Below are 57,671 nucleotides of genomic sequence, written 5' to 3' on the forward strand. Positions count from 1 at the left end.
TGGAACGTAACGACCACGCTTTCGCCGCCCCGTTCGGCCGCCAGCGCATTGATCCGCGCGAGGATCGTCCGGTGACCGCGGTGCACGCCGTCGTAAGAACCGATCGTCACCACCGGCCGACGGATCGCGTCCGTCCTTTCGAAACCGTAAAAAACACGCATCCGGATGATCGTTTTCAGTTTTGAGCGTCCGTACTTTCCTCGGCCTCCTTGACAAAATAGGCGACCTTTTCGAGTACGGTCGTGATATCGTAATTTTCGACAAAAATCCCGCGCGGGAAATTGAGCGGCATCGAAGTGAAATTCAGCACTCCCTTGATCCCGGCATTGATGATCGGCACGACCAGTTCCGACGCGATCGACGTCGGCGACGACAGGATCACGATCTTGATGTCGGACTTCTGCACCTGCTCTTCGAAACTCTCCATGCCGTAACACGGGATGCCGTCGATCTCGTGCCCCACTTTATCCCCGTCGACGTCGAACGACGCTACGATCCGCAGTTTCGACCGGCGGCCGTTGAAATATTTCGTCAGTGCCTGTCCGAGATTCCCCATCCCGAGCACCCCGATATTGACAACGTTCGGACTGTCGAGTATCCCGCTGATAAAATCGATCAGCACCTCGACGTCGTAACCCTTTTTCGTATCGCTCGAAAAGCCGATCAGCATCAGGTCACGCCGCACCTGAACGGCCGTAATGCCATGAATACCGGCAAGTACGTGCGAAAAGATATGCGTGATGCCCTGATTATGGCAAGCAAGCAGCGTGCGGCGGTATTCGCTCAGACGCTCGATGGTTTTTTCGGGAATTTCACTCATGCGGCAGCGGATAAAGAATACGCAAAGATAGCATTTTTCGCCGCCAATGCCCAAACCGGAGTCCGGAATCCGTCCTGGGAAACCGGCAAAACCCGGAAAAACATTATCTTTGCAGAAAAATTCAATAAGCAAAGAAGGCTATGATCAAGGGAGTAATTTTCGACATGGACGGCGTTCTGGTGGACAACCGCGACGCACACATCGAGGCATTCGAAATCATTTGCAGGAAATACGGGGTTCCGTTCGACCGCGAAAAATTCATGCCTACGTTCGGCATGACCAACGACCTGATCCTCGAACGGCTGATGCCCGAGGTAATCAAGACGACGGACTGGAAAAAGATCGCCGTCGAAAAGGAAAACATCTACCGCGAAATCTTCGAGCGCACGATCGCTCCGGCCAAAGGACTGGTCGATTTCCTGAAAGCGCTGAAAAAAGAAGGGTATAAAACCGCCGTAGGATCGTCGGGCAACACGCCGAACGTCAACTTCGTGCTCGACCGTTGCGGAATCGCCGGATACTTCGATGCCATTGCCAACGGCGACATGATCACCCGCGGCAAGCCCGATCCGGAGGTCTACCTGCTGGCAGCTAAAAAACTGGAACTCGCTCCCGGCGAATGCATCGTGGTCGAAGACGCCCCGGTAGGCATCCGGGCCGCCCGCAGCGCCGGAGAATCGGTCGTCGCCATCGCTTCGACCTTCCGCCGCGAAGACCTGTCCGATTACGACATCCTGATCGACGACTTTACGCAGATCACGCCGGAAGACATCCGGAATTTGAAAAAATAGCGGCGCGCCCCCGCTCCGGAATCGAAATGCGGGGAAGGTTATACGCAACGTATAACCTTCCCCGCATTTTTTCGGATCTGCGGAACAGAATCTTATTTCACGGCAGGCAAAGTAAAAGTTTCCGAATGATCGGCATTCCTCGTCCGTTCCCAGCAGGTTGTCCCCATCTTTCCGCAACTCGATTTAAGCTGCACGGACAGGGTGCCTTTGAACTGCGGAGTCCGGCTTTTCACCGGCGTCGAAATAATAAAGTCCGTACCGGCCTGAAGTTTGGTCCTCCCCGTCAGGCTGCCTTCGTACATATTGACACAGGCCGTAGAGAACGGGGCGTAAGTCGTGCGCACGCCGCTCAGGATAAAAGACCACGAAGCCTTGCATTCCGAACCGTTATCCCCGTTATCGGCAATCGTTACGTCGTTTACCGTGTAGGTATGGCTGTTGGACACGGAAATTCCTCCGCTCAGCCCGACCGTAGCCCCGGCACTCTCACCTCCGAATTTATAGGAGACGTTCCCGCCCAGGTTCCAGGAGAATCCGGACGTATAGGACTGGCTCGACTGCGTGGAAGTGGGCGAACTGCGGTGAATCTTCACATCGTTCGCATTGCTCACCGGCTCGAACGTAACGTCCACCTGCCGGCCGAACCATTCGCATACCTTGGCGATTCCGCTGACGCTTTTACTATAAACTCCCACGTACGTATTTTTAAACGGGCAGGAAATCTCCTCGTGGATATAATAGTAATTACGCTGTTCGTCTTCGCTGAATGCATACCACACGTCGAACTCCACCTGGTAGTTATTCGTATGCGATCCTTTTTTCGAACTCCGGTAGTCGCTCGACTCGATTTTCTGGGATTTGTAAATATAGAATTTGGTCGCATTCATCAGTTGGGTCAGTTCTTTCTGCTCGTCCCCGCTTTTGGTCCCGTTCGCGACCGACATTCCGGCTGTTCCGTTTACAGCAGCCAGCGCATCTTTAATTTCGGTCAGCGCCATATCGCACAACTCCCCCTGACTGAAATCGTCGGTAAAATCGCCGTCCGTATCGGTCGGTTCGAGCAGCATCGCAAGGCTCGCCGCTCCGGGTAGCGGACCGGTCCATATCCACAGGGGCAGTTCCCCGCCGTTAGGCTCCTCTTCCGCATCTCCGACCGCATACGGATTATAATTCTCCACCATGCGGCAAACCCGTTCGAAATCCCTTTCGGAACCTCCTTCCATAACCAACAGCACCCCCGCTTCGTGCATCTTTTTCAGGGCGTCCAGTCCCGCCGCGTTCCCTACGATGGAAGACGCTTCATCCACGTTGAAAAGCAGGCAGTCTCCCTGCGACGGAATCGAAACGCCGTCCCATTTCTGAGCGGAAGCGAAACGCGATACGAAATTGTCTTTCAGCGAACAACTATCCGTCGCCGCATCCGCATCGGAAAAGAAATAGAGCGTCGTATTCATTTTGACCTCTTCCTGATCCGTTTCCGGCTGCGGATCGACGTCGTACAAATCCGGGTCCACCGCATTGTCCACCGTCGGATCGTCCGTCCCTTCCTTTTCGTCCGCACAGCCGACCGTTCCCACGAACAGAGCGGCCGCCATCGCACAATACAATATCCTTTTCATCTGTTTTTTTAATTTGAACATGAAACAACGATTATATCGGCAAAGATACTGCATATGACCCGAAATCCGACATCGGAAAACGTAAATTATGACCCGGCCGAAACGTCGTTCGGCCGGAAACCTCAGGAACCGGCTTCATCCGCACCGGATTGCCCGCCTTGCTGCTTATGCGACTGAAAACGGCTCGTAATGTATACCGTAAAAATCGGGAACAGCATCATGCCCGACGCGGCCAGCACGACGGAAAGCACCTCGCCGGTACCCGTCCTCGCGAAGATATTCGACCCGACGGTGGTGACGTTCATAAAAGCCCACCACAGAGCCTCGCCGTAGGAAGTGACGGCAGGATTGACCGGATGCTCCAGCATGAAAAATACGAGACTGGCGAAATAGGTCAGCGACAGGATAATCAGAATGTAGGAAACCAGCAGGCTGGTCAGTTTGCTGCGCGTGATCCACCCCACCGTAATAGCCAACCCGTATCCGCCGCGCACCAAGGGCATCAACCGGAAAATGTAGGAAATCTCCGAAGCCGGGTTCATCTGGAAATAGGGAACCAGATGCAGGTAGGGAATCGCGACCAAGAAGAAGAGGAAATTTCGCCAGACGAACCTCATCTTTTTCGGACTCAGGTACAGCCGGTAAAAAAAGTCGATCAAAAAAACGATACAGACCCAAAGCTGTATTTTCATGTACGACTTATAGTAAAGCTGCTGCGAATCGTGGAAAACTTCGAAAGACAGCGCAGCGATCACCAGCACGCTGCCCAACAACACCAGCACGTTCAGCAGATTGCGGATCGCCTTCTCGATGCGGGCGCGGACCGGAGGTTTCGAAAAGGCGGCCGGATCGCCCCCCGCCGTCCGGGACGGAACGGAAACAGAATTATTCATAACGATTGCGTAATTGGTTGAATACTCAATCCCACGCAAAAAAAATGCCTTACTGCCCCGCCCCCGAAGATCGCGCGGTTTTCGCCGGACACTCCGCAGGGGCGCGGCACGATCAATCGTGTCCGAACGCGTAACTGATCCGCACGAACATGTTCCGGGGCGACGTGATGTCGGAATTGAAATTGACGATCGACGGCTGGCGGTTGAACATATTGTTCACGCCGACCGACAGCGTAACCCGCTGCGGGAACGTAGCATTGACGACGGCGTCGCAGACCGCATATCCGTCGTGATGCGCCGTATAGGTTCCCGTCCAATATTTCATACTCGCCATCGAAGAGCCGGTCATGTCCAGCACCGGCATAAAGTCTTCGTAATCCTTGGCTCCCACGTAACGCACGGCGGCATTCAGTCCGATGTAGCATTTGCGGATCATAAAACCGTAATCGGCCTGGAACGTCGCGGTATGCGGACTCGGGAAGATATACTGAGTGGAGCTCTCCGGAGCGTCGTCCGTCTGGTAGATATAATTATAATTGGCCCGGACGAACAACCCGCGCGCCAACCGCACGTTAGCCATCACTTCCACGCCGGCGAACTGGCTGCGGTTGATATTCTCGTACTGTAAGATCGTCTCCACTCCTTCGGCATGTCCGCGCACGTCGATCTTATTGCGGAAAAAGCTTTTATAAGCGGTAGCCGAAAAATTGACGCCCTCGCGGTTGTATTCGGCGGCCAGCGAGACGTAGTGGTTCGTTTCGGGGCGCAGGCGGTCGTTTCCGCGGATCACGGTGGTTTGCCCCGGGATCGGCACCGTAAATTCCATATACATCTCCTTCAGCGACGGAGTCCGGTAGCCGCTGGCGTAATTCGCCCTGAGCGAACAGTGACCGACCGTATATTTGGCCGACAGCTTCGGCGTGACGCTCCATCCGAAACGGTTGTTGTAGTTGCCCCGCACGCCGGCTACGAAACTGAGCGCATGCCCGTTGAGAATTTCGTCCTGGACGTACAGCGATCCGGAGGTCATGCTTTCCGGCGCGTCGAAACCGAGCGAATCGCGATTCAAGTCGAAACGCAGCCGCTCATTGACCATTTCGACGCCGGTCGTCAGCCGGTTGTACTCGCCGGCCTGAAGCGTCCACAGCAGACGCGGGATGTTGTACGAATGCCGTTGCTTGGGAACCGTCGCCGACGAAAGGCTGTCCAGGTTGCGGTAATAGCCGTCGTGCATGAACGACAGGTAAATCTTATTGTTCCTGTTCGGCGAGTGCTCCATCTGAGCCTTCACGTTGTAGCCGCTGTACGACTCGTAGGTCCACGGTTTCGAATTGTTCGACATCGGGTTCTCGTCGAGGATGCTGCCGTTGAAATCGTAGCGGTTCTTGCTGAAATAACTTCCGGTCACCTGAAACCTGAACTTATCGGACAGTTCGTAATCGAAACGCTGGCTGACATTGATGTCGCGCCACCCGCTGACGCTCAGTCCCCGCTTATCGGGCGCAACGCTGACCGTCGTATCGCGCACCGTCCGTCCGACGACGAATACCGGCATGCCGGTCGCCGGATCCATCTGCGGACGCATACCGACGACGTTGCCTTCCGGCCCGAGCACCGGAATCATCTTCGGCGTCATCATGTTTAGCGAATCGTAATGGCGCACTTCGTTTTTGGTTCCCACCAACCGGTAGGCATCGGTCGACCGGTACGAAAAAGCGGTCAGCGACTTGAACTTCCCAAGGTTGAAACCGATCGAGAAATCGCCCTTCAGGTTCGGCAGATCGAGCTTGTCGCGGTAAAATCGGCTGTCGCGCGGCGTAGCGCTGCCGGCCAGGCTGTCGCCTCCGTTTCGCTGGAACGGCGTGCCGTAACGCAGCGAGGCGTTGATTTCGTATTTTTGTACCGGCATCCGGGTAATCAGGTTTACGACGGCGCCCATCGCGTTCGAACCGTACAGCACCGAAGAAGCGCCGCGGACGATCTCGATCCGGGCGATGTTGTCCATCGGAATCCGCGCATAGTCGATGTTGCCGTAAGTTTCGCCGGCGATACGCTCCCCATCGACAAGGAACAGCACATAGCGCGCATCCAACCCCTGGAACGACAGCGACGAACCGTAACCGGCCTGGTGGAACTCGACGCCGGCAAGCTCCCCTTCGAGCGCCTGCTGCAAAGTCGCCACGCCGCGCCGCTGGATGTCTTTGGCCGTAATCACCCGGGTGATAATCGGGGTGTCTTTCAACATCAGCGGCGTGCGCGTAGCCGTCACCACCACTTCATTCATATTGTAGGATAAACTGTCGGGGGGCAATGCGGAAACTTTTCCGGTTTCCGCCGCAAATCCGCGGGATACCGCTACGACAGACAGGACAAGGCATAAAATCCGTCTCTTCATTTGCTCTCTCAAAATTTGGGTTACCGAGCTCTCAATCTTTGCAAAGCTAAAACTATTTTATGGAAAAATGGTATACGCGATGAAAGAAAAACAAAACCGTTTTGTAACTTTGCGCACCCGGACAAGGTCGAAACAAACGTCGGAATACGCAGAGCCCCTATCCGGCCAATATTTAACAAGGCGCTTAACGCCGAAAATTCTTTTATGCCGAACGTTCGATATTACATTTTCCTGCTGGGTATGCTGTTTCTCGCGCCGGCCTGCCGCGAAAAGACCGCGAGCGATTTCGAAATCTGGGGACTGGATGTCTCGCGGCACCAGCAAAATGTCAACTGGGAAAAAGTCATCGAAAGCGAAAAACCTTATTTCGTACTGATCAAGGCCACCGAAGGAACGCTGATCGTCGATCCGACCTACGAACAGCACCGCAAAGAACTCGAAAAGGCAGGTATCCCGTGGGGAGCCTATCATTTTTTCGGACACCGCACCTCCGGCAAGGAGCAGGCGCGGAATTTTATTAAAACGGCCAAACTACAAAAGGGGAACTTCCTTCCGGTGCTCGACATCGAACCGCACCGTTTCATGACCGATCCGAAAAAAATGGTCCGAGAGGCGAAAGCCTTTTGCAACGAAATCAAACGCTATTACGGAACCAATCCGATCATATACTGCTCGACGAATTTTTACGAAACATACCTGCACGGAGACTTCAAGGCAAAAAACTACCCGCTTTGGATCGCCGATTACCGCGGGTGCCCCGAGCTGGACTGGCAAATCTGGCAGCATACCGATTCGCATACGATTTCCGGCATACGGCGCAAGGTCGACCGGAACGTCTTCCGAGGCAGTGAACAAGAACTTCAAAAGCTGATTTTGCAATGAATATAGAAACGGATTTTCTGGTCGTCGGCAGCGGTATCGCCGGACTCAGCTTCGCGCTGAAAGCCGCCGAATACGGAAAGGTAATGATCGTCACCAAAGGCGAGCTCGGCGAATGCAACACGGATTACGCGCAGGGCGGCATCGCATCGGTAATGTACGATCCCGACACGTTCGAGAAACACATCCACGACACGCTGGTGTGCGGCGCGGGCATTTGCGACCGGGCGGCGGTCGAACAGGTCGTGACGCATGCGCCGACGGTCATCAAACAACTGATCCACTGGGGCGCGAAATTCGACAAGGACGGCTCGGGACGCTACGAACTGGCCCGCGAAGGAGGGCACAGCGAGCACCGCATCCTGCACCACAAAGACATCACCGGCCACGAGATCGAACGCGCGCTGATGCGCCGCGTCAAGCGCCACCACAACATCGAAATCTACGAGCATCATTTCGCGGTCGACATCCTGACGCAGCACCACCTGGGCAAGTTGGTCAAAAAAAGCACGCCGGACATCACCTGCTTCGGCGCTTACGTGCTGAATCTGAAAAAGCATGAAATCTATACGGTGCTGGCCAAAATAACGGTCATGGCCACCGGCGGGGTCGGCAATATTTACCATACGACGACCAACCCGGCCGTAGCGACCGGCGACGGCATCGCGATGGTACACCGCGCGAAGGGAGCGGTCGAAAACATGCAGTTCCTGCAGTTCCACCCGACCTCGCTGTACAACCCCGGCGAACGGCCGTCGTTTCTGATCAGCGAGGCGATGCGCGGGTTCGGCGCGCTGCTCAGGCTGCAAAACGGCAAGGAGTTCATGCACAAATACCACCCGATGGGGTCGCTCGCGCCGCGCGACGTTGTGGCGCGCAGCATCGACCACGAAATGAAAATATCGGGCGACGAATTCGTTTACCTCGACATCACGCACAAAGACCCGAAAGAGGTCATCAACCACTTCCCGAACATTTATCAGAAATGCCTGTCGGTCGGCATCGACCTGACCAAGGATATGATCCCGGTCGTGCCGGCGGCGCATTACTGCTGCGGCGGCGTGAAGGTCAACCTGAACGGGGAGTCGTCGATCCGGCACCTGTACGCGCTCGGCGAAACCTCTTCGACCGGTCTGCACGGCGGCAACCGCCTGGCGTCGAATTCGCTGATGGAAGCCGCCGTCTATGCCGACGTAGCGGCGCAGCACGCCATCTCGCTGCTGAATACGATCGAGTTGCAGCGCAATATTCCGGCCTGGGACTACGAAGGCACGGCCATCCCGGAAGAGATGGCGCTGATTACGCAGAATTACAAGGAGATGCAGCTGATCATGAGTAATTATGTCGGCATCGTGCGCTCGAACCTGCGGCTCGAACGGGCCAAACGCCGCCTCGAAATCATTTTCAAAGAGACCGAGGAGTTGTACCTGAAATCGACCCTCAGTCAGCACCTGTGCGAACTGCGCAACATGATCGCCGTGGGCTATCTGATCATCAAGCAAGCCGAGGCGATGCACGAAAGCGTCGGGCTGCACTACTCGATCGACTATCCGGCCAAACCCGTAAACATGGAATAATGTTCAGAATAACCGCCTTTCTACTGTGCGCGCTGGCGCTGCTCGGCTCGTGCGCGAACGAACGGCAGGACGACCGGACGGCCGACCTGCGCGGCAAAAGCGTGCTCGTATTCACCGGGCATGGCGACGGCTATGTACATGAAAATATCGCGGCGTCGGCGCGGATGCTGCAGGAGATGGCCGCCGAAAACGGCTTTGCGGCAGATACGACGTCCGACACGGCCGTATTTTGCGACGACTCGCTGGCGAAGTACGATGCGATCGTCTACGCGAACGCGAGTTACGTCGAACCGCTGCTTGACTCCGCGCAGCGCGGCGCGTTCGAACGGTTCGTCCGTCGGGGCGGCGGCTTCATCGGCCTGCATGCGGCGGCCTGCACCGGGCGCGGCTGGGAATGGTTCACGCAGATGATCGGCGGGCGCTTCGATTTTCATCCGCCGCTGCAACGACTGACGTTGAAAGTGGTCGACCAATCCCATCCTTCGACCGCACAGTTGCCCGATACGCTACAAACCGAAGACGAACTGTACGTATTCAAACGGCTGAACCCCGAAGCGCGGATCCTGGCCATCTGGGAAACCGCCGGCGTGGACTGGGCCGGCCGCGAACCGGAAGCGCTGACGCCGAGTATCCCGGCCGTATGGTGCAATCAGTTCGACGGCGGACGCAGTTGGTACACCGCCCTGGGACACGACAGCCAAAATTACGACGATCCGCAGTACCGGGCGCAGGTGCTCGGCGCACTCCGCTGGGTCGCCGCCGGGCCGGCTCCGGAAAAACAACCGTAACACCGTAACGAACGAAACGATGGAATTAGAACAGGAAATACGACGCAGGCGGACATTCGCCATCATCAGCCACCCGGACGCAGGGAAAACGACGCTAACCGAAAAACTGCTGCTCTTCGGCGGGGCCATCCACGTGGCCGGGGCCGTCAAATCGAACAAAATCAAGAAGGGAGCTACGTCGGACTTCATGGAGATCGAACGCCAGCGGGGAATCTCGGTCGCCACGTCGGTCATGGGCTTCGAATATAAGGATGTAAAAATCAACATCCTGGATACGCCGGGGCACGAGGATTTCGCCGAAGACACTTACCGTACGCTGACGGCCGTCGACAGCGTGATTATCGTAATCGACGGAGCCAAAGGAGTCGAAACGCAGACCCGCAAGCTGATGGAAGTGTGCCGGATGCGCAACACGCCGGTAATGGTTTTCATCAACAAGCTCGACCGGCCGTGCAAAGACCCGTTCGACCTGCTCGACGAAATCGAAAAAGAGCTGAAAATCAAAGTGCGTCCGTTGGCATGGCCGATCAGTACCGGGCCGACGTTCAAAGGCGTGTACGACCTGTACGGCGACCGGCTATCGTTGTTCTTCGGCGCCGACAAGCAGTCGGCCGAAGGGGAAACGCTCGACGTCAAACTAAACGATCCGGCTATCGACAAGTACATCGAACCGTTCACGCAGCACCTGCGCGACGACCTGGAACTGGTCGAGGGGGTCTATCCGCCGTTCGAATTGGACAGCTACCGGGCCGGAACGGTCGCGCCGGTTTTCTTCGGCAGCGCGCTGAACAATTTCGGCGTCCGCGAACTGCTCGACTGTTTTATCGACATCGCCCCGTCGCCGGGAAAATCGCATACGGCGCAACGCGACATCGACCCGTACGAACCCAAACTGACCGGATTCGTTTTCAAGATCCATGCGAACATGGACCCGAACCACCGCGACCGCATCGCATTTCTGAAAATTTGTTCGGGAGTTTTCGAACGCAATAAACCGTACCTGCACGTACGTTCCGGCAAAAACATCAAGTTCGCCGCGCCGACCGCATTTATGGCCGAAAAGAAATCGGTGATCGACGAAGCCTATCCGGGCGATATCGTCGGCCTGCACGACACCGGCAACTTCAAAATAGGCGACACGTTTACCGAAGGCGAACAGTTGCAGTTCGTCGGCATCCCGAGCTTCTCGCCGGAGTTGTTCCGTTACATCGAAAACGGCGACCCGATGAAATTCAAGCAACTGGCCAAAGGGATCGACCAACTGATGGACGAAGGCGTGGCCCAACTGTTCACCAGCAAGATGAACGGCCGCAAGATCATCGGCACGGTCGGGGCGTTGCAGTTCGAAGTGATTCAGTACCGGCTCGAACACGAATACGGCGCGCTGTGCCGCTACGAACCGGTGCAGGTGTACAAAGCCTGCTGGGTCGAGTCGGATAACGAGGCGCAAATGGAGGATTTCCGCAAACGGAAGTTCAACAGCATGGCGCTCGACAAGCACGGCCGCGAAGTCTTCCTTGCAGACACTTCGTACGCGCTGTCGCTGGCCCAAGAGAAATTTCCGGACATCCGGTTCCACTTCACGTCGGAATTTTAAAACGATACAATCGTACAAAACGAGCTCCGGCCCGAAACCGGAGCTCGTTTTGTTATTCCCCGCCGGGAAAAGCACAATAAAAAAGTCCGATTATTTCATTTTCGACGGATTATTTTTTAACTTTAACAAATCTTCGTACCGAGGACAATTTACGACAAATCGCATAATTATAGGATGTTAACCCGGGATGAAAAAAAGACTTCCTTTTATCCATTGCATTCTTTGCGATATGGATATACCTGACGATTCAGACGATTCTGTCAAAATATTGGGATACGCTCGCTTTCGCCGTTTTCGTCTTGACCGTGTCGATTGTTCTTGCATATATCAAAAATAAATTTGTCTCGCGGATCATACGGGGAATACTCGTTTTATATGTCGTAACCAGAATTTACCGAAACGGAATTTTCAGCTAATCCTCAATTCGAAGACCATGCCCGGAAAACGATTAACGACTAAAATATCGGGAAACAATCCCCTTCTTTTGTTCTCGGCGCTCCTAACAGGATATAGCCCCATGATTCTGCTGAAACGATGGGACGTACTCGTTATGGGTATCGTCCTGGTTGCCTGGCTCGCATGTCCCGCAATCGTCAAAAACAAAATCGTCTTACGAATCATAAGGGGAACGTTCATCGTCCTCATAACGACAATCATCATCTGGAGAGACGAAATATTCAGTTAATCCACCCCGAATAATCATATGCGTTTTCTTTGGAAAACCGCCGGATAAACTATATCTTGGCAACCAAACCTAACACCTTTGAAACCCTACATACGCTTTACCTTCGCCTTTTTGTTATCCCTATCGGCAGGTACCGCGCTCGCCCAAACCAAAACGGGATCACTGCACGGCGTAGTGGTCGATTCGGCACAGCGTGTCCCGCTGATCGGAGCGACCGTAACCGTCGCTTCGCTTTTCGACACGGTCACCGTAATCACCGACAGGCAAGGAGCTTTCTCGATCGGACGAATACGCGATACGCTCGTCCGCACCCGAATCTCATACATCGGCTACCGGGATTTTTCGAGCCGGGTACGGATCGGGCCGAAAGGCACGCGGATGGATACGGTGGCGCTCGGAACGGCCGATTACCAGCTCGAAGCGGCCGTCGTACAGGGCGAACGCCCACTGATGGGGCAGCGCGGCGACACGCTGATTTACCACGCCGAAGCGATACGAGTGCTGCCCGGCGACGAGAGTATGCAGTTGGTGCTGCGGATGCCCGGCATGGAAGTCAAAGACGGAAAGATCACCGTGATGGGGAAAGTCGTCGAACGCACCTACGTCGACGGCAGGCCGCTGTTCGGGGAAAATTCCGAATCGGCGCTGCAATACCTCGAAGCCCGCGACGTGATCGATATCCAGGTATACGAAGAGCTGGTCGAAGAGGAAAAAATCAAGAACAACGCGAACGGGAAAAAACGCACGGTCATGAACCTCATAACCCGCAGCAAACCCGAAAAAAGCATCAACGTCCGCGTCGAGGGCGGCTACGGAACCGACCTGGACGAAGGGGCCGACGGTCGGCACGGAGAGCGTTACCGGGCCGGCGGGACATACCGCTATTTCTCGGAAAAACGAAGCATGGGCGTACGCGCAGGAACCAACAACAGCAGCCAGGGGTCGGGCTACAATAAAAACACCTACGCCTCGGCCGACTTTTCGAAGCGCTGGGGGAAAGAATTTTTCATCGACGGCAATTACAGCTACAACAACGATTTCAACCGCTCGCAGTCGATCTCCCGGCAGGTTTATTTTCCGACCGAGGATTACCAGTCGCGCACTTACGACGATACGTCCAGAACCGAAAACGGATCGCAGAACCACCACGTCTCGCTGCACATGCGCTACAATACGAAAAACGACTTTCTGTTTTTCGCCCCGAACGCCCGTTTCTCGCGCAGCGTCTCCCGGAGTTACCGCGGCGCGCTGAACATGCTCGACGGCGAAACGCTGAACCGGGTCGCCACCTCGCAACGCAGCGACGGCGACAGTTACAACATCTCCGAAAACCTGGCCTGGTCGCATGCGTTCAAAGAAGGGAAGCACGGATTCAGCCTGTCCGCGGACGGCACGCTGAGCAAAAACAACGACGACGGCTGGCAGGTCGATTCGCTCTCTTCAACCAGCGACCGCACCTACTTGGAAAACACGGCCGAAGGTCACAACCGTTCCGTTTCGGGCGGCATCGGCTACTTCTACCGTTTCAAGGAAAAATACTCGGTCGGGGTCAATTATCACATTTCCTATGAAAACAGCCGGTCGAAACGGCTTGCCGTCGACCGTTTCACCGGGCAGGTCGACACCTCGCTGACCTACGACTACTCGCGCAACTATACGACCCAGAACTACACCTTCAACATCAGCCATTTCACCGAGAAGCTCTACTTCGCCGTCAATGCCGGATACCGGTCTTCCCGGCTCAACAAGGACGAAGCGTTCCCGGACGAACGGCGCGACCGAATCACGTTCCGCAGCTTCCAGCCTTCGGCGTCGCTGAACTATACGATCAGCCCGACGCGGCGCATCTACGTCAACTACTCGTCCAACGCGCAACAGCCCGGGGTCGAACAGCTCCGCAACGAACTGAACTACCAGAATCCGCTCAGTCTGTCGGGCGGCAATCCGGATCTGAAACAAAGCAACATGCACTCGGTATACATCGGATATACCGCCACCAAAACCGAAAAATCGCGCACGTTCAGTCTCAACTTCAACGGTAGCGTCACCGCCCGCGAGATCGCCACCAAACAGGTATTCTTCACCGAAGACACGCCGCTGCCCGAATACAACGGCTACATCGCTCCGAAAGGCGCTACGCTGACCACGCCGGTCAACGTGAACGGCGCCGGATCGATGCGGTTCGGCGCCGGCTACTCGCTGCCGGTCAAAGCGCTCGACATCACGTTCAGCGCTAACGCCGGATGCGCTTACAGCCGGCGCCCCACCTATATCGGCGACGAGCTGAACTACACGAACAGCCTCTCTCCGAACCTCAGCCTCAGCTTGATCGGCAACAAATCCCTCGTCTACCAGTTTTCGCTGTACACCAATACGGCGTACAACCGCACGTCAAACTCCCGGAAATCGGACAACAACACGATCAACCAGACCGTAGCGACGAACCTGACCGTCAACATCGTCAAAAAGATATACGTCACGGCCAACTACAACTACTCGCTCTATCACAACTTCTCGTACGCCGACGGCGACGTGAACACGCACATCCTGAACCTAACGTTCGGCTGCAAGCTGTTCAAAAAACGACAGGGCGACATCAACATCACCGCCTACGACCTGCTGAACCGCACCGCCAACTTCTCGACCAGCATGTTGGCCGACTACATCAGCTATAACTGGACGCAACGCTCCGGACGCTATCTGATGTTGAACCTCAGTTACAAATTCGACAAAACGGGAAAACTGAAAAAGAGAGATTAGCATCCGGAAACCGCCGGAACAGGAAAAACAAGAATTTGCTAAACTTTTTTAAAAACAACCGGAAATTTCGTACATTTGCAGCCTACTTATTACGGACTTTTGCAATCAATCCACACCCTATGAGCATCTCTGAACTTAGCGAACAGGAACAGATCCGGCGCAACTCGCTGGCCGAACTGCGTAAACTGGGCATAGAGCCTTACCCGGCGGCCAAATACGAAGTGACGGCAACCGCCGCGCGGATCGCTGCGGAGTACGATCCCGACAAAGGAAATTTCCAGGAGGTTTCGATTGCCGGACGGATCATGTCGCGGCGGATCATGGGAAGCGCCTCGTTTTTCGAACTGCAGGACCACACCGGCCGGATTCAGGTGTACGTCAAACGCGACGACATCTGCAACGGCGATCCCGAATCCACGCTGTACAACAAGGTTTTCAAAAAACTGCTCGATATCGGCGACATCGTCGGCATCCGGGGATTCGCCTTCATTACGAAGACCGGAGAACTGTCGGTGCATTGCAAAGAACTCACGGTACTGAGCAAATCGCTGCGCCCGCTGCCGGTCGTCAAAGAAAAGGACGGGCAGGTATACGACGCCTTCAGCGATCCGGAACTGCGTTACCGCCAACGTTATGTCGACCTGATCGTCAATCCGCAGGTACGCGAAGTATTCCTCAAACGCAGCAAGATCGTCAACACGATGCGCGCGTTTTTTAACGAGCAAGGATACGTGGAGGTCGAAACGCCGATCCTACAGTCGATTCCGGGGGGAGCTTCGGCCCGTCCGTTCGTCACGCACCACAATGCGCTGGACATCCCGCTTTACCTACGGATCGCCAACGAGCTGTACTTGAAGAAACTGATCGTCGGCGGATTCGACGGCGTATACGAATTCGGCAAGGACTTCCGCAACGAAGGTATGGACCGTACGCACAATCCGGAGTTCACCGTAATGGAGATATACGTCGCGTACAAAGATTACATCTGGATGATGGGATTCGTCGAAGAGATGCTCGAACGCGTGGCAAAAGCATTGCACGGCAAGACCGAAGTTATGATCGACGGTCGTGAGATCAGTTTCGCCCGGCCGTTCCGCCGCGTTACGATGACCGATGCGATCCGCGAGAAAACCGGCTTCGACATCACCGGCAAGAGCGAAGGCGAGCTGCGCGAAGCCTGCAAAAAGCTGAACGTGGAAACCGACGAGACGATGGGCAAAGGCAAGCTGATCGACGCGATCTTCGGACAGTACTGCGAAGAAGATCTGATCCAGCCTACTTTCGTAACGGACTACCCGATCGATATGTCGCCGCTGTGTAAACGCCACCGCAACAACCCCGACCTGACCGAGCGGTTCGAGTTGTTCGTCAACGGCAAAGAACTGTGCAACGCTTATTCCGAGCTGAACGACCCGATCGACCAATTGGAACGCTTCCAGGAACAGTTGCGGCTCAGCGAAAAAGGCGACGACGAGGCGATGTTTATCGATATGGATTTCGTCCGAGCGCTCGAATACGGTATGCCGACCTGCTCGGGAATGGGAATAGGAATCGACCGACTGACGATGTTCATGACCGGACAGACGACGATTCAGGACGTGCTGTTCTTCCCGCAAATGCGGCCCGAAAAAGCGGCGCAGAAAGATCCGGAAGAGAAATACGCGGCGGCCGGCGTTCCGGCCGAATGGGTTCCGGTATTGCAGAAAATGGGCTTTTTGACCGTCGACGCACTGAAAAAACTGTCGGCAGGCAAGCTGTTCAACGACCTGTGCGGCTATAACAAGAAAAACAAGCTGGGACTGAAAAACCCGACTGCCGACGAAGTAAAAACATGGGTGGAGTAACGGCAGTACCGATCAACGAAAAGACATCAAGGATTAAATACCGAAAAATTATGAGAAAGAAAGTAGTAGCAGGTAACTGGAAAATGAACACCACCCCTGCGGAAGGCGTAGAATTGTTGAAAGGCGTAGCCGCACTGAAAGGCGACGTTTGCTCGTGCGTGAACTTCATCGTAATTCCGCCGTTTACGCACCTGTCCGAGATCGTAAAGAACGCCAAAGGAACCGGCATCGCCGTCGGAGCGCAGAACTGCGCCGCCGAAGCCAAAGGTGCCTACACCGGCGAAGTTTCGGCTAAGATGATCGCTTCGCTGGGCGTGGAATACGTGATTCTCGGCCACAGCGAACGCCGCGAATATTACGGCGAAACCAGCGCTACGCTGAACAAGAAAATGGTTCAGGCCTACGAAAACAACCTGATCCCGATCTATTGCGTCGGCGAAAAACTCGAAGAACGCGAAAACGGCAAATATTTCGACGTGGTGCGCGCGCAGATCGAAGAAGTGGTTTTCAACCTGACCCCGGAACAGTTCTCGAAACTGATCATCGCTTACGAACCCGTATGGGCGATCGGAACCGGTAAAACAGCTACCGCGGAACAGGCTCAGGAAATCCATGCGTTCATCCGCAAGGTGTTGGCCGAAAAATTCGGCGACGCCGCAGCCAATACCGTGATCCTGTACGGCGGAAGCTGCAAACCGAGCAACGCTGCCGAACTTTTCGCCAAGGAAGACGTCGACGGCGGCCTGATCGGAGGCGCCGCTTTGGTAGCGTCCGACTTTATCGGCATCGGCAAAGGTTTTTCGAAATAATCTGTTACCGGATTTCAAACGAAGGGGCCGCGGTTTCGAAACCGCGGCCCCTTTGTTTTTCTGCGAAACTTGCTTATCTTAGCGCGGTAACTATTCTCATATCTGAATGGAAATTGTCATAATTATCGGGCTGATCCTTTTGAACGGCTTATTGTCGATGTCGGAAATCGCGATGGTGTCAGCCCGGAAATCCCGCCTCGAAGCGGACTCCAAAAAAGGCAGCCGGGCGGCGCGTACCGCCCTCAAATTAGCCAACAGCCCCGATACATTCTTGTCTACGATCCAGATCGGCATCACGCTGATCGGCATCTTGACGGGTCTCTATTCCGGCGAGGTGCTGGCGCAGAATTTCGGCAAAGTAATCGCAACGATCGAGCCGCTGCGGACGCACGCGGTAGCCATCGCCCAGACGCTGATCGTTGCGATCGTCACTTACCTGACGCTGATCGTCGGGGAGCTCGTCCCGAAACGAATCGGGATGCAGGCTGCCGAAAAGGTCGCCAAACTGGTGGCGCGGCCGATGAACGTACTGTCGAAAATCGCGCTGCCATTCGTATGGCTGCTGTCAAAGAGCACTTCCGGCATGCTGCGCCTGCTCGGAATCAATACGCTGGGAGAAAGCAAAGTCACCGAAGACGAGATCAAAGCGATCATCCAGGAAGGAACCGTCGGCGGCGAGATCCAGGAAGTCGAACAGGACATCGTGGAACGCGTATTCAACCTCGGCGACCGCAACGTAGGGTCGATCATGACGCACCGCAGCGAACTGGTGTGGCTGAACATCGACGCCACGAACGACGAGATCGAACAAATCGTCAAAAACAACCTGTTCAACACCTATCCGGTGGCCGACCGGAATCTCGACTCGATCGCCGGCGTAGTGTACCTCAAAGACCTGTTCGGACGGTTGGACGAAGAGGGATTCTCGCTGTCGAAAGTGATTCGCCCGGCCCAATACATTCCGGAGAACCTGAGCGTTTACAATGCGCTCGAACTGATGCGGACGACCGGCGGACGCTACGGCATCGTCACCGACGAATTCGGCAGTATCGAAGGGATCGTAACGTTCAAAGACATCATCAAGGCGCTGGTAGGCTCGATGCCCGAAGCGGGCGAAGAACAGGACATCGTCGCCCGCGACGACGGCAGTTATCTGATCGACGGACAAATCCCGTTCTACGACTTCCTCGCGTTCTTCGACCAGGAGGAACTGTACAACGAATTCAATTACAACACGCTCAGCGGGCTGATCCTCGAAGAGCTGGAACATATCCCGCAAACCGGCGAAAAGCTTTCGTGGCGCAATTTCAACTTCGAGATCGTGGATATGGATGCGGCCCGAATCGACAAAGTCCTCGTATCCATGAAACCGGCTGCGAACGGCGAACCGGCATAACATAACGTCGGAATCGGAACAAGAAACCGGCAAAACAAGAAGCAGGGCGGAGAACCAAAATTTTCCGCCCCGCTTTTCAATACCGGAATAATTTACCTGCCCAGCGCTTTCAGACCGGCCATCATCCCCATGATCGACGAGAAGAAAATGATCCACATCGCGATCGCAATCGCGATCCAGATCAAAGACGCCTTACAGTAATTGGCTTTCGTCTTGTTAACCCCGCCGCCGAAAGCCCAGACGAACAGCATCACGATATTAACCAGCGGAATCGCGAGTATCAGCATGACCAACATCCATTCGCCCACCGAGACGACGGGCGTTTGTTCTGCGGGTTGTTGTTGCACCGGAACGTTCTGCACCGGATTTCCATGATCGTCCAATATTTCCATAGCATGAAGTTTTAAAGGGCTCGTTCAACCATCTTCTTGTTTTCTGAAATAACCTTATTCCTCCGTTTTCGAACCGGTCTCGGCGGAGTCCTTTTCCTCCTCCCCGAACCACCGTTCGAACGTTTCGTTGTACGGGGCACGGGCGATTCCGCGTTCCGTAACGATCGCCGTGATCAGGTTGGCCGGGGTCACGTCGAAAGCCGGATTGTAGACTTTGACATCGTCCGGAGCCATACGCCGGGCATACCACATGTCGGTCACCTCTTCCGATCCGCGCTCCTCGATGACGATCGCATTCCCGTCCGGACAGCGCCGGTCGATCGTCGACGTAGGCCCCAGCACGTAGAACGGAATCCCGTAATGCCGCGCCATGATCGCCAGTCCCGACGTACCGACCTTATTAGCCGTATCCCCGTTCATCGCGATCCGGTCGCAACCGACGATAACCGCCTGTACCCAGCCTTTCCGCATCACTACGGAAGCCATGTTATCGCATATCAGCGTGATATCGACTCCGGCGTAACGCAACTCGTAAGCGGTCAGGCGCGCGCCTTGTAGCAACGGACGCGTTTCGTCGGCATACACTTTGAAATTATAACCCTGCTGCTGCCCCAAATAGACCGGAGCCAAAGCCGTTCCGTATTCCGAAACCGCCAAATGACCGGCATTGCAGTGCGTCAGTATCCCCATTCCGGGACGCAACAGCGATAGAGCGTACACGCCGATCCGGTGACACGAGGCGGCATCTTCGTCCCGAATCGCCAGAGCTTCGCGCAGCATTTGCCGTTTAATCCTGGAAACGGGCAGTTCCCGGTTGCGTAGTACGCACCGTTCCATCCGCTCCAACGCTGCCGACAGGTTCACCGCCGTCGGACGGGACGATTCGAAATAATCGCGGATTTCGACGAACCCCTTGTAAAAGTCATCGAACTTCCTCGCACGCAGCGATTTGCAACACACGTAAATCCCGTAAGCCGCCGTAATGCCGATCGCCGGCGCACCGCGAACCTTCAACCGGTGAATAGCGTCCCATACCGCTTCCTTCGTCGATAGCGACAGGTAAACTTTCTCACCGGGCAGGCTCGTCTGATCCAGAATGATAACGGCATTCACCTCTACATCCAGCCGGACCGCCTGCAAATCGGTAAACAATTGTCCCATGATTCAGTTTTCAAGTCCTCACACAAAGTTATATTTTTTCGCTATAACCTGCAAACGCCGCAACGATTCTTCCTACCCGATACTTCAAAAAGACATTCGGACGCATATTTGCGTCCGAATATCCCATTCGATTCCCAGAGTACCGGATCAGACCTTGCCTTGAAGGTACCGGTCGATCGCTTTGGCGGCCCGACGACCCGCGCCCATGGCGAGAATCACCGTCGCCGCGCCGGTCACGGTGTCCCCGCCGGCAAAAATACCTTCGCGGGACGTCTGTCCCCGCTCGTCGTCGGCCACGATACAGCCGCGCCGGTTGGTCTCCAAACCGTGCGTGGTCGATGCGATTAGCGGGTTCGGCGAGGTCCCGAGCGCCATAATCACCACGTCGCACTCGATATCGAACTCCGAGCCCTCGATTTCGATCGGAGAACGGCGCCCCGACTGATCGGGTTCGCCGAGTTCCATCCGCACGCAGCGGATTCCCCGCACCCAGCCTTTGTCGTCGCCGAGTACCTCGACCGGATTGGTCAGCATCTGAAAAGCGATCCCTTCCTGTTTGGCGTGATGCACCTCTTCGACGCGCGCCGGAAGCTCCGTTTCACTGCGGCGGTAGACGATATGCGCATCGGCGCCGAGACGAGCCGCCGTCCGAACGGCGTCCATCGCGACGTTACCGCCTCCGACCACCACGACCCGTTGGCCGACATAGATCGGCGTATCGTAACGATCGTCGTAAGCCTTCATCAGATTCGCCCGGGTCAAAAATTCGTTCGCCGAAACCACCCCGTTCAGGTTCTCGCCGGGAATACCCATAAAACGCGGCAGTCCCGCGCCCGACCCGATGAACACGGCCGAATAGCCTTCTTCGTCGAGCAGCGAATCGACCGTCACGGTACGTCCTACGATCACGTCGGTTTCGATCTCGACGCCCAGCTTCAATACGTTCTCAATCTCTTTGGCCACGACCTTTTCTTTCGGCAGGCGGAATTCGGGAATTCCGTATTGAAGCACGCCGCCGGCCTTATGCAGCGCTTCGAAAATCTTGACGCCGTATCCCATTTTAGCCAGGTCGGAAGCGCAGGCCAGACCGGCCGGGCCGCTGCCGACGACGGCCACTTTTTTACCGTTGGGCGCAGCCGTCGCAACCGCTTCGCCGCCGTTGGCAATGCTCCAGTCGCCGACGAAACGTTCCAGTTTGCCGATCGCGACCGGCTCGCCCTTGATACCGAGGATGCAGGAGCCTTCGCACTGACTTTCCTGCGGGCATACGCGCCCGCACACCGACGGCAGCGAACTGTCCTGACCGATGATGCGCGCAGCTTCGGCGAAATCGCCCTTGACAACCTGCTCGATAAACTTCGGTATTTGCAACGAAACGGGGCAGTGCTCTACGCAACGCGGCTTTTTACAATCCAGACAACGGCTCGCTTCGAGCTGAGCCTCCTGAAGGTCGTAACCGTAACAAACCTCCTCGAAATTGGTGACCCGCACTTTCGGGTCCTGCTCCCGAACGGGAACACGGGGTATTTTATTTGCCATTTTTTATTCTGAAAACAATTGCTCCGGCCACGGCGGCCGGAATACCGTTCGATCGTCCGGGGAGACCTACCGGTCGAGCCCCACCTTGCAGACATGCCCTTCGGCACGCTCCTGCTCTATTTTCGCCTTGCGGCTTTCGATGGTCTTATACATGCCTTGACGGCGCATCGCTTCGTCGAAATCGACCTCGTGCCCGTCGAACTCCGGGCCGTCCACGCACGTGAAGCGCGTCTTGCCGCCGACCGTTACCCGGCAGGCCCCGCACATGCCCGTACCGTCGACCATCAGCGTATTCAGGCTGACGATCGTCTTCAGACCGTACTGCTTCGTCGTCTTGGCCACGAACTTCATCATAATCATCGGACCGATGGCGATCACTTCGTCATAGCGTTTCCCCTGCTTATCGATCAGGTCGCGCATCAGGTCGGTCACCATGCCGTGAAAACCGGCGCTACCGTCGTCGGTAGCGATATATACGTTTCCGGCAACCTGCTTCATCATGTCGACGAAAATCAGCGTATCCTTATTCTTGGCGCCGATAATCACATCGGCTTTGATCCCATGCTGCGAGAGCCATTTGACCTGCGGATAGACGGGGGCCGTCCCGACGCCGCCGGCGATGAACAGTATCTTCCGCGAACGCAGCGTTTCGATATCTTCGTGCACGAAATCCGACGGCCGGCCCAGCGGACCCGCGAAATCGGCCAGTTCGTCGCCCGGATTCATAGCGCACAACTTCGTCGTCGAATAACCCACCGTCTGCGTTACGATGGTTACCCACCCTTCCGCCGCATCGTAATCGGCGACGGTCAGCGGGATACGTTCCCCCTTTTCGTCCAGTCGCAGGATGATGAACTGCCCCGGCTTTGCCGAACAGGCGACACGCGGAGCCGCAATGTCCATCCGGTAAATATTGGGCGCGAGCAGCTCCTTTTTAATGATTTTATACATTTCTGTTTGTTTGGTTTAGGTCTTTATCTTACGATTTAAAAAATTTATTCCGCAATGTTCGCCGCCAGCCGGATTTCGCGCATCGGCCGCGACGGATCGTTGACGATCAATACGATATGATCCATCAGCTTCCCGGCGGGGGCGCCTTTCGTATTCAGCATAACGCTGAACGTGACGCTCTCGCCCGGGGCGATCTCCCGTTCGGGATCGAGCGTCGTGGACATGCGCTGTCCCAATTTCATATCGCGGAAAACCAGCGGCTCTTTTCCGTCGTTAGTCAGCGTAAAGTCGCGGCGCAGTTCCCCGGCCGCCTTTTGATTGCCGAAATGGTAATACTGGGACGAAAAAGCCGCTTTCGGAGCCTGCTCCAACTCGGCAGCCGTCAGCGACGAGAAATCATCCGTAGCGATTCCGGTAGCCGAAAATTCGGTATCGGCGAGCTCGTCGTTCACCATCAGCGAAAAAACGCCGGAAAGAACTCCCCACACGTCGCAGTCGCGCAAGTCGTAAGTGACCGTCAGAACGCCTTTCTGCTTCGGTTCGATCCGGGTGGCGGACAAAGCTACGTCCAGGTAGGGTTTCGCTTTCGGATAGACGACCGTCATGTTGAGCGGACGCTCCGTATCGTTATAGTATTCGATGGTTTTCGCTTTGATCGAACCGCGCGGCACATATCCCAGATTCACCGTACGGGTCGCCAGCCGCAGCGCGCCGGCCCGAACGGGGTACAACTCGCCGACCTCCTGCGGACGCGGGGTCACCTCGCCGGTAATGCTGATGACATTACGCCCCCCTCCGCTGCTTTGAATCGTGATGTCTTTGCGGAAAGCGCCCGGACGTCCCTCCGGGTTGTAGGCGATCCGGATCGTTCCGCGGCCTCCGGGACGTACCGGTTCCCGACTGTACTGCGGCGTCGTACAACCGCACGTCACCGTCACTTTTTCGATCACGACCGGCGATTTCCCTTTGTTCTCGAATTCGAACTCGTGCGACACCGCTCCGTCCGCCTCCCGGATCGTTCCGAAATTCCACACCTGCTGCGGAAATTCCAATACGGAATTTTGGGCGGGAAGCATTCCCGTCCACAAACAACCCAGCAATATCAACCCTATTTTCCAGCTTTTCATCGGTTCGGACGATCGGTGCGCAAAATTAAGCATTTCCCGCGAAATTCGCAATTCAGGCGCATAACGGACGTTACACCTCGAATCCGCACCGGATAAACATCCGTTTATCGGTTTCGATATCCGATCCGGTCGTAGTCAGCATATCTCCGACGATCAGCGCGCTCACGCCGCACTGCAACAACCGCTCTTCGAGATGCTTGATCCGCGTACGGCCGCCGGCCAGCCGGATAGCCGCTTCGGGATTGAGGATCCGCATGACGGCCACCGCCCGAACGATTTCCGAATCGGTCAGCGGCGGCGCCCCGGCAAGCCGCGTTCCGGGAATCGGATTCAACACGTTGACGGGAATCGAAACCGCCCCGGTCTGCCGCAGAGCGATGGCAAATTCGACGCGTTGCTCCTCGCTCTCGCCCATGCCGATGATCCCGCCGCTGCATATCTCCAGGCCGGCTTCCCGCGCCCACCCGATCGTCCGCAGCTTCTCGGCCACCGTATGCGTCGAGCAAAGTTTCGGAAAATAGGACGGGGCCGTTTCGAGGTTGCAGTGGTAACGCCGCACGCCGCTCTCTTTGAGCCGGCGCATTTGTTCCAGGTTCAGCAACCCGAGCGACGCGCAAAGCGAAACGGACACCTCGGAGCCGATCCGGCGATAGATCGCGCAGATCCGGTCGGTATCGGCATCGGAAAGCGTCCGACCGCTGGTTACCAGCGAAAAGCGCTTCACGCCCTTGCGTGCATTGCCGGCCGCCTCTTCGACCGCTTCCCTGGCTCCTACCAGCGGATAGACCTCGACTTCCGTTTTATGAAATTTCGACTGAGCGCACCACTTGCAGTCCTCGCTGCAACGGCCGCTGCGGGCGTTCATTATCGAACACATGTCGATCGTTTTCCCCTGATAGCGCGTGCGCAACGCATGAGCCAACGCGCACAGTTCCGTTTCCGGAGTCGTTCTCAGCAATTCCAGCGCTTCGTCGTATCCCAGACGATACCCCTGTTCGATTCTCTCTTTCAGACGACCGATCATTTCCATCCCATTTTATTTGCTTGTTATCTGCAAAGGTACTACATTTGATCTGAATTTTACGTTTCCCCTTTTATGAAAAAAGTATATTTCGTCACCGGCATCGACACCGATGCCGGCAAAAGCATCGTTACCGGAGTTCTCGCGCGCGATTGGGCCGGACGGGGCCGGCGCGTCGTCACCCAAAAATTCATCCAGACCGGCTGCCCCGGACTGTCGGAAGACATCGAAACCCACCGCCGGATCATGGGAACCGGGCTGTTGCCGGAAGACCTCGACGGCACGACCTGTCCGATCGTCTTCACCTACCCGGCCTCGCCGCACCTGGCGGCTGCGATCGATTCCCGCAGGATCGATCTGTCGCTGATCGGGAAATGCACCGAAAAACTGCTTGAAAAATACGACGTCGTCCTGCTCGAAGGAGCCGGCGGGCTATTCGTTCCGTTGGAAGGGCTGTACAATACGATCGATTACGTCGCCGAGCGTCGGCTGCCGGTCATACTGGTCACCTCGCCGCGACTCGGCAGCATCAACCATACGCTGCTGAGTCTCGAAGCGTGCCGCAACCGGAATATCGAAGTCGCCAAAGTGGTCTACAACCTCTATCCACCGACCGACGCGCCGATCACGGACGGCACGCGGGATTACCTGAAAACGTACCTGCGGGAGTTTCATCCGCAGGCCCGGTGGCTGGAGGTAAACGACCGGTACGAAGTATCGGAAGGAAGCCTTTGAACTGCGGTTCGTCCCGCGCACGAACAATACGAAAGGCTCCGGTTGCTGACCGGAGCCTTTTATTTACTGTCACAAACGGAAACCGCCTAAAGCAAATGCATCGAAACGGTCAAGCCGGCCACCACGATCGAAACCATACTCATCAGTTTGATCAGGATGTTCAGCGACGGGCCGGACGTATCCTTGAACGGATCGCCCACCGTATCGCCCACGACCGTAGCTTTATGGTTGTCGGAACCCTTGCCGCCGAAATTACCTTCCTCGATAAATTTCTTGGCATTGTCCCAAGCCCCGCCCGAATTGGCCATGAACACGGCCAGCACGAATCCGGCGCTCAGGCTGCCGATCAGCAGCCCCATCACCCCGGCCACGCCGAAAATGAAGCCGACCAGAATCGGAACGACGATCGCTATAATCGACGGGAACAGCATTTCGCGCTGGGCCCCTTTGGTCGAAATAGCGACGCAACGCGCATAATCCGGAGTCGCCTTGCCTTCGAGAATACCTTTGATTTCCCGGAACTGGCGGCGCACCTCCTCGACCATACTCTGCGCGGCGCGGCCGACAGCGTTCATCGTAAGTCCGCAAAACAGGAACGCCATCATCGCGCCGATAAAGGCGCCGACCAGCACGTTCGGATTCATCAGAGTCACCTGAAAATAGTCCATCATATCCAGGATATTGGCGTCGGCAATGGCTTTGGTCGTACCGTCGGCCAGTTGCAGGGTCGTCTCCCCGATGTGCTGCATCCCGATCTTGACCTCTTCGATATAGGAAGCCAGCAGCGCCAACGCCGTCAGCGCGGCCGAACCGATCGCGAACCCTTTACCGGTGGCGGCCGTCGTATTACCGAGCGCATCCAGCGCATCGGTGCGTTTGCGCACATCCGGATCGAGTCCGCTCATTTCGGCGTTACCGCCCGCATTGTCGGCGATCGGGCCGTAAGCGTCGGTCGCCAGCGTAATCCCGAGCGTAGAGAGCATCCCCACCGCCGCGATACCGATCCCATAAAGCCCTTTGCTGATGTTCTCGGCCGAAATCATGTGCTGCACGTCGAAATTGATCGCGCACAGGAAGGCGAGGATGATCGCTACCGCAATCGTGATTACCGGGATCGCCGTCGAGATCATACCCATTCCGATTCCGGAAATGATTACCGTCGCTGGTCCCGTTTCAGAGCTTTTGGCTATCTTCTGAGTCGGTTTATAAGAGTGGGAAGTATAATATTCGGTAGACTGCCCGATGATGATACCGGCCAGCAGGCCGACGATCACCGAAAACGAAATCCCGAGCCAGTTGTCGATCTGTAACACGTACAGTATCCCGAACGTACAGATAGCGATCAGCACCGAGCTGACGTTGACGCCGATGCCCAGCGCGCCGAGCAACTGTTTCATCGTAGCCCCCTCTTTCGTCCGCACGAGGAAAATACCGATCACCGACAACAGGATGCCCACCGCCGCGATCAACATCGGAGCCAGCACGGCCTGCATCTGCATACCGCTGCTCGCGAAGGCGGCTGCGCCCAGTGCGGCCGTCGCGAGAATCGAGCCGCAGTAACTTTCGTACAGGTCGGCGCCCATACCGGCCACGTCGCCCACGTTATCGCCTACGTTGTCGGCGATCGTAGCGGGGTTGCGCGGATCGTCTTCCGGAATCCCGGCTTCCACCTTACCGACCAGGTCGGCGCCCACGTCGGCCGCTTTGGTATAAATACCTCCTCCCACGCGGGCGAACAGCGCTTGCGTCGAAGCCCCCATCCCGAACGTCAGCATGGTCGTCGTGATGATCATCAGCTTTTGCGTCCCGGTGGCGTCGATGAAATGATTCAGGATCAGGTACCACACCGAAATATCCAACAGACCGAGTCCTACGACGACCAGTCCCATCACGGCTCCGCTGCGGAAAGCGACTTTCAGCCCCTTATTCAGCGATTGGCTGGCGGCATGGGCCGTACGCGCCGAAGCGAACGTCGCCGTGCGCATCCCGATAAAACCCGCCAGCCCGGAAAACAAGCCGCCGGTCAGGAACGCGAACGGCACCCACGGATTCTGCACACCGAGGCCATAGGCAAGAAACGCAAAGAACAACACGAGGATCAGAAATACGATCGCAACCACCCGGTACTGCTGCCGGAGGTAGGCCATCGCCCCTTTACGGACGTGCGCGGCGATCTCTTTCATACGGGGAGTGCCTTCGCTCTCTTTCATCATCGAGCGGAAAAAGTGCCATGCGAAGCCCAACGCTATCAGCGAGGCGACCGGCACGAGCCAGAAAATAAGTGGTGTGTTACTCATAACGGTTAATAGTATTAGATTATCTGAATTTTTATGAAAATTTCCGATACTCTTCAGTCCGCCGTTTTTCAGACCCGTTACGCACCAAACCGTTTCGTCGAACGAACAAAATTGCTCAAAGTTAATAAATTATTTTAAGATAAACTATCTTTGCAGCGGATATTCAATCGAAAATATGCGTAAAATTTCAAATCAGGAATTGGGGCGTCCTTCGGCCGAAGCGTTCGCTGCGATGGAAAAATGTCCCGTCACGGTCGTGCTGGACGACGTGCGTAGCGGCAATAACACAGGCTCTTTTTTCCGCACCGGCGACGCTTTCGCCATCGAACGACTCTGCCTGTGCGGGATCACCGGCACCCCGCCCGACCGGGAGATCCACAAGACCGCGCTGGGAGCCGAAACGACCGTAGAGTGGACGTATTTCCGGGATGCCGCGGATGCGGTGAACGAACTGAAAGCGCAGGGGTATACGATCCTGGCCGTCGAACAGGTCGAAGGCGCCGTCATGTTGGACGACTGGCGTTACAAGCCCGAAAAGCGCTATGCGTTGGTTTTCGGCAACGAGGTGAACGGGGTACGGCAGCAGGTAGTCGACTTGTGCGACGGAGCCATCGAGATCCCGCAGCGGGGAACCAAACATTCGCTGAACGTCTCGGTATCGGGCGGCGTGGTGCTGTGGGAAGTTTTCCGGCAATGGAGGGCATCGAAAGCGGCACAGTAACCGGCGGCGACACGGAAACGAAGTCCGTTCGAAAAAACGAAAAATCGTTGCCCGTTGCAAATTATAATTTTACATTTGCCCTGTCTAAACTGTGAAAATTATGTCGACAGATAATAAAACGCGGGTCGTGACCACCTACCGCCTGCAGGAGATGAAAAGCCGCGGGGAAAAAATAGCCATGTTGACCGCCTACGATTATTCGATGGCGCGGATCGTGGACAGCGCCGGCGTGGACGTGGTGCTGGTCGGCGATTCGGCCGCCAACGTAATGGCCGGTTACGAAACCACCGTGCCGATGTCGCTCGAACACATGATCTATCACGCCCGTAGCGTAACCCGGGCCGTCAAACGAGCGCTGGTCGTGGTGGACATGCCGTTCGGAACCTATCAGGGCAATTCGAAAGAAGCCCTCGCCTCGGCCGTTCGGATCATGAAGGAGTCCGAAGCCGACGCCATCAAACTGGAAGGGGGCGAAGAGATCCTTGAGTCGGTACAGCGCATCCTTTGCGCCGGAATTCCGGTCATGGGACACCTGGGACTTACCCCGCAGTCGATCCATAAATACGGCACCTACAGCGTCCGGGCCAAAGAGGAAGCCGAAGCCCGAAAGCTGATCCGCGACGCGCACCTGCTCGAAGAGGTCGGCTGCTTCGGAATCGTCCTCGAAAAAATCCCTGCGACGCTCGGCGCGCAGGTCGCCTCGGAACTGAAAATCCCGCTGATCGGCATCGGGGCCGGAAACGGCGTCGACGGACAAGTGCTGGTGATTCACGACATGCTGGGGATCAACAACGAATTTTCGCCGCGTTTCCTCCGCCGTTACGCCGACCTGTATTCGGTTATGACGGACGGGGTGAGCCGTTACGTGTCGGACGTCAAAAGCGGCGATTTCCCGAACGAAAAGGAGCAGTACTGATCGTTCCATCCATTCCCGCCGCATAGATCAAACGGCGCGTTTTTATGCAAAGCCACGATCGAAACGATCGTGGCTTTATCGTTGCGTCCCCCTCACAAGACATCAAGACATTTTCTATCATTTTTGTAACTTTTACGAGCGTACTCCGTTATAATAAATAAATTTGACAGTGTAACTTACGCATTCATACAGACAAAAGCCCGAAGTCCGTATCGACAAAACCTCGGAAAGACAGCGAATACCGGATTCGCTTTCCGACGTGAAACCAGATGATGAAAAAAACTGCCAGACAAAAAACGCTGCCGTTTATTATTTTGCCGCTCGTAGCACTCCTTGCCACGAGGTGCGCCAAAGACGACTGTCCGTCCGACAAAAAACCGGGCAAAACCGAAATCTTCATTCGCGCCGCTCAGGAAACGGCCTCTTCCGCATCCCCGGAACAGGAAAGTCATTCGAAAACGATCATCGGCGGCGACAATCTCGATAAAGTATACTGGTCGGAACTGGATGCGATCCGGGTCTATTGGCGGCCGGCGGGAAGCGACGAAGCGCTGAACGGACAGACGTTCGAATGTTTCCGTCCCTACCCGTGGGGAGCGTTGTTTTCCACGCAGATGTCCGACCTCGAAGCCGGCGACTATACCTATTACGCCGCCTATCCCGCGCCGGAGTCCGTGGACGGCACCCGGGCGACCTATACGCTGCCCGCCGTGCAGGACGGAACCTACGACATGCGCGATTACGACATCAAAGATCAAACCTCGCACGGCGCTTATAAAGGAAACTGCGATTTCATGCTGGCCCGTCCGGTAACCGCAGCGGCGCTGACGGCCGGGAGCGAAACCCTGGCGATGCACTTCATTCACCAGTGCCACGTCATGCGAGTACAGGTTCCGGTCGGCCGCAACCAATGGGGCGAACGGGTGAGCCGGCTGAGAGTCGAATTTCCCGCAGCCGTAGTGGGAAGAATGACGATGGATCTGGCCGACCCGACCGCTGCGCCGCAGCTGACCGAAGGCGGCAACACGGTCATCGCCGAACTGAAAAATCCGCTGACCGAATCGACCGAGGATAATCCGGACGGAAATTACGTATGGCTATTCCTGTGTCCGGGCAACATCAGCGGCGACGTCCGTTTCACGGCTTACGACGAGAACGGTTACCAGTCGGGAAGCCTCAGCGTGCCGATCGACAGAACGCTGGAAGCCGGACGGATCACGCCGGTCACGCTGACGGTTCCGGACGAACTGCCGGTCACGTGGCTCGACTTCTCGATCACGGGCAACAATCTCGGCGAAGAACCGAATTCTTTCACCGTAACGGCCCCGGACGGGGCGACGTTCCGCAACGGAACGAACAAACAGTCGTTCACGGTCAATGCGGAGAATAAATACATGCTCGGCTTCTACAACGAAGTGGACGGCCGGGCCAACGGCGACCTGATCCGCAACGGCGGTTTATCTTTTTCATACGATTCGGAACATGCCATCGTAACTTCACACAAGGCCGTCGATTTCACAGCGGAAGCCCACACTGAAATCAGCCTGACCGTACCGTATCTGTTTTATGAAGACTTCGGCGGAGCGGGCGGGAGCGACAGGAACAACAACACGGAAGACTTGGGAAAATACAACCTTACGGGCTGGTCGGCTTCCCGGTTCGGAATCCAGGCCAACACCTCGGCCATGATATTCGGTTACCTGGGATCATCCATTGTGACGGATCCCGACAAAGGAGACAATCACCGGGGGCGGATCGACACTCCCCACCTGACCGGTCTCAAGGAAGGCGCGAATGTCTCTTTGCTCGTTTCATACGACGTGGGAGGAACGAAAAAAAACGGAAACACAATACTGAATAAAACAACCGTCATGTATTCCAAATACGACTTCGGCACCGACACCAAGACGGGAACGATCAAAGGGGACGGCAATGCGATCGAGAACATATTTCTGACCGAAGAACCCGGTACGAACGGCAGTTATACGAATCTGCCTGTTCACAGGAACATCACCGTAACCGGATGCACCAACAAACACCGCCTATCGTGGAGAGCTTCATTTCGGGTAGACGGGCAAGGCTTATCCACGATAACAGCAGGCGATACCTACGTTTACATAGACAATATACGGGTTTCCATAAAATAACAGAACCAAACCAGCTAGGATAATGAAAAAAAGCAAACTTTTAACGATCCTGACCATAACGGCAATATGGGCCTCCGGCTGTTCGAAAGACGTCGGGTCCGGTCCGCAGGCGACAGGAAACGGCTCGGTCGGTTTCTACTGCACGATTTCACCGGCGGTAGACATCGCGGAAACCAGCAAAGCAGATACCCGGACGCTGCCCGCCGAATATATCCCGGGTACGGAAAACCTGCGGCTGGAAATTTCGAGCGGCATCGGCACCGTCGCTTCGTACGACGTAATGTCCGACTACGACCAGCCGTTGCTACAGGCGGGCGACTATCAGGCCGATTTTTCTTACGGAAATCCGGATACCGAAGGAGAAAACGCCGGTTGCTTCAAGGGAACCAAACAATTTACCGTCGTGGCGCGCAAGACCACGACCGAGCAGGTTTCGCTGTCGCTGGTCAACTCGGTCTATTCGCTGAGCTGTTCCGAATGGTTCAGGCAATATTATACCGATTACGACCTGACCGTCCGCACCGAATCGGGCTTCCGGTCGGGCTTTTCCGGATCGACCGCAAAACCGCTTACCGGCACGCTCCCCGTTTTCGTGAAAGCGGCCACCAAACTCTTCCTGAGCGGTTCGGCGACGAAAACCAACGGCGTGAAAGTAGAATTCCCCGAAACGGAAATCGGCACGACCGCGGCCCGGACATGGCATACGATCCTGCTCGACGCAGGGGCGGTGGGACAGGCGAGCATCACCGTTTCGCTCGACGACTCCCCGATCGAAATCAAAGAGGTGGACGTGGAACTGAACCCCGACGCCTGACCGAAAACGAAACAATAAAAAACTGACACGATATGAAAACCTTTACCTTAGTAACGCTGACGGCAATGACGCTGATGCTGTCCGGCTGCAAGGACGAATCGGTCGATTTCGGCGGCAACGGCGACGGAGGCGACCCGCAGACGGAAACGGGCTATCTGGTCATGTCCGCGATGAGCGTTACGGTGGCGGACGATGCCGAAGTAATCCCCTACTCCAACGGCACGAAAGCGGCGATGACCCGTGCAGCGGGTTCCGTTTCGGAAGCCCCCGACAACTACAAGGTGAGCATCCGCAACGCCAAAACCGGCGAACAGACGAACCACGTCTATGCAGACCTCAAAAAAGCGGAAAACCAGCGTATGCCGCTGACACCGGGCTCCTACACAGTCTCCGCCGAATCGCCGGATTACGCCGACTACATGGCCGGCACGACCTATGCCGACTGGGAAAAACCGGTTTACGCCGGTTCGGTGACCAAAAGCGTGATCAAAAACAACGAAACGACGGTCGACGATCTGGTCTGCACGCTGGCGAACATCCGCACGACGGTAACTCTCACGCAGGATCTCCAGAAGTTGTTCATGTCCGACGCCGATGCAGAAGCCGCGGGTAAAGAGAAGCTGGCGGTCACGTTGTCGATCGGCGACAACGCGCTGGTTTTCGACCGCGAGGCGGCCAACGCCGGCAAAGCGGGCTATTTCAAGGCGGTCGAAACGGCGAATACGCTGAAAATCCTGTTATCCGGCCAATATAACAAAGCGCCCGGCGACGCGACGCCCGAATACGTGACGGTCAACTGGTCGAAAGAGATCACCAACTGCAAGGCCGGACAATGGCGCAAAATCACCATCAACGTACTGAACGCCAACGAAGGGAACGTGCAGTTCCAGATCACCGTCGAAAACTGGGTGTACGACCAGAAGATCGACGTCGACGTGATGCGACTGTACGCCTTCGCCGAGGAGACGATCCCGGACGAAGATATCTCCGACGAAGGATCGCCGGTTGTGACGCTCGACGGCAAGGACATCGCGCAGGGGTACACCATTTCCGGGTCGATGTACGACGAGCTGCTCGGCAAATGGACGGAAAACCTGAAAGCCGTCGTTACGCCGGAAGACGGCGCGACCGTCAAATCGGTCAACCTCGTCTTCGAGTCGGACAACGCCGACTTCCTGGCCGCCGTCGATGCCGCAGGATACAAGAACCGCACCGTACCCCTGTGGCCCGAGAACGAAGCGAACGCGCCGTATGTCGTGATGAAAGAGGCCTCTACCTCCGTACTGACGGCCACCGTGAAAGACGCCGGCATGTCGGGCTTCTATCAATACGAAGGAACGCATACCGCAAAATTCGTGACCGTCGATTCGAAGGGCCGCACTTCCTACACGAAACTGAATATCCGCGTGACCGAAAGCGGTTCCACCGAATCGGGACCGGGCATCGTATGGACAAACAAAAGCGGTTCGAAGACCTACGACTTCGACACCCGTTACAACCACATCGGCATGGAGATCCTGATCGGAGTGACCTCGCAAACCGGATTTACCGGATTCACGGTGGACATCATCAGCGAAAACGTACTTCCGGCCAGCGAACTGGAAAGCGTAGGCCTGGCTTCGCATCTCGACCTGATCAATCCGGGAGAATTCCAGTCCAAACTGGAAGGATTCGGATTCCCGACCGGAGCGGCCGTGTCCGGACAGAAAACGTTATCGTTCGACATCTCCGGATTTATGGATCTGCTGTCGCTGCTGAACAAGGAAGGCAACTGCGACTTCCGTCTGACGGTCACCGATGCGTCGGGCACCAATACGAAGACTATCCGACTGTATGTAACGAAAAATTAACCGGACAACGATACGAAGATGAAAAAACATATCAATCCCGTCATCGCGTTGATTTCCTGCCTGGCGCTGGCGCTGGCATCGTGCGGTAAAAGCGATGCCGACGGCAGCCTGCCGACAAACGGACAGGGAATGCTGCAACTGAGTTTCGATATTCCCGGATACGGGGGACAATCCAAAGCCACCGAATACGACGCACTGGCCATCAGCACGCTGCGGCTGTACAAAGTCGAACCGGACGGCCAGGGTGGCGCGACCGAAAGTTTGATCCGCAAATACAAACCCGCCACCGACGTGCCCGCCAACCTTTACCTGGCCGCCGGGAAATACAAGGTAACCGTCGAAGCGGGCGACAACAGCGAAGCCTCCTTCACGCACAAGAGTTACGCCGGAGCGTCCGAGTTCGACCTGGCGGCGCACGAGACGAAGATCGTCCCGGTGGTATGCAAGGTGACGAACATCGTGGTACGTGCCGTATTCGATGCGACCATCACGCAGAAATTCGACAAAAGCCGCCGGCTTTACGTCTGCGCATCCGACGAATTTTCGCGGACGGACGCTGAAAACAACCTGGTTCCGACGCTGGAATATACGGAGGACACGGTAGGCTATTTCCTGTTGCCCGAAGGGACGCAGAACCTGAGCTGGGGATTTTTCGGCGAAAGTTCCGACCCGGAGATCGACAAGAACGGCACGAAAACCGGAAAAATCCAACTGCCGCAGCAAGGTATGCAGTACACGCTGACGCTCAAATATTCGAAAACCCCGGACGGTTACCTGACCGTGAACGTCAAAGTGCGGGAGTATGAGAGCGCGCACGACGACAGCTTCACGTTCAGCCCGCAACCGACGCTGACCGGGGACGGATTCCCGATCGGAAACGTTACGGGATACTATCTCGACCCGGTGAAGTTCAAAATCGCTTCGATCAACCCGCTCTCGTCGCTGAAAATGACGACCGGGGGGCAGCAGTACGACGTCGTGGCCGGGGGCGCAGCAGTAGACGGAATCGCAGCGGAGGGAATCGCCTTCAAAAAAATCGACGAATACAACAGTTCGCTGTCGCTCGACGGCACTTTCTTCGCGAAACTGACCAGCGGCGTCAATGAACTGAGTTTCCTGATGACCGATACGGACAACAGCGAAGGCAAAGCCACGGCGCGCGTCGCGGTAGCCGGTGCGACGGGAGCTTCGTCGACCGACTTGTGGTTCGGCACGGCGAACCTGAACGCCATCGTCACCAACCCCTCGGGCACGGATATCAAGATACGTTACCGGATCGCCGGCACCGACGCCTGGACGGAACTGAACGCATCGAAAGGCGCGGACGGGTACACTTATACGGCCCAAGCGACCGATTTCAAAGCCGGCCGCACTTACGAATGCCAGTTGCTCGAAAACGGAGCCGAGAACGGAGCCGTGCGGAGCGTCAACACCGAAGCCGGCATCCAACTGCCGAACGCAGGATTCGAGGAGTGGCAGAAGTCCGGCAAGGCGTGGTATCCCTATGCCAGCGGCGGAACCGAATTCTGGGGTACGGGCAACCCGGGCGCCACTTCGCTCGGCGACAAATTCAATCTCACTACCGGCGAAGCCGACCCCCGACCGGGATCTTCCGGAACGACTTGCGCCAAACTGCAAACGCAATTCCCGAACATGGCGGGCATCGGTAAACTGGCCGCCGGGAATATTTTCGTCGGCTCTTTCGGCGCAGTGTCGGGCATGGGCGGAACCGTCAACATGGGACGTCCTTTTACGTTCAACGCAAAGCCGACCGGACTCAGAGTATGGTACAAATGCAACGTCGGCAGCGGCGACAAGGGGCGGATCTTCGTCTGCCTGATCCGGATGACCAAAGCCGGAGCCACCTGCCACGTGGTGAACACGAACGATGCCGACGAAACGGCCTTCTCGCCCTCGGACGAATTCCTCTATACCAAAAAGTCGAACGCTTCGACGCTGGAAGGACACATCCTCGGTTACGGCGATCTGATGATCGAATCGTCGGTAGCGCAGTGGACCGAAGTGACCATCCCGATCAACTACCGCGAACAGTACAATTCCGAAAAACCAAACGTCCTGATGGTAACGGCGTCGGCCAGTTACCGGGGCGACTATTTCGAGGGAAGCACCGACAGTAACCTGTTTCTGGACGATGTCGAATTTATCTATTAAATCATAGCATGAAAGGCGGAATTTTCACCCTGATCCTGCTATGTCTGTCCTGCCCGGGGCGGATGCTGGCGCAAGAGTCGCCGGCATCCGCTCCGGCGGCGTATGAGACCGCGGATAGGACTTCCGGGCAGCCGTTGAAAAAAGAACGCGGGCTCATCAGCCTATCCAACACGTTCGTTCCCAAAGGACAGTGGGTCGCCGGAATGACCGCTTCCTTTTCGACGCACTCGAACAAAGACTACACGTTCGTCGTGATCGAAGGAATCAACTCGGAAGGGCATACCGTAAAGATCGCCCCGGTACTGGCCTACGCCGTAGCGAACAATATGGCCCTCGGCGCCCGGTTCACCTACTCGCGCACCTACTTGCGGATCGACAGCGGCAGCATCCAGCTCGGCGACGACGACACCGGCATCGACCTGAAAGCAGATTCGTACTACTCGCTGAAGCATGTCTACGAAGGGGCGCTGATTTGGCGGCAGTATATCCCGCTGGGCAACAACAAGCGTTTCGCACTGTTCAACGAGATGCAGTTCGCCATCGGCGGCTCGCAGGCCAAGTTCGCATCCGGTTCTCCGGTAAAGGGAACTTACGAAACGGGGTTGTTGCTGTCGCTGGGTATTTCGCCCGGGCTGGTCGCATTCGCCACCAACAACATGGCCTTCGAGGTCAACGTGGGCGTCATGGGGATCAGTTACAGCAGCATCAAGCAGGTGCACAACCAGGTAACCGTCGGTAAACGGTCGAGCAGCATGATGAATTTCAAGGTCAATATTTTCTCCATCGGCCTCGGGGTGGCGTTCTATCTTTAATTCGGCAGACACGATGAAAAAACGAATCCTTTTTCTCAGCATACTGGCCGGACTCGGCGCCGTTTGGTCGCCCGCGGCAGCGGCTTCCCCCGAAACGCCCGCAGCCGAAAACGATACGGTCGCCTTGTCCCCCGTCCCGCAAGCCGGGTTGCAGCCCGCAGAATCCGCAACGGCCCAAACCAAACCGTTTTTGCCCACCCGTCGTCGCATCGACCGGGAGATCAACAAGATCAAGTTCGTCTACAAAGGCGAGATGGCGGCCGGTATCACCGTTTCGTACGGCACCCTGTCGAGCGACGATACCGACTACATGCTGATTCTCGACGGGATCAACCTCAGCGGCAGCATCTTTACGGTCAACCCGTCGTTCGGCTACTTCATCAAGGACAACCTGAGCGTCGGCGCCCGTTTCGGCTATACGCAGATGGAAGGCAATCTGGGAAGCGCCACGCTCGACCTGGGCGAAGTCAACGACGTGAACATGTCTTTCGCAAACGTCAGCCTCAAGAGCCACTCCGCTTCCTACGGGGCGTTCCTACGTTCGTACGCCGGGATCGATGCCAAAGGCCATTTCGGGTTCTTCGCCGAACTGGAGTTCGCGGTCAAGACCGGTTCGACGAGCCTGGCCTACGAATCCGACGGAAAGATGAAATACACCAACAGCGACAACCTGCAGTTCCGCTTTTCGTTCAATCCCGGCGTGGCCGTCTATATTTTTCCCAACGTGTGCGGCACGCTCTCGTTCGGACTCGGAGGAATCCAGTTCAACAAAGTGACGCAGAAAGACCCCGAAGGAAACGTCGTCGGAACCCGCCACGCCTCGAAAATGCTTTTCCGCCTGAACTTGGCCAACATCCGGATCGGGCTGAACATACACCTGTAAACGATACCATGATGAACATTCGACGCTACTGTATCCTGTTACTGACGCTGACGCTGGGGGCCTGTATCCGCAACGACATCCCGTATCCGGTCGTATCCATCGACATCCTGTCGGTACAGGGCGAGGGCTTCACCTGCGAAAGTTCCGACATCGACACCAAAAACCGGATCGTCACCCTGCACCTGGACGAGACGACCGACATCAGCCGGGTTCCGATCAGCGAAATAACGATTACCGAGGGAGGACGTTCGTCGATTCCGCTGTCGGGCGAATTCGACCTGCGGGCCGACCTGTCCGTCGTTCTGTCGCTCTACCAGGACTACGACTGGACACTGCGGGCCGACCAACCGATCGAACGCTTTTTCACGGTCGAGTCGCAGATCGGCGCCGCCGAATTCGACCCCGACAAACGAATCGCCCGCGCGTACGTCCCTACCGGAACCGACATGCAGCACATCCGGATCACCCGACTCAAACTCGGCCCGAAAGACATCACGACCATGACCCCCGCGGCCGAAGAACTGACTTCGTTCGAAACGTTCCGGTCGGTAGAAATCAAATACCACGACTTCACCGAACAATGGATGTTGTACGTCGTTCCGACCGAAGTGACCGTGCAGTTCACGCAGACCGACGCCTGGTCGCGGATCATCTGGCTCTATGCCGAAGGACGCAGCGGCGCGGCGCTCGGATTCCGTTACCGCAAACAAGGCGACGCTCAGTGGATCGAAGTGCCCTCCGACAAGATCCAGGTGTCGGGCGGGGCGTTCCATACCCGCATCGCCGGGCTGGAACCCGAAACGGCCTACGAAGTGGTGGCCGTTTCGGACGACGACCTCTCGCCGGTAACGACGCTGACGACCGATCCCGAAGCCGTACTGACCGGCGGAGGGTTCGAAGAATGGTGCACGGAAAAAGACATCGTCTACCCGGGTCCGACCAGGGACGGGGCCTACTGGGGCACGGGCAATACGGGCGCCGCCATTGCCGGCACGACGCTGACCGACAAAGTCGCCGAAACGCGGCCGGGCAGCCCGGGGCAATACGCCGCCCGGCTCGAATCGAAACTCGTCGGCATCGCCGGAGTAGGCAAGCTGGCCGCAGGCAACCTGTTCGTAGGCAAGTATATAGGTACCCGGGGCACGAACGGCATCGTCGGCTTCGGCCGCCCGTTCACGCTGCGGCCCACCGCACTGCACGGATGGGTAAAATATACCTGCGGAAACATTACCGACGTCGGCACGACCCAGCCCCCGGGAACGACCATCGCCAAAGGCGATCCCGACAACGGAATCATTTATTTCGCGCTGGGCACGTGGACTCCCCAGGAATACGGCGTCTGCGAGAAAGAAGACGGCGATCCGCTGGTCGGCACCGACGAGATACCGATCTGCATCGACACGCGGGACAAAAACACCTTCTTCAACCCGAACAGCCCGGCGGTAGTCGCTTACGGAGAACTGGTATTCTCGCAATCCACCGAAGGCTGGCAGGAGTTCACGATCAAACTGGAATACAACGCGACGAACATCGTTCCGACCCACCTCGTACTGGTATGCTCGGCCTCAAGATACGGGGACTACTTCACCGGTAGCCGCGATAGTAAAATGTGGGTCGACGATTTCGAACTGATTTACGACGAATAACAACGGACGGCGGGTAGTTGCATCCGGCGAAAAATGCCGGGAAAATAAGGCTTACGGAATATCCCGTAAGCCTTATTTTATAATCCGTCCGCCATTATCGCAATTTCTACATAAAACTATTTGGTAAAACCGAATTATATAAATAACTTTATAAAACGAAAGCATCATTAAAAAACCGCGCCGGCATGACAAAGCGACTTTTTTTCAAAAGTATTTTATTGATCGCCATATCGTGGACGACGACGACGCTTTGCGCGAAAGGGGAAAAATCTTCGGCCGCGGATAGTCTGCCGTGCCTGACGGCACGGATCGACTCCTTCTTCGAAAGGCAGCGGTCGGCGCACATGGAAAAACTGTGGCTGCACCTCGACAAGCCCTATTATGCCGCAGGCGACGAAATGTGGTTCAAAGCGTACCTCGTCGACGCCGTGAACCACTGTAGCGACACCTTGTCGAACTTTATCTACGTCGACCTGATCGACCGGAAAGGAGAAATCGTATTTTCAAAAAAAATCAAACGCGACCGGTACGGATTTACCAATAATTTCATAATTCCGGCAACATTTCCGACAGGAGACTATACTCTTAGAGCATACACCGGATGGATGCTGAATTTCGATCCGGCATTTTTCTTTCAAAAAAACATCCCGATCGGAAACCCGATTGCAGACCAGATCGACGCGGAAATCAGCTATACCGATCTGAGCGCAGCAAAAAAACAGGCCGTCGTACGATTCCGTGACGAAAACGACAGGCCGTATTCCGACATAAACATCCAGTTCAAAATCTTCGATAGGAACGGGAAGCGTCTCTCTTCGGGACAGCAAAGAAGTTCCGCCACAGGCTCCATTTTCGCCGAACTGCCCGTAATCTCGGCCTGCGAGGGCGGCCGTATAGATCTGGAGATTGACAACGACCGGATGTATTACAAACGCACGTTTTTCTTTCCAGGCAGTTTTTCCCCTTTCGGCATACAGTTTTTTCCCGAAGGCGGGGATCTCATCGCAGGACAACCGCAACGGATTGCTTTTAAGGGAGAAAGTTCGGACGGCTCTCCGATATCGTTCAGCGGAACCGTATTCGGCAGCAACGGCGACACCGTTGCAAGAATCGTAAGCGAGCACGACGGAATGGGCGTATTCACGATGTCGCCCCAAAGCGGACAAGACTACCGGGCCGAAGTGACCGCTTCGGACGGAAGAAAATTGCGGACGCAATTACCCACCGTAAAAGAGGATGGATATGCCATCGTCGTCTCCCAGTCCCCTCGGGAAATACGATACAAGATCGCCGCCGCTCCCGGATCGACATGCGATTCGATGATTCTCGTGACTCACGTACGCGGAATCTGCACGGCAATCGTATCCGTCGATTCCGGGAATCTCATCGGAGGATGGCCGACCGATTCTCTTCCAGAAGGAATCCTGCACCTAATTCTGCTCGACGCCCGGGGAAAGCCCCGCAGCGAACGACTCGTTTTCGTCTCTCATCCCCACCAGAGGGAAGTATGGTCGATCGCTCCTGATAAACCGAAATACGGACGCAGGGAACAGGTTCACGTCCGGATCGCGCTTACCGATGCCAACGCGATTCCGCTCGAAGCAGACTGTTCCGTCAGCGTCACCGACAGCAATTCCGTAAAACCGGACTCCCTTTCCGACAACATCCGGTCGAACCTGCTACTGAGTTCCGACCTCAAAGGACACGTCGAGAACCCGGGATATTACTTCTTAAACGACGCTCCGGATACCCGACGCCGGCTGGATATGGTCATGATGACCAACGGATGGAGAAGATTCGACCTGAACAAAATCAACGACACCGCCCGGTTCCGGCCGACGCAACCCGTAGAGCGGGACTTGTTCATCAGCGGGCACGTCAAATGGATCGTAGGGATGAAAGCCAAAAACGCCCCGGTCATAGCCGTATCGTCGGGAAAAAACGGAATCATTTCACAATCCGTAAAAACGGACAAAAAAGGCGATTTCCGTATCGGAGGACTCGAATTCCACGACACGGCAAAATTTTTCGTCTATTCGCAAACGGCAAAAGGAAAACCCATGCAGGGAATAGAAATCGACAGCTACTATTCTCGGCCCGGATTCGAAAGGATGCATCCGTTTACGGAACGCACTTCCGAACAAAAAAAGGAACAGGAAATCTACCTGGAAAATGCGAAAGAAAAATACTATATCGAAGGCGGCAAGAAAATCTATTACCTCAAAGGAGCCGTCGTGCGGGGAATCGACAAAAGACGCCCCAGAATATCGGTACAGGGTACCCTGTACGACTCTGCGAGATTATCCATGTTCAAACCCATCCCGTTGCCGCATTTCATGGCCAGAACCTTTCAGATGAATACGCGAACAGGGATGAGAAGCCCGACCTTTTATTCGCAATACAACGGATTTACGACCCGGGATGCCTCTTATGTAAAAATCGACCATAACGGGCAGGCTCTGGTCGTAGAGGCGGTACTCAAACCAGAAGCGGAATTACAGCGAAGGGCGCGGGCCGTCGGAGCGGAAATCTGTAAAATGGCCGGTTATGCCGAAAGCGTACAATTCTATTGCCCGATTTACAGCCTGCCTCAAATGCGGGAGAGCGAAAAACCGGACGTCCGGACAACCGTTTATTGGAATCCCACCCTGAAAATCGGCTCCGACGGCACGGGCGATATCTATTTTTATACGGACGACAACGACTCGCCCCGGTACGACATCGCGATCGAAGGCGTCACCCGGGACGGAAAACCCTGTAAGTATTGGGGCCGCCTGCAATGACCTTACACCCGAAACGAAGCGGAAACCGAAAAAACGAATTCAGTTTCCGCTTCCTGATCCCGGATAGCGGCGGTGCCTCGAATACGGAACCGGATTTTTGTACCGCACCCGCGCAACGACCGTCAGCAACACAAAAACAACGACAACCGCCACCGTGACGGTCAGCGCAGAGCCGAAAGCGAATGCCCCCGCATAGCTGTGCATGCCACCGAGAAAATAATTCACCCCGAAGTAAGTCATCAGCACCGCCCCGAACGCCCACAGACAGTAAGCGTGAAAAAACAGCGGATCACGAAACCGGACAATGCTCCGTCCATGCAACGGCAAGGCATACAGCATCAGCGTAACGAGCGCCCACACCTCTTTCGGATCCCAACCCCAGTAACGGCCCCACGACGCATTCGCCCATACGGCTCCGATAAAAATACCGGCGACCAGCAGGAAAACGGCCGGATAAAGCAACAACCGTCCGGTCAGTTGCAACCTGCACAGCAGAACCGTTCGTTTCGCCGCAGCATCCGAACGGACGACGGACGCAAAGATCAGCGCGGCCGTCCCGTTCAACATAATCAATCCGAACAGCGCATAGGACGCCATGATCAGCGACACGTGCAGGCTGAGCCAAGGCGAACGGAGCACCGGCACGAGCGGCGTGATCTGCGGGTTGGTCATCCCGAGCCATGCCACCAGCAGCGCAAATCCCGACAACAACAACCCCGAAGCCGTCACGATCGGGAAACGCCGCCGGAGTCCGAGCGCAATCAGCAGCACGCACCAGGCGACGAACAGCATCGTCTCGTATCCGTTGCTCAGCGGCAGGTGTCCGGCCGTATAGCTCCGCAGCGCGAGCGTTGCGGTCAGCGCCACTGCCGACAGAATCAGCGGAACGAGAAATATCTTTTCGACCCATCGTCGCCGCCTTCCGGCAGCAAGGCTCCACACGAAACGAACGAACGCCAGCAGGCCGAAACAAAGGTTGATTCTGCAAAGCAGCGAAACCGGATCGAACCGGTTATACCACAACTCGGCGCGAAGCCGCGCGTCCGGCAGAAACCGTTCGCCGCCCCGTTCCCGCTGAAAAGCGTCCGTTTTGTCGATCAATTTCCGGATGTCGGCATCACGACCGCTTTGCACGGCCTCGTACAACAACGGGAAAATTCCTTTGATAAAAACCGAATCGCCCCGCGGCAAACCGCGGACGGAATCGGTCGGCGCGAACCAACGCACACCGTCTCCGACGACGACGGGGAACAACTTCAGCATCCGGCCGGACTGGAGCATCGCTATCAATTGCACCTTTTCGTCCGCTTCGACAAACGCTTTCAGCGCAGAATCGTTCCGATCGGCCGGAAGACGGAGCATTCCAGCCAGCCGGTAATCTCTTCCTGTGCCGAAAAAATCGACCAGAGCAGCCGTTTTTCCCGACCCGATCGACCTGCGCACAGTGTCTTGCCCGACCCGGATCATCCGCTCGAACTGCCACTGTTCCGGATAAAAAATCCAGCCGGCGAGCACCTGTTCGGCCGAGAACCCCCAATAAGACGGTTTTCCGTAGATTTTCAGCGTAAAATCGCGGGCGAACGTCTGTACCGGCGCGATCCGCCCGTCGTACAATATGCGCAGCCGTCCCAGCGCATCGGCAGTTTCACGGCTCAGTGTCGCCGGAGCGGCCGCCGCTCCGTATGCGCCGAATACAAAAAACAACAGGCAACCGGTCCGCCGAAGCAACGGATGACGGAGCAGCCGGCGGAACCCCGACCGTTTCGAGCACAACGTACCGATCATCGAAAACCCGAGCAGCAGATAACCGGCATAAGTAACCGGAATGCCGTACGGGTCCCGGTTGACCGACAGAATGCTCCCGCGCAGGTCTTCGTCGAAAGACGTTTGGTAAAAACGGTAACCCCGGTACGACAGCACGCGGTTCATCGACACGACGGCGGCGCGGGTATCCTGTCCGTCGACCACCGTCACCCGGCTGAGGTAGTCCGCCGGAGCCTGCGTTCCCGGATAGCACGCAATTTCGAACCGGTCGAGCCGGAGTCCGAACGGAAGCGACCGCGACTCGGCGGACGTTTCGCAGAAATAAGCGTTTACGGTTCTCCCCTCCCGCAGATGGACGTATCCTTTCCGCGCGGTCATAAAGGTCAGCAACGCCCCGAGTAAAATCAAACCGAATGAAAAGTGCAGCGCCGCGGCGGCCGGGCGGCCGGCAACTGCCCGGCCCGCGACGACCGTCAAGGCCGAAACGGCCAGTAAAGCCCACCACAGGACGAACCATCCGCTGTGATAGATCGTCCGGGCGGCGAATTCGGTTCCTTCCGCTTTTTCGACGAAAGTCGCGGCGGCCAGACAGAGCGTCATGCCGACGAAAAGCGCGAATGCGAACCGGGTAAGCGCTCTCATCGGCTAAAGCGGAGCGAACTGCGGATTGCACTCCTGCCGAACGGCAATGCATTCCGTTTCGATCAGCCATCCGGGGCGGCAGACCGGAGCATGCACGAACACCCTGGGAACCGGTCCGAACCGGTCGTCGAATATCTTCCGCACCGCCGGATAGTCGGTCGCATCGCGCAGATAGACGATCATTTGAGCCAGGTCGTCCGCCGACGCCTCCCCCTCGGCGAGCAACGCTTCGACGTTTTCGAGCATCCGCACGGTCTGGCCCGCGATGTCTTCCGGAGCCACGATCTCTCCCCGGTTATCGATACTGGCCGTTCCGGACAGCAGGACATGGCTGCGGTCGCCGTACCGGACGCGCACCCCCCGCTCGAACGTCACGCCGTACTCGTAGGTCGGATTCAGGTAATCCCGGGCATGCAGGTAAGTCTGTTGTCCGGGTTGCAGCCCCTGCACGGCGTAAGCGTCGAACAGGACGGTGCATCGCGGGTCGCTGTGACGGCCTTCGATCCCGGTACTCGTAATGTAATGGGTCTGCGGCGTCAGTCCATGCCGTTCGAAAAGCCCGCGACGAGCCCGGACGACTCCCCCGTAATTGACGTCCACGTTCTGCACAAAAAACCAGGTGCGGACGCAATCGTTCTCCAACGCGCATCCGAGTCCGGCCAGCAAGTCCGCGTAACGCGCCAGCAATGTCTCGGTCTGATCGGCCGAAGCGCCGCACAGGGAGGTTCCCCCCGCTGTCCAAATATGCCGGTAACCGTTATGATCGGCCGTGACTCCGGACGGAATCGCAGCGACTTCGACATCCGACTGCAGGTAGACCCACAGCGCAATCTTACCGCCGTCGAGCGGAGGCTGCTGCACGACGGAAGTCGCACAGGGCGGATAGGGCTTTTCCCCGGCCCGCAACACGGCGATCTGATTGGCCGCATCGCTCAGAAAATAGCGTTTGAAAACGGGACGCAGATCGCCGCCGTAACTCGACAGCAGGTAAAAATAAGCGGCGGAAATATCCCCGAACTGCTTGGCGAACGGGGCTTGCGTATCGGTCACGTGCAGCATCGCATGGCATTCGCCGATACCGCCGCTGCGTTCGAAATATCCGATCTCGATGCGCACATCGCTATAAAACAATACTTTGCTTGAAAAACACATAGGCATAGGGTTAATTCTGCGGGCATCCTTTTTCGATCCATACCCGCAATAGGTTGATGTCTTCGCTCCGCGTAACCAGGCCGGTATGCGGATAGGCGACCGCCCCTTCGGCAGTCAACACGTCCAACAGAAAGCTGCCGTCGGGATCGGACGGTTCGACGCGCGGCTTGTCCGAGTGCGTCGCGGGCACGCCGACCAGCGAGCGGTAGCTGTCTCCTTCGGTCAGCAGCAAGCCGCCTGCCCCGCTGGTTCCCTGATGGCACGAAATGCAGTTATATTGCTGAAAAACCATCCGCTGAATGCGGTCGTACTCCAGCAGGTCGATCTGAACGGCCGGCAGATCGACGTCCGACGTCCGGTCGTCGTCGAGATCGTATTCGAAAAACGTATGAACGACCTGGCGGCCCGAATTGATCAGGCTGAACCGTACCGAACGAGCCTCGTCGGGCACGTTGTCGATCGACAACTGCACTTTTTCTCCGTCGGCCGGCTTCAACACGTTGACCGACGAAAGCGCCGACGTGCCGTCGGCGGCGAAAACTCCGAAAATCAGGTCGTACTGCTGCGGGAAGACCTCCGGATTGAGCAATTCGAAAGTTCCGCGTACGGCGACTCCCCCATCCGCCGTTTTGTCCTTCTCGAAAATATCCCCGCTGTCGCAAGAAACCGCAAACAGCGAACACAGGACGGCAGCCCAAACCGGGCGACGATATCGTTTATTCATTTCGGCGCATCGTTAGAATGAAAACTGCAGCATGACCATGGCCGTATGCTGGGCGAGTCCCAGATCGTCGAGCTCGCGCGCATCCTGCGTCGCATGCCCCCAACGACCGAGGAACTGGTACATCGCCTGCAGTTTCAGGTTATACCCCATGATATAATAGTTCAGTCCGACGGCCGGCATGTTCAGGAAACCGTCCGTTTCGGTCGAGTTGCGGTCCATGAAATCCCACCGCAGCGCAGGCTGCAACTTCCGGGTCACGAAATAACCGACCTGAGCGTATCCCCCGATGTAACGGTAAGTATGGTTCACCCGCTGCCGCTTGACCAGATCGGAACTCAGGTAATAGGCTTCGGCCGACAAGTAAAGCCGATTTTTGAGGTAAGTGAATTCGAAGCCGAGCCGCAGATCGTTGGTCGTCTGCCAGTTAGCCTCTACGTTATACGAAGCCGACAGCGCGAACATGATCTTATCGTTATGCAAGTCGTCGATACGGCCCTGATGCGACGGGATCGGGCCTTTGGGCATATAGGCCACCCGAGCGGCATACAGCAGCGACGGAATGCCCAGGTCGTCGCTGAGCGTTTTCTGGGCCAGGTTCACGTCGATGCCCGTACCGTTGAACACGCCCAGGTTGTATTCCCATTTGCCGCCGAGCAGGCCGTGCATCATGACGCCCAGGTCGAAGCCGGTAGCGAAGGTCGGCGGGGTCGAGTTCAGGCTGCGGTCCATATAGACCGACGAAGTGAGCGAAGTGGGCAGCATCGGGAACAGCGTTTCGCCCAGCGTCACCAGGTAAGCCTGGCTGAACGGCGTCTTGAACTTACCGACGCGGAACCGGATCTGGTCTTTGAGATTCACGTCGACCCACGCCTGCTGGAGCAGCGCCCCGCCGGTTTTGGCCGCATTCAGCGTCAGATTGAAGGTCAGTTTATTGAAAGCCCGGCCCGAGAAACCCAAAATCGCATACGGGATCTCGAAACCGCTGTTCGCCACGTTGTCCTGGTCGTCCAGGCCGAGTTGTTCGTCGTCGTACCAGTTGAATTTTCCGGCGGTTTGCAGCAGCACGTAAGGCTTCAGCATGAAATCGCCCGCCTTGGTCTGAAAACTGAATCCTTTTTTGCCCCCCATCGGGATCACGGCGCTTTCGATGTATTTGTCCGCGTCGTCGTATTTGTCCGCAGCGACTTCGGCCTGCTTGATCTGGGCCGTCGCCTGAACGGCCGCTGCACATAGGGTCAGTAAAAATATAATTTTTATCTTCATGTCGATAGTGTTCGGTTGTCGTTTACAATGATTCGAGGAACTTGATCAGCGCGTCGCGGTCGTCCCGCGACATCCGGGCGAACAGTTCGCGCGACACGGCGCCTTCGCCCCCGTGCCACATGATCGCCTCCTTCAGGTTGCGGGCGCGGCCGTCGTGCAGAAAATAGGTATGCTGATTGACCCGTTGCTGCAGACCGATCCCCCACAACGGCGTCGTGCGCCATTCGCAGCCCTGCGCCAATCCCGACGTATAATGGCTGTCCAGATCGGGTCCCATATCGTGCAGCAGGAAATCGCTGTACGGATGGATCGTCTGATTGGCCAGCCACGGCAGTCGGGTTCCGTTGATAAGCGCCGGAGCGTCCTGCCGCGTATGCAGCGTGGGAACGTGGCACAGGTCGCAGCGGGCCCGGTAAAACGCCTTCTCGCCCTGCTGCACGACCGGATCGTCAACATTGCGGCGCGCCGGAACACCCAGCGCATGCAGGTAGAAGTCGACGTGTTCCATATCCTGCGTCGAAATCTGTATCCCGTAATGACTGTATCCGAGCATCTGCGACTGCCCTTCGGCCACTTCCAGCGGATAACGGTCGTTCGTGACGCCCAGGTCGGACGAAAATCCCAGTTCGATCGTCAGGTCGGCATGCTGCGCCTTATTGCCCGACACGCCGATATACTGCCGGCCGCGCTCGGTAATGTAGTTCAGCCGGCCGGAAATCCCGTATTCGGGATAGTTGCTGCGTCGGGCGAGCTCTTCGAGCTCGATCGGGTCAAGCGCCATCATCTGCCCCATGCCGACATGGCGCAGCGGAATGCGGACGTCGACGATCAGATCCTGCGGAGCGATGCTGTCGGCATACCAAGCCGAAACGGAATAGGAAGGCGTAATCAGCGAATACTTCTCCCCGTCGGGAAAAGCGTAGGTCTCCTCGGTGTATGAAACGGAAAGTTTCCCCTCCGGTTCGACGCCGGTGATCGCTTGATCGTGCAGCACACGGCCGTAATTGCGGAAAAAGCCTCCGTTTTTCTTCGTAATGTAGATCAGGTGCGACGAGAAGCCCCCGCTACCGGTGCCGCCTTCCGAATAGAGCGTCGGATAAGTTCGTCCGGCATTGGAATGGCAGCTTCCGCACGACGAACCGGCGTAAAGCGGCCCTTTGCCGCCCTGCGTGGGATCGTCGCCGCTGACGCGCGGATTGTCGTACAGCGCGTCCCCCCGGTAGAAACGGGTATTCAGATTCCCCGTCACCCAGCCGGCCGGCGTATCGTAGGCCGTTACGCCCGACTGATAAACGGTGGATATACCGGCCGATAACGTACGCGAATCGGCGACATTGCCATATTCGTCGCGGATCTCGTAAAAATCGCCGTCTTTACATGCGGAAAATGTGACGACGCATAGCAACGCCGTCACATAAACCGAATGCTTCTGTATAAAAGCGGACATAACCTTGCGTATGAAAAAGTTCTGTTCCCTTCCGGAATTACTCGGCGAGTACCTTCCTGTTTTGCCCGTCTTTGAACAGAAGCAGTTCGATCGTGTGGAATCCGCGAACCGACTCGCTGCCGATCGCCGCGATGTACTGTTCTACGGTAGACAGGTTCTTGTTGGTTATGATCGTAGCGATATCCTCCTGATCCAGCGGCCAACTGTCCATCGACGGGTCGAATCCGAGTCCCGTCTCTTCGCCGGCGGGACCGAACAGCACGGCTTCGCTCTGTTCCCAGGGCACGCGCATCGCACGCCAGGCGGCACAGGCGGCATCGACTTTGGCCTGGCTCTTATTGTCGGCTTGCAGAGCTTGCATCGCCTTGTAAAGCATCCAGGCTTTCTCCTTCATACCCTTGTAGGTGGGAGTTACGACCTGGTCGGCATACTGGGTCAGTATCGATGTAAAATCGTAGTCGCCCGCATCGCGGAACGCGCCGAGCAGCTCGCCCTCGGTCAGTTCGGTCAGATCGGCGCAAGCCTCGATCGCGGCATCCACCTTCGTTCCGGTCAGATTATTACGGAAAGGCGACTGCATACTTTTGATCGCATTGTAAGCTCCGTCGATCGCCGCGGTCATCCGTGCGTCCAAGTCGGCATTCCGGCTCTTGACATAGGCCGAAATGCTGTTCGCATGGGCTGCGTCCCCGATCGCGCCGATCCGGCCGGCGTATCCGTTTTTGATACTGATGATGTTGTCCGAATAGTCGGTGATCGAGTTCCAGCTATACCACGATTCGACTTGCAACACGGCTTCCGCCGTTTTGCCGTCTTTGGCCAACGTGTTCGGATTACCGATCTTCGAGGAGCCGACTTCGTTCGAAATGTTGGCGAAACCGTCGACGAGGATCGTCCGGATCGCATCGACGCCGCTGGTGAATTTAGCGTTGCCCGCATCGGCCGTTCTCATGTACTCGGCGTAACCGTTCGCGCCGACAATCGTATTTTTTGTGAAAAAGTCGCGGCCGATCCGTTCCCAATCTTCGTCCGGAATCCCCGTCGGACCGTTCCACGCAGCCCACAGGCCGATACAGTCGTCGAGCAGTTCCGACGACACGGCCGTCGCGTAGTTGATCCACTCGGACGTCATCGCATAACTCTCCAGTTTGGAAGCGTTGCTGCCGCCACCGCCGTTTCCGCCGCCGTCGCCGCCGTCTTCATTCTTACTGCATCCCGTCGCTCCGATCAGTGCGGCCAGCAAAGCCGCACCCATCCATTTCGTTTTCATTCCGTACATGATTATTTAAAATTAAAAGTTTGATATTCATTTATTTGGAGCAAAACCATCCTGAATAAGCCACCGTCAGACCAAACGTATCTTCGCTGTTGTACCGGTCGCCGCCGATCCGGCGGTACGAGTAGTCGAATTTGATGACCAAGTCGCGGATCGGAAAATAGTTGAGCCCTACGGTAAACACATCGCGTTTGTAACGCGGCAACTCCTGCGCTCCCCGCTCGATCTTCTGACCGGTATTGTAGTATTCGTAACGCACGAAAGGAAACAGGCGGTTGTTCGTGCGGGCAAAAGAGAGCACGTCGTATCCGACCTCGGCGCCGTAAGCCATGGCAGCCTTACCGAACGGCGTGATCGGATAACCCGTGCTATTGAAATACTTGCGGTTGATATCGTAAATCGCCTTGGAATCCGAAACGGTTCCGTACAGGAAATTACCCCGCGCGATCAAGTTGCGTCCCACGTACTGCGCATCGAACGAACCGATCGCCACCGTTCCTTTCACGCCGGTCATCGCATAAGGCTTCGACGAGTTTTTCGCCGTATTGCCGCAGTAACCCGACACGGCCAGCCGGAGGTCGCGCACGCCGGAATATTCGACCCGCGCCGCAACGGCCGGATTGGTCATTTTCGAAATCTCGAAAATCTTCTGCCGTCCGCTTCCGACCCAATTCTCCGACGAGAAACCGTTCGGGTCGAGTCCGCTGACGAGCATCACCTCGTAACGGAAGTCCCCCAGGTAACCGAGTACGGAAACGCCGGTCTCGTGCCAAGTCGACGGCAGCAACGAAGTTTCGCTCTCGGGCCGCACCGTCCCGAAAAAGAGAGTCGGCTCATGGTGCGAGTTCGTCAACCCCACCGGTACGATCATATGGCCGATCCGCAGGTTGAACGCATTCGAAAAATGTTTCGTGATATGAAGCTGTTCCAGAGCCACTTCACCGCCTTTTTCGATCTCGGTTTCGATCTCGCCGCCCTCTTTATTGTACTCGATTTCCTTGGTCGCACCGGTTCCGCCGTGCTCGAACTCAACCTCGGTACCCAGGTACCACCCTTTGCCGAAGTGATAATCGAATGCAAAGACGGCCCGGGGCAACGACACCTCGGCGCGGTTGTCCCGCGTCGCCCCGACCGGATTCGTATACCGGTTCGTTCCGTAAGTCATGTATTGGAACAAGATTTCCCCGTATCCGCCGACACGATACTTTTTGAAGTTCCACTCGAACGGCGTTTTACGGGCTGCCGAATCGGCCGTAAGTTTTTGCGAGCATACCGGGCGCGCCCAAACGCTGCAACAAACAGATAAAATAAGAATGGGATAGATGTTTTTCATTTACAGCTTTTTAATCGCTGCAAAATTAGAGCGCCCGCAAAGAGACGACAATCCCCAATATCCAGTAAAAACCCGGGCGGCATACCTGAATATCGGGATTCCGTATTGATTTCCAGCACTGCATCGCCCGGAGTGTGCCCCTCGGCGCAACATTGCCGAACCGGACATCCGGCCGGAATAAACCGTTTTTTTGAAAAAAACGAAGAATCGGAAAATCGCGTGAAAATCGTACGCGTATTCATAAAAAACGGGTTGCAGTGGAACTGCAACCCGTCAATTAACTCGGTGATTCCGGCGCGGTTCGAACGCGCGACCCACAGCTTAGAAGGCTGTTGCTCTATCCAACTGAGCTACGGAACCGAATTTTCCGCCCCAAAAGTAGAATTTTTATTTAACTTCTCCAAAAAACGAAATCCATAATTCCTTGCGCGACACGAACGTCCTTCCGGATTTTTCAATCCCCGCACAGAACGTTCCGGCAAACGCTTCACAACAATTTACCCGTCGACACGATTCGTTCTTCGGGATTATCCCGTATATTTGCAGAATTCGGTTCTCAAACGACGATAAAATCCACTAAAAACAATAACCCGATGATCAAATCTACACTCAGATTACTGATGACGGCCCTGGCCGCCCTGTTGCTGACCGCACCCAAATCCATGGCCCAGGAAGTGGTATGGGGAGCGTCGTTCGACTTCTTTTTCGACAACCGCGAATACAAAAGCGAAATCAACTGGCCGCAAACGCTATTCGGAGCCCGCATCGCACCCGAACTGGGTATCCGGTGGGCGGAACGTCATTCGCTGATGATGGGGATCGATCTGCTGGCGAACTTCGGAGCGAAACCGTTCCAGACCGATAACGAGATTTTCGGCTACTACCAATACAACGCCCCGAAATTCAAGGCGTTCGCCGGCGTGGTTCCGCGCCGTAAAGTGATCGGGGACTACCCCAGCGCCTTTTTCAGCGATTCGGTGAAATATTACGACCCGAATCTGACCGGATTGCTGCTGCAATACGTCGGCGAAAAGGGTTACGTCGAATTCGGATGCGACTGGAACAGCATGATAACTAACGAAAAACGCGAAAAATTCCTACTTTTCTCGGCAGGCCGCATCCGCCACGGGCTTTTCTATGCCGGTTACCACCTGTCGATGTACCACCATGCGGGCACCTACCTCGACGACGGCGTAGTGGACAACGTACTGCTGCATCCGCACGTAGGGATCGACCTGAGCGGAAAAACGGGTATGCAGGAACTGTCGCTGCAAGCCGGGTGGCTCCAGGCGTTCCAGAACGACCGCAAATACGTCGGCGACTACGTCACGCCCGGCGGCGTACAGATCGAGCTGAAAGTGCAGAAATGGAATTTCGGGATCTTCAACACGCTGTACGCCGGCAAGGATCTGATGCCCTACTACATGGCCGACCCGTCGCTCGATTACGGCCCGGGACTCTATTGGGGCGAGCCGTGGTACCGCACCCGGCATAACATCTACGACCGGCTGGAAATCTACTGGCAGCCGGTACATACCGAAATCATGAAGTTGCGCGTGGCATCGGTGCACCATTACGACGGCAGGAAATGGGGTTGGCAGCAAAAAGTGCTTTTCTCGGTAAACCTCGGACAGCGCCGCCTTTTCAAACAAAAACAGTAACCCGCACATGACTACCGACAGACCGAACAACCGCACCAACTACCACAGCCATTGCTCGTTCTGCGACGGGAAAGCTCCGATGGAGGATTTCGTCGAGGAGGCCGTGCGGCAAGGATTCGCCGCTTACGGAATCTCGTCGCACGCACCGCTCCCTTTCCCGGCCCGCTGGACGCTGGAAGCGGAACGGATGGCGGCCTACCTTGCGGAAATCGACCGGCTGAAAGCCGCATACGCGGATCGGATCGAACTGTACGCCGGACTCGAAATCGACTACCTGAACGAACAGAGCAATCCGGCTTCGGACTACTTTCAGAAACTGCCGCTGGACTACCGGATCGGATCGGTGCACCTGATCGAGTCCCGTGGGAAATATGTCGATATAGACACCGACGCGGAGACGTTTGCAGAAAACCTGCGCCTTCATTTCGGCGACGACCTGCGCAAGCTGGTTACGGACTATTTCGACAAACTGATGCGGATGGTCTCGACCGGAGGATTCGACTTCGTGGGACATGCCGACAAGATCGTCTACAATGCCTCCCGATGCCAGCCCGACATTGCGGAACAGCCATGGTACCGGCAGAAAATCAGGGAATATTTCGAAACGATCGCGCGGCACGGCGCAATGGTCGAAATCAACACGAAAAAATACCATGCCGGCGCCGGCGGCGTATTTTTCCCGAACAGATCGCACTTCCGGCTGCTGCGGGAGTTGCGCATTCCCGTGCTCGTCAATTCGGACGCCCACCTGCCCCAAACGATCGACAGCGGCCGCCGGGAAGCGCTCGCTGCACTGCAAGAAGCCGGCATCGATACGGTCATGCAACTGACGGGCGGACGCTGGCAGCCGACGAAGATCGATCTCGCCGCCTACTGATCCCCCGGTCGGACCGGAAAAGGGCGTTTTTACGGCGATTCATAACGCTTCCGTTGTAATTCTTCGCAAGAATCTTTATGTTTGTGGCAGGGATTGCACTTTTTATATTCTAATAAATTCGATCAATGAAATCAAAAAAACGCAACTGGCTGAAACTTTCGCTGCAAGGCGGCACGCTGCTGGCGATCGTGGCATTTATTCTCTATGGGATCTTTTTCGGAGAACAACGCGCCGATCCGGAAGCCTACTGCCCGTTCGGAGGCTTGCAGGCTATCGGCAGTTACCTGCATAACAATTCGCTGGCATGCAGCATGTCGATGGCGCAGATCATGATGGGAGTCGTACTGGCCGTGGGCGTCATCCTGTTCAGCAAGCTATTCTGCGGTTATCTGTGTCCGCTGGGGACAATCGGGGAATACCTCGGCAAAGGCGGCCGCAAGCTGAAAATGAACTTCGACCTGAAACCGGGCGGCATCGCCGATCGGGGATTGCGGATCGTCAAATACGGATTGCTGTTCGTGGTATTCTACATGTCGGTCTCTTCGAGCGAGTTGTTCTGCAAGAATTTCGACCCTTACTACGCAATGGCGACCGGTTTCAAGGGTGAAATCACGGCCTGGATGACCAGCATCTCGATCGTGCTGCTGTTCCTCGGCAGTTTCTTCATCAAAATGTTCTGGTGCAAATACATCTGCCCGCTCGGAGCGCTGAGCAATATTTTCAAATTCACGATCACGTTCGTGGGGCTCCTCCTGCTGTTCTGGCTGCTCGGATGGGCCGGGCTTCCGTCGGCATGGGTATGGGCGCTGGGCGCAGCCTGCTTGATCGGCTACCTGTACGAAATGATCTACCTGCGTAGCAAAGTATTCCCGTTGCTGCGCATCGTCCGCGACGCGGAGAGCTGCAACGGCTGCGGCTCCTGTACGAAAAAATGTCCCTATCACATCGATCTGAAGGAGCTGAAAACCGTCCGGCACATCGACTGCACGCTGTGCGGCGATTGCGTATCGAGTTGTCCGAAAAGCTCCCTGCAGGTCGGCGGCAAAAAGTCGCTGCGCTGGTTGCCCGGCATACTGACGATCGTGCTGTTCGTACTCGCGCTGATCCTGGGGAACCAGTGGGAATTGCCTACGATCGACGAACGGTGGGGCAATACCGAACAGGTCGGAGAGATGAAGACATTCGAAATGGAAGGGCTCACCTCGATCAAATGTTACGGCAGTTCGAAGGCCTTCTCCGCCAAAATGCAGAAAGTGCCCGGTGTGTACGGCGTCAAAACATTCGTCAAGCGCCATGCGGTAGTAATCTCGTACGACCCGGCCCAGACCAACGAAGACAAAATACGCGAGGTCATTTTCATCCCAACCATCATGAAATTCTCGAATCCCGAACCGCAGGTCGATTCGGTAGAGGTATTGACCCTCGGGGTCGACAAGCTGTTCGACCGGATGGATATGGTCTATTTCGGGAATATCCTGAAACAGATCCCGGGGATTTACGGCTTCGACGCCGAATATTCGTGCCCGGTGACCGTAAAACTTTACGCCGACCCGTCGGCCGAACTTTCCGAAAAACTGTTGAAAGACTCGATCGAAGTCGAACAGACGCACATGCTTGCGGCGGGCGGCAAAGTGCGTTGGTTCCCGGTGGACTACAAACTCGTTTCGTACGAACGCAACGGAGACCGGATTTCGAGTCGTGAATTCGTCGAGCTGATGTTCAAGCCTACGGCGGCGATGTCGGGCAAGTTCCTCGACAATATGAAAAAACTCGACGGCCGGAATTACGAAACGGCGGTTTACGAAGTCGAATACCCGGCGATCGAAAAAACGCTGATTAAAAAGGGATTTCCTTATTTCAAGAGTTTCCTTTCGACGCAGGAAGGCATCCTGCGCATCGACGTGCAACTGAAAGACACCACCCCCGTACTGCGAATCACTTACGTTACCGGAATGTGGGACGACGCCAAAATCTGGACCGAACTTTTCAACGCTCCGAAATGGACGATCAAATACACGGACGGTTCGACAAAGGAGGAGGAACCCAAACTCAAGTTCAAAAACGAAGGGCGTACAGTTCCGGAATCTCCCGGAGCTCCGGCCGAGTAACCGATACGGACGGGAGAGTCTTCGCAGACTCTCCCGTTTAAAAATAGAGAAAACCGATGAAAAAAATCTTGATTTACGCCCTGTTGGCGCTGCTGGCTCCCGCGTCGGCCATGGCCGACGAAGGGATGTGGCTGGTGAACCTGTTCGAAAGTTCGATCTATCCCCAAATGAAAAAAAAGGGATTGAAGCTGAAACCGGGCGAGATCTACAACGAGCGGGGTACCGCACTCAGCGGCGCGATCGTAGCGGTGGACTACGGGATGGGAACCGGAAGCGTGATTTCCGACCGGGGCCTGGTCATCACGAACCACCACGTAGCTTACGGCGACATACACGATCTGAGCACCCCGGAAAACAACTACCTTGAAAACGGATTCTGGGCGGCGACCGAACAGGACGAACTCCCGGTCAAAGGCAAAACGGTGATGTTCCTGCGCCGGATCGCCGACGTTACCGACGAAGCGGTGGAAATGCGCGACAGCATGATCCGGGAAGGAAAATTCGGCGTATTCGGCACCCGGAAGATATACGGCGCAATCGAAAAGAAATACGGGAAGGACACTCCCTACGAAGTCTCCTGCGCTTCGATGTGGCGCGGGGAAAA

43 protein-coding genes and 1 tRNA gene (2 of these 44 cut by a window edge) are annotated in these 57,671 nt (G+C 56.2%); 24 read left to right on the plus strand and 20 right to left on the minus strand.

All coding sequences use genetic code 11. The features are described from left to right. A protein-coding gene (locus tag C1A08_RS01700; RefSeq protein ID WP_055205554.1) for a hypothetical protein crosses the window boundary here: on the minus strand, window positions 1-161 show its 5' end (the start). The gene continues 616 nt to the left of window position 1, outside the view; 161 of the gene's 777 nt are visible here — the first part of the coding sequence; the start codon lies at window positions 159-161; its stop codon lies beyond the left edge, outside the window. A 14-nt stretch (window positions 162-175) separates the two neighbouring features. Continuing rightward, window positions 176-820, minus strand: a complete 645-nt coding sequence (locus C1A08_RS01705; protein WP_055205553.1) for a redox-sensing transcriptional repressor Rex — start codon at window positions 818-820, stop codon at window positions 176-178. A 140-nt stretch (window positions 821-960) separates the two neighbouring features. Between C1A08_RS01705 and C1A08_RS01710 the strand changes: the two genes are divergently transcribed. Next, entirely contained in the window at window positions 961-1,611 is a 651-nt protein-coding gene (locus C1A08_RS01710) for an HAD family hydrolase (protein ID WP_055205552.1), read from the plus strand. Between the two features lie 92 nt (window positions 1,612-1,703). Here C1A08_RS01710 and C1A08_RS01715 read toward each other — a convergent pair whose 3' ends face one another. The 3 genes from C1A08_RS01715 to C1A08_RS01725 all read right to left on the minus strand — a co-directional run bounded on the left by C1A08_RS01715 (window position 1,704) and on the right by C1A08_RS01725 (window position 6,407). After that, window positions 1,704-3,230: a hypothetical protein gene (locus tag C1A08_RS01715; RefSeq protein ID WP_125147225.1), complete on the minus strand. Its 1,527-nt coding sequence runs from the start codon at window positions 3,228-3,230 to the stop codon at window positions 1,704-1,706. A 122-nt stretch (window positions 3,231-3,352) separates the two neighbouring features. After that, window positions 3,353-4,123, minus strand: a complete 771-nt coding sequence (locus C1A08_RS01720) for a potassium channel family protein (RefSeq protein ID WP_081032636.1) — start codon at window positions 4,121-4,123, stop codon at window positions 3,353-3,355. A 112-nt stretch (window positions 4,124-4,235) separates the two neighbouring features. After that, window positions 4,236-6,407 (minus strand): TonB-dependent receptor plug domain-containing protein, encoded by a 2,172-nt coding sequence (locus C1A08_RS01725; RefSeq protein ID WP_257937030.1) that lies wholly within the window; start codon window positions 6,405-6,407, stop codon window positions 4,236-4,238. A 315-nt stretch (window positions 6,408-6,722) separates the two neighbouring features. On the opposite strand from C1A08_RS01725, the gene C1A08_RS01730 reads away from it, so the two are divergent. From C1A08_RS01730 to C1A08_RS01770, 8 genes are all read left to right on the plus strand, one after another. Then, the gene (locus tag C1A08_RS01730) at window positions 6,723-7,400 is read left to right on the plus strand and encodes a glycoside hydrolase family 25 protein (RefSeq protein WP_101570963.1); all 678 of its coding nucleotides are present in this window, start codon (window positions 6,723-6,725) and stop codon (window positions 7,398-7,400) included. Further along, the gene (gene nadB / locus C1A08_RS01735; RefSeq protein WP_153497989.1) at window positions 7,397-8,974 is read left to right on the plus strand and encodes an L-aspartate oxidase; all 1,578 of its coding nucleotides are present in this window, start codon (window positions 7,397-7,399) and stop codon (window positions 8,972-8,974) included. Before C1A08_RS01730 ends, nadB begins: the two co-directional genes overlap by 4 nt. Beyond that, window positions 8,974-9,762 (plus strand): ThuA domain-containing protein, encoded by a 789-nt coding sequence (locus tag C1A08_RS01740; protein WP_101570965.1) that lies wholly within the window; start codon window positions 8,974-8,976, stop codon window positions 9,760-9,762. Before nadB ends, C1A08_RS01740 begins: the two co-directional genes overlap by 1 nt. A 19-nt stretch (window positions 9,763-9,781) precedes the next feature. Continuing rightward, window positions 9,782-11,359 carry a peptide chain release factor 3 gene (locus C1A08_RS01745; protein WP_101570967.1) on the plus strand — a complete coding sequence of 526 codons (1,578 nt, stop codon included), beginning with the start codon at window positions 9,782-9,784 and terminating at the stop codon, window positions 11,357-11,359. A 763-nt stretch (window positions 11,360-12,122) separates the two neighbouring features. Next, on the plus strand, window positions 12,123-14,804 hold the full coding sequence (locus C1A08_RS01755) for a TonB-dependent receptor domain-containing protein (RefSeq protein ID WP_101570971.1): 2,682 nt from the start codon (window positions 12,123-12,125) through the stop codon (window positions 14,802-14,804). A 119-nt stretch (window positions 14,805-14,923) separates the two neighbouring features. Continuing rightward, complete coding sequence (gene lysS / locus C1A08_RS01760; RefSeq protein WP_055205542.1) at window positions 14,924-16,648, plus strand: lysine--tRNA ligase; 1,725 nt, start codon at window positions 14,924-14,926, stop codon at window positions 16,646-16,648. Between the two features lie 50 nt (window positions 16,649-16,698). Continuing rightward, on the plus strand, window positions 16,699-17,457 hold the full coding sequence (gene tpiA / locus C1A08_RS01765) for a triose-phosphate isomerase (protein ID WP_055205541.1): 759 nt from the start codon (window positions 16,699-16,701) through the stop codon (window positions 17,455-17,457). Between the two features lie 106 nt (window positions 17,458-17,563). Continuing rightward, window positions 17,564-18,853: a hemolysin family protein gene (locus tag C1A08_RS01770; protein ID WP_101570973.1), complete on the plus strand. Its 1,290-nt coding sequence runs from the start codon at window positions 17,564-17,566 to the stop codon at window positions 18,851-18,853. A gap of 92 nt (window positions 18,854-18,945) precedes the next feature. Here C1A08_RS01770 and C1A08_RS01775 read toward each other — a convergent pair whose 3' ends face one another. The 6 genes from C1A08_RS01775 to bioB all read right to left on the minus strand — a co-directional run bounded on the left by C1A08_RS01775 (window position 18,946) and on the right by bioB (window position 25,053). Continuing rightward, the gene (locus C1A08_RS01775; protein ID WP_101570975.1) at window positions 18,946-19,245 is read right to left on the minus strand and encodes a hypothetical protein; all 300 of its coding nucleotides are present in this window, start codon (window positions 19,243-19,245) and stop codon (window positions 18,946-18,948) included. A 54-nt stretch (window positions 19,246-19,299) separates the two neighbouring features. Then, window positions 19,300-20,406 carry an S-methyl-5-thioribose-1-phosphate isomerase gene (mtnA, locus tag C1A08_RS01780; RefSeq protein ID WP_101570977.1) on the minus strand — a complete coding sequence of 369 codons (1,107 nt, stop codon included), beginning with the start codon at window positions 20,404-20,406 and terminating at the stop codon, window positions 19,300-19,302. A gap of 147 nt (window positions 20,407-20,553) precedes the next feature. Continuing rightward, window positions 20,554-21,945 carry an NADPH-dependent glutamate synthase gene (gltA, locus tag C1A08_RS13345; RefSeq protein WP_055205538.1) on the minus strand — a complete coding sequence of 464 codons (1,392 nt, stop codon included), beginning with the start codon at window positions 21,943-21,945 and terminating at the stop codon, window positions 20,554-20,556. Between the two features lie 66 nt (window positions 21,946-22,011). Next, on the minus strand, window positions 22,012-22,896 hold the full coding sequence (locus C1A08_RS13350; RefSeq protein ID WP_055205537.1) for a sulfide/dihydroorotate dehydrogenase-like FAD/NAD-binding protein: 885 nt from the start codon (window positions 22,894-22,896) through the stop codon (window positions 22,012-22,014). Between the two features lie 44 nt (window positions 22,897-22,940). Continuing rightward, window positions 22,941-24,023, minus strand: a complete 1,083-nt coding sequence (locus C1A08_RS01795; RefSeq protein WP_172970756.1) for a DUF1573 domain-containing protein — start codon at window positions 24,021-24,023, stop codon at window positions 22,941-22,943. A gap of 70 nt (window positions 24,024-24,093) precedes the next feature. Then, window positions 24,094-25,053: a biotin synthase BioB gene (bioB, locus tag C1A08_RS01800; RefSeq protein ID WP_101570981.1), complete on the minus strand. Its 960-nt coding sequence runs from the start codon at window positions 25,051-25,053 to the stop codon at window positions 24,094-24,096. 66 nt (window positions 25,054-25,119) lie between these two features. On the opposite strand from bioB, the gene bioD reads away from it, so the two are divergent. Beyond that, entirely contained in the window at window positions 25,120-25,779 is a 660-nt protein-coding gene (gene bioD, locus C1A08_RS01805) for a dethiobiotin synthase (RefSeq protein ID WP_101570982.1), read from the plus strand. An 86-nt stretch (window positions 25,780-25,865) separates the two neighbouring features. Here bioD and C1A08_RS01810 read toward each other — a convergent pair whose 3' ends face one another. Then, the gene (locus C1A08_RS01810; protein ID WP_101570984.1) at window positions 25,866-28,076 is read right to left on the minus strand and encodes a sodium-translocating pyrophosphatase; all 2,211 of its coding nucleotides are present in this window, start codon (window positions 28,074-28,076) and stop codon (window positions 25,866-25,868) included. Between the two features lie 175 nt (window positions 28,077-28,251). On the opposite strand from C1A08_RS01810, the gene C1A08_RS01815 reads away from it, so the two are divergent. The 10 genes from C1A08_RS01815 (at window position 28,252) to C1A08_RS01860 (ending at window position 42,820) form a co-directional block, all read left to right on the plus strand. Further along, window positions 28,252-28,797, plus strand: coding sequence for an RNA methyltransferase (locus C1A08_RS01815; RefSeq protein ID WP_055205532.1), 546 nt, complete (start codon window positions 28,252-28,254; stop codon window positions 28,795-28,797). A 100-nt stretch (window positions 28,798-28,897) separates the two neighbouring features. After that, window positions 28,898-29,713, plus strand: a complete 816-nt coding sequence (panB, locus tag C1A08_RS01820) for a 3-methyl-2-oxobutanoate hydroxymethyltransferase (RefSeq protein ID WP_101570986.1) — start codon at window positions 28,898-28,900, stop codon at window positions 29,711-29,713. Between the two features lie 269 nt (window positions 29,714-29,982). Then, on the plus strand, window positions 29,983-31,860 hold the full coding sequence (locus C1A08_RS01825) for a fimbrillin family protein (RefSeq protein ID WP_101570988.1): 1,878 nt from the start codon (window positions 29,983-29,985) through the stop codon (window positions 31,858-31,860). Between the two features lie 22 nt (window positions 31,861-31,882). Then, window positions 31,883-32,674, plus strand: coding sequence for a DUF4493 domain-containing protein (locus C1A08_RS01830; RefSeq protein ID WP_055205529.1), 792 nt, complete (start codon window positions 31,883-31,885; stop codon window positions 32,672-32,674). A gap of 32 nt (window positions 32,675-32,706) precedes the next feature. Continuing rightward, complete coding sequence (locus C1A08_RS01835; RefSeq protein WP_101570989.1) at window positions 32,707-34,524, plus strand: DUF4493 domain-containing protein; 1,818 nt, start codon at window positions 32,707-32,709, stop codon at window positions 34,522-34,524. Window positions 34,525-34,542: 18 nt separating this feature from the next. Further along, the gene (locus tag C1A08_RS01840; protein ID WP_101570991.1) at window positions 34,543-36,696 is read left to right on the plus strand and encodes a PCMD domain-containing protein; all 2,154 of its coding nucleotides are present in this window, start codon (window positions 34,543-34,545) and stop codon (window positions 36,694-36,696) included. Between the two features lie 8 nt (window positions 36,697-36,704). Beyond that, window positions 36,705-37,508, plus strand: a complete 804-nt coding sequence (locus C1A08_RS01845; RefSeq protein ID WP_101570993.1) for a hypothetical protein — start codon at window positions 36,705-36,707, stop codon at window positions 37,506-37,508. A gap of 13 nt (window positions 37,509-37,521) precedes the next feature. After that, window positions 37,522-38,391: a hypothetical protein gene (locus tag C1A08_RS01850; protein ID WP_101570995.1), complete on the plus strand. Its 870-nt coding sequence runs from the start codon at window positions 37,522-37,524 to the stop codon at window positions 38,389-38,391. Window positions 38,392-38,399: 8 nt separating this feature from the next. Next, complete coding sequence (locus C1A08_RS01855) at window positions 38,400-40,037, plus strand: PCMD domain-containing protein (protein ID WP_101570997.1); 1,638 nt, start codon at window positions 38,400-38,402, stop codon at window positions 40,035-40,037. A gap of 185 nt (window positions 40,038-40,222) precedes the next feature. After that, complete coding sequence (locus C1A08_RS01860; RefSeq protein ID WP_101570999.1) at window positions 40,223-42,820, plus strand: hypothetical protein; 2,598 nt, start codon at window positions 40,223-40,225, stop codon at window positions 42,818-42,820. Window positions 42,821-42,859: 39 nt separating this feature from the next. Here C1A08_RS01860 and ccsA read toward each other — a convergent pair whose 3' ends face one another. From ccsA to C1A08_RS01900, 8 genes are all read right to left on the minus strand, one after another. Next, window positions 42,860-45,226 carry a cytochrome c biogenesis protein CcsA gene (ccsA, locus tag C1A08_RS01865; protein ID WP_101571000.1) on the minus strand — a complete coding sequence of 789 codons (2,367 nt, stop codon included), beginning with the start codon at window positions 45,224-45,226 and terminating at the stop codon, window positions 42,860-42,862. Window positions 45,227-45,229: 3 nt separating this feature from the next. Continuing rightward, the gene (locus tag C1A08_RS01870) at window positions 45,230-46,378 is read right to left on the minus strand and encodes a Rid family hydrolase (RefSeq protein ID WP_101571002.1); all 1,149 of its coding nucleotides are present in this window, start codon (window positions 46,376-46,378) and stop codon (window positions 45,230-45,232) included. Between the two features lie 10 nt (window positions 46,379-46,388). Continuing rightward, entirely contained in the window at window positions 46,389-47,102 is a 714-nt protein-coding gene (locus C1A08_RS01875) for a hypothetical protein (RefSeq protein ID WP_055205520.1), read from the minus strand. A gap of 12 nt (window positions 47,103-47,114) precedes the next feature. Next, a complete protein-coding gene (locus C1A08_RS01880) occupies window positions 47,115-48,365 on the minus strand; it encodes a porin (RefSeq protein ID WP_101571004.1) in 1,251 nt (416 codons plus the stop codon). A gap of 22 nt (window positions 48,366-48,387) precedes the next feature. After that, entirely contained in the window at window positions 48,388-49,812 is a 1,425-nt protein-coding gene (locus C1A08_RS01885; RefSeq protein ID WP_101571006.1) for a di-heme oxidoredictase family protein, read from the minus strand. Window positions 49,813-49,849: 37 nt separating this feature from the next. Further along, window positions 49,850-51,082 carry an imelysin family protein gene (locus tag C1A08_RS01890; protein WP_180951505.1) on the minus strand — a complete coding sequence of 411 codons (1,233 nt, stop codon included), beginning with the start codon at window positions 51,080-51,082 and terminating at the stop codon, window positions 49,850-49,852. Window positions 51,083-51,122: 40 nt separating this feature from the next. Beyond that, window positions 51,123-52,421, minus strand: coding sequence for a hypothetical protein (locus C1A08_RS01895; RefSeq protein WP_101571010.1), 1,299 nt, complete (start codon window positions 52,419-52,421; stop codon window positions 51,123-51,125). Window positions 52,422-52,707: 286 nt separating this feature from the next. Further along, window positions 52,708-52,781, minus strand: a tRNA-Arg gene (locus tag C1A08_RS01900). A gap of 233 nt (window positions 52,782-53,014) precedes the next feature. On the opposite strand from C1A08_RS01900, the gene C1A08_RS01905 reads away from it, so the two are divergent. From C1A08_RS01905 to C1A08_RS01920, 4 genes are all read left to right on the plus strand, one after another. Continuing rightward, window positions 53,015-54,082: a hypothetical protein gene (locus tag C1A08_RS01905; RefSeq protein ID WP_228385765.1), complete on the plus strand. Its 1,068-nt coding sequence runs from the start codon at window positions 53,015-53,017 to the stop codon at window positions 54,080-54,082. A 7-nt stretch (window positions 54,083-54,089) separates the two neighbouring features. Continuing rightward, window positions 54,090-54,959 carry a histidinol-phosphatase gene (locus C1A08_RS01910; protein ID WP_101571012.1) on the plus strand — a complete coding sequence of 290 codons (870 nt, stop codon included), beginning with the start codon at window positions 54,090-54,092 and terminating at the stop codon, window positions 54,957-54,959. Window positions 54,960-55,084: 125 nt separating this feature from the next. Beyond that, the gene (locus C1A08_RS01915) at window positions 55,085-57,067 is read left to right on the plus strand and encodes a 4Fe-4S binding protein (protein WP_101571014.1); all 1,983 of its coding nucleotides are present in this window, start codon (window positions 55,085-55,087) and stop codon (window positions 57,065-57,067) included. 56 nt (window positions 57,068-57,123) lie between these two features. Continuing rightward, window positions 57,124-57,671: the 5' end (the start) of a S46 family peptidase gene (locus tag C1A08_RS01920; RefSeq protein ID WP_101571016.1), read on the plus strand. The gene runs 1,627 nt beyond the window's last position; 548 of the gene's 2,175 nt are visible here — the first part of the coding sequence; its start codon is at window positions 57,124-57,126; the stop codon falls past the right edge of the window.

It is taken from the genome of Alistipes sp. cv1 (assembly GCF_900240235.1).
GTDB classification, from domain to species: domain Bacteria; phylum Bacteroidota; class Bacteroidia; order Bacteroidales; family Rikenellaceae; genus Alistipes_A; species Alistipes_A hominis.

Bases quoted from the DNA above. Each gene is read 5' to 3' on its own strand.
- lysS (WP_055205542.1), top strand. From the start codon at position 14,924: ATGAGCATCTCTGAACTTAGCGAACAGGAACAGATCCGGCGCAACTCG.
- C1A08_RS01890 (WP_180951505.1), bottom strand. From the start codon at position 51,082: ATGAAAACGAAATGGATGGGTGCGGCTTTGCTGGCCGCACTGATCGGA.
- C1A08_RS01875 (WP_055205520.1), bottom strand. From the start codon at position 47,102: ATGAATAAACGATATCGTCGCCCGGTTTGGGCTGCCGTCCTGTGTTCG.
- C1A08_RS01725 (WP_257937030.1), bottom strand. From the start codon at position 6,407: ATGAATGAAGTGGTGGTGACGGCTACGCGCACGCCGCTGATGTTGAAA.
- C1A08_RS01745 (WP_101570967.1), top strand. From the start codon at position 9,782: ATGGAATTAGAACAGGAAATACGACGCAGGCGGACATTCGCCATCATC.
- C1A08_RS01810 (WP_101570984.1), bottom strand. From the start codon at position 28,076: ATGAGTAACACACCACTTATTTTCTGGCTCGTGCCGGTCGCCTCGCTG.
- C1A08_RS01705 (WP_055205553.1), bottom strand. From the start codon at position 820: ATGAGTGAAATTCCCGAAAAAACCATCGAGCGTCTGAGCGAATACCGC.
- C1A08_RS01815 (WP_055205532.1), top strand. From the start codon at position 28,252: ATGCGTAAAATTTCAAATCAGGAATTGGGGCGTCCTTCGGCCGAAGCG.
- panB (WP_101570986.1), top strand. From the start codon at position 28,898: ATGTCGACAGATAATAAAACGCGGGTCGTGACCACCTACCGCCTGCAG.
- C1A08_RS01720 (WP_081032636.1), bottom strand. From the start codon at position 4,123: ATGAATAATTCTGTTTCCGTTCCGTCCCGGACGGCGGGGGGCGATCCG.
- C1A08_RS01845 (WP_101570993.1), top strand. From the start codon at position 36,705: ATGAAAGGCGGAATTTTCACCCTGATCCTGCTATGTCTGTCCTGCCCG.
- bioD (WP_101570982.1), top strand. From the start codon at position 25,120: ATGAAAAAAGTATATTTCGTCACCGGCATCGACACCGATGCCGGCAAA.
- C1A08_RS01850 (WP_101570995.1), top strand. From the start codon at position 37,522: ATGAAAAAACGAATCCTTTTTCTCAGCATACTGGCCGGACTCGGCGCC.
- C1A08_RS01855 (WP_101570997.1), top strand. From the start codon at position 38,400: ATGATGAACATTCGACGCTACTGTATCCTGTTACTGACGCTGACGCTG.
- mtnA (WP_101570977.1), bottom strand. From the start codon at position 20,406: ATGGGACAATTGTTTACCGATTTGCAGGCGGTCCGGCTGGATGTAGAG.
- ccsA (WP_101571000.1), bottom strand. From the start codon at position 45,226: ATGAGAGCGCTTACCCGGTTCGCATTCGCGCTTTTCGTCGGCATGACG.
- C1A08_RS01895 (WP_101571010.1), bottom strand. From the start codon at position 52,421: ATGAAAAACATCTATCCCATTCTTATTTTATCTGTTTGTTGCAGCGTT.
- C1A08_RS13350 (WP_055205537.1), bottom strand. From the start codon at position 22,896: ATGTATAAAATCATTAAAAAGGAGCTGCTCGCGCCCAATATTTACCGG.
- C1A08_RS01880 (WP_101571004.1), bottom strand. From the start codon at position 48,365: ATGAAGATAAAAATTATATTTTTACTGACCCTATGTGCAGCGGCCGTT.
- C1A08_RS01860 (WP_101570999.1), top strand. From the start codon at position 40,223: ATGACAAAGCGACTTTTTTTCAAAAGTATTTTATTGATCGCCATATCG.
- C1A08_RS01710 (WP_055205552.1), top strand. From the start codon at position 961: ATGATCAAGGGAGTAATTTTCGACATGGACGGCGTTCTGGTGGACAAC.
- nadB (WP_153497989.1), top strand. From the start codon at position 7,397: ATGAATATAGAAACGGATTTTCTGGTCGTCGGCAGCGGTATCGCCGGA.
- C1A08_RS01715 (WP_125147225.1), bottom strand. From the start codon at position 3,230: ATGAAAAGGATATTGTATTGTGCGATGGCGGCCGCTCTGTTCGTGGGA.
- tpiA (WP_055205541.1), top strand. From the start codon at position 16,699: ATGAGAAAGAAAGTAGTAGCAGGTAACTGGAAAATGAACACCACCCCT.
- C1A08_RS01740 (WP_101570965.1), top strand. From the start codon at position 8,974: ATGTTCAGAATAACCGCCTTTCTACTGTGCGCGCTGGCGCTGCTCGGC.
- C1A08_RS01910 (WP_101571012.1), top strand. From the start codon at position 54,090: ATGACTACCGACAGACCGAACAACCGCACCAACTACCACAGCCATTGC.
- C1A08_RS01915 (WP_101571014.1), top strand. From the start codon at position 55,085: ATGAAATCAAAAAAACGCAACTGGCTGAAACTTTCGCTGCAAGGCGGC.
- C1A08_RS01885 (WP_101571006.1), bottom strand. From the start codon at position 49,812: ATGTCCGCTTTTATACAGAAGCATTCGGTTTATGTGACGGCGTTGCTA.
- gltA (WP_055205538.1), bottom strand. From the start codon at position 21,945: ATGGCAAATAAAATACCCCGTGTTCCCGTTCGGGAGCAGGACCCGAAA.
- C1A08_RS01830 (WP_055205529.1), top strand. From the start codon at position 31,883: ATGAAAAAAAGCAAACTTTTAACGATCCTGACCATAACGGCAATATGG.
- C1A08_RS01770 (WP_101570973.1), top strand. From the start codon at position 17,564: ATGGAAATTGTCATAATTATCGGGCTGATCCTTTTGAACGGCTTATTG.
- C1A08_RS01905 (WP_228385765.1), top strand. From the start codon at position 53,015: ATGATCAAATCTACACTCAGATTACTGATGACGGCCCTGGCCGCCCTG.
- C1A08_RS01840 (WP_101570991.1), top strand. From the start codon at position 34,543: ATGAAAAAACATATCAATCCCGTCATCGCGTTGATTTCCTGCCTGGCG.
- C1A08_RS01730 (WP_101570963.1), top strand. From the start codon at position 6,723: ATGCCGAACGTTCGATATTACATTTTCCTGCTGGGTATGCTGTTTCTC.
- C1A08_RS01795 (WP_172970756.1), bottom strand. From the start codon at position 24,023: ATGAAAAGCTGGAAAATAGGGTTGATATTGCTGGGTTGTTTGTGGACG.
- C1A08_RS01870 (WP_101571002.1), bottom strand. From the start codon at position 46,378: ATGTGTTTTTCAAGCAAAGTATTGTTTTATAGCGATGTGCGCATCGAG.
- C1A08_RS01775 (WP_101570975.1), bottom strand. From the start codon at position 19,245: ATGGAAATATTGGACGATCATGGAAATCCGGTGCAGAACGTTCCGGTG.
- bioB (WP_101570981.1), bottom strand. From the start codon at position 25,053: ATGGAAATGATCGGTCGTCTGAAAGAGAGAATCGAACAGGGGTATCGT.
- C1A08_RS01825 (WP_101570988.1), top strand. From the start codon at position 29,983: ATGATGAAAAAAACTGCCAGACAAAAAACGCTGCCGTTTATTATTTTG.
- C1A08_RS01835 (WP_101570989.1), top strand. From the start codon at position 32,707: ATGAAAACCTTTACCTTAGTAACGCTGACGGCAATGACGCTGATGCTG.